Origin of the sequence: Fulvimonas sp. R45 (genome assembly GCF_030504985.1) — a bacterium.
In the GTDB taxonomy this organism is placed as follows: Bacteria; Pseudomonadota; Gammaproteobacteria; order Xanthomonadales; family Rhodanobacteraceae; genus Rhodanobacter_A.
In genome coordinates this window covers 1-54,938 of sequence record NZ_JASERU010000008.1, presented here as the reverse complement: position 1 = coordinate 54,938, position 54,938 = coordinate 1, and the positions used below count along the sequence as shown (strand labels likewise).

General features: G+C 69.9%; 55 protein-coding genes, 1 tRNA gene, 1 other RNA gene and 1 pseudogene (1 of these 58 running past the window's edge). 14 read left to right on the top strand and 44 right to left on the bottom strand.

Going from position 1 to position 54,938, the window contains the following annotated elements; translation table 11 throughout:
* From QMK61_RS09545 to rpoZ, 5 genes are all read right to left on the bottom strand, one after another.
* Nucleotides 1-446, bottom strand: partial view of a nucleoside hydrolase gene (locus QMK61_RS09545; protein WP_302071969.1) — the 5' end (the start) only. 487 nt of this gene lie to the left of the window's left edge; only the first 446 of its 933 coding nucleotides appear in the window; it begins with the start codon at nt 444-446; its stop codon lies beyond the left edge, outside the window.
* 88 nt (nt 447-534) lie between these two features.
* On the bottom strand, nt 535-2,652 hold the full coding sequence (recG, locus tag QMK61_RS09540; RefSeq protein ID WP_302071968.1) for an ATP-dependent DNA helicase RecG: 2,118 nt from the start codon (nt 2,650-2,652) through the stop codon (nt 535-537).
* 101 nt (nt 2,653-2,753) lie between these two features.
* Nucleotides 2,754-3,137, bottom strand: a complete 384-nt coding sequence (locus QMK61_RS09535; protein WP_302071967.1) for a RidA family protein — start codon at nt 3,135-3,137, stop codon at nt 2,754-2,756.
* Between the two features lie 99 nt (nt 3,138-3,236).
* Nucleotides 3,237-5,402 (bottom strand): bifunctional (p)ppGpp synthetase/guanosine-3',5'-bis(diphosphate) 3'-pyrophosphohydrolase, encoded by a 2,166-nt coding sequence (locus QMK61_RS09530; protein WP_302071966.1) that lies wholly within the window; start codon nt 5,400-5,402, stop codon nt 3,237-3,239.
* 136 nt (nt 5,403-5,538) lie between these two features.
* Nucleotides 5,539-5,829: a DNA-directed RNA polymerase subunit omega gene (gene rpoZ / locus QMK61_RS09525; protein ID WP_090449213.1), complete on the bottom strand. Its 291-nt coding sequence runs from the start codon at nt 5,827-5,829 to the stop codon at nt 5,539-5,541.
* 194 nt (nt 5,830-6,023) lie between these two features.
* On the opposite strand from rpoZ, the gene QMK61_RS09520 reads away from it, so the two are divergent.
* Entirely contained in the window at nt 6,024-6,872 is an 849-nt protein-coding gene (locus QMK61_RS09520) for a VacJ family lipoprotein (RefSeq protein WP_302071965.1), read from the top strand.
* 82 nt (nt 6,873-6,954) lie between these two features.
* Here the strand turns inward: QMK61_RS09520 and QMK61_RS09515 are convergent, their stop codons facing one another.
* From QMK61_RS09515 to QMK61_RS09380, 28 genes are all read right to left on the bottom strand, one after another.
* Complete coding sequence (locus QMK61_RS09515) at nt 6,955-7,251, bottom strand: STAS domain-containing protein (RefSeq protein WP_302071964.1); 297 nt, start codon at nt 7,249-7,251, stop codon at nt 6,955-6,957.
* Nucleotides 7,252-7,256: 5 nt separating this feature from the next.
* On the bottom strand, nt 7,257-7,931 hold the full coding sequence (locus tag QMK61_RS09510; RefSeq protein WP_302071963.1) for an ABC transporter substrate-binding protein: 675 nt from the start codon (nt 7,929-7,931) through the stop codon (nt 7,257-7,259).
* Nucleotides 7,932-7,963: 32 nt separating this feature from the next.
* Complete coding sequence (gene mlaD, locus QMK61_RS09505) at nt 7,964-8,824, bottom strand: outer membrane lipid asymmetry maintenance protein MlaD (protein ID WP_302071962.1); 861 nt, start codon at nt 8,822-8,824, stop codon at nt 7,964-7,966.
* Between the two features lie 40 nt (nt 8,825-8,864).
* Nucleotides 8,865-9,638, bottom strand: a complete 774-nt coding sequence (mlaE, locus tag QMK61_RS09500) for a lipid asymmetry maintenance ABC transporter permease subunit MlaE (protein ID WP_302071961.1) — start codon at nt 9,636-9,638, stop codon at nt 8,865-8,867.
* Complete coding sequence (locus tag QMK61_RS09495; RefSeq protein WP_302071960.1) at nt 9,635-10,465, bottom strand: ABC transporter ATP-binding protein; 831 nt, start codon at nt 10,463-10,465, stop codon at nt 9,635-9,637. Before QMK61_RS09495 ends, mlaE begins: the two co-directional genes overlap by 4 nt.
* A gap of 88 nt (nt 10,466-10,553) precedes the next feature.
* Nucleotides 10,554-11,183 carry a guanylate kinase gene (gene gmk, locus QMK61_RS09490; protein ID WP_302071959.1) on the bottom strand — a complete coding sequence of 210 codons (630 nt, stop codon included), beginning with the start codon at nt 11,181-11,183 and terminating at the stop codon, nt 10,554-10,556.
* A gap of 344 nt (nt 11,184-11,527) precedes the next feature.
* Nucleotides 11,528-12,325 carry an HNH endonuclease gene (locus QMK61_RS09485; RefSeq protein WP_302071958.1) on the bottom strand — a complete coding sequence of 266 codons (798 nt, stop codon included), beginning with the start codon at nt 12,323-12,325 and terminating at the stop codon, nt 11,528-11,530.
* Nucleotides 12,326-12,413: 88 nt separating this feature from the next.
* The gene (locus QMK61_RS09480) at nt 12,414-13,562 is read right to left on the bottom strand and encodes a DUF4157 domain-containing protein (RefSeq protein WP_302071957.1); all 1,149 of its coding nucleotides are present in this window, start codon (nt 13,560-13,562) and stop codon (nt 12,414-12,416) included.
* Between the two features lie 305 nt (nt 13,563-13,867).
* Nucleotides 13,868-14,065, bottom strand: a complete 198-nt coding sequence (locus QMK61_RS09475; RefSeq protein ID WP_302071956.1) for a hypothetical protein — start codon at nt 14,063-14,065, stop codon at nt 13,868-13,870.
* Nucleotides 14,062-16,452 carry a putative Ig domain-containing protein gene (locus QMK61_RS09470; RefSeq protein ID WP_302071955.1) on the bottom strand — a complete coding sequence of 797 codons (2,391 nt, stop codon included), beginning with the start codon at nt 16,450-16,452 and terminating at the stop codon, nt 14,062-14,064. The genes QMK61_RS09475 and QMK61_RS09470 overlap by 4 nt, the downstream gene beginning before the upstream one ends.
* Nucleotides 16,449-17,810 (bottom strand): ATP-binding protein, encoded by a 1,362-nt coding sequence (locus tag QMK61_RS09465; RefSeq protein ID WP_302071954.1) that lies wholly within the window; start codon nt 17,808-17,810, stop codon nt 16,449-16,451. Before QMK61_RS09465 ends, QMK61_RS09470 begins: the two co-directional genes overlap by 4 nt.
* Nucleotides 17,794-19,638, bottom strand: a complete 1,845-nt coding sequence (locus QMK61_RS09460; RefSeq protein ID WP_302071953.1) for a contractile injection system tape measure protein — start codon at nt 19,636-19,638, stop codon at nt 17,794-17,796. Before QMK61_RS09460 ends, QMK61_RS09465 begins: the two co-directional genes overlap by 17 nt.
* A complete protein-coding gene (locus QMK61_RS09455) occupies nt 19,635-22,160 on the bottom strand; it encodes a hypothetical protein (RefSeq protein ID WP_302071952.1) in 2,526 nt (841 codons plus the stop codon). The genes QMK61_RS09460 and QMK61_RS09455 overlap by 4 nt, the downstream gene beginning before the upstream one ends.
* Nucleotides 22,157-22,972 (bottom strand): hypothetical protein, encoded by an 816-nt coding sequence (locus QMK61_RS09450; protein ID WP_302071951.1) that lies wholly within the window; start codon nt 22,970-22,972, stop codon nt 22,157-22,159. The genes QMK61_RS09455 and QMK61_RS09450 overlap by 4 nt, the downstream gene beginning before the upstream one ends.
* A complete protein-coding gene (locus tag QMK61_RS09445) occupies nt 22,969-26,973 on the bottom strand; it encodes a hypothetical protein (RefSeq protein ID WP_302071950.1) in 4,005 nt (1,334 codons plus the stop codon). The genes QMK61_RS09450 and QMK61_RS09445 overlap by 4 nt, the downstream gene beginning before the upstream one ends.
* Before the next feature lie 8 nt (nt 26,974-26,981).
* A complete protein-coding gene (locus tag QMK61_RS09440) occupies nt 26,982-27,392 on the bottom strand; it encodes a GPW/gp25 family protein (RefSeq protein ID WP_302071949.1) in 411 nt (136 codons plus the stop codon).
* 2 nt (nt 27,393-27,394) lie between these two features.
* On the bottom strand, nt 27,395-27,694 hold the full coding sequence (locus QMK61_RS09435; RefSeq protein ID WP_302071948.1) for a PAAR domain-containing protein: 300 nt from the start codon (nt 27,692-27,694) through the stop codon (nt 27,395-27,397).
* Nucleotides 27,695-27,703: 9 nt separating this feature from the next.
* A complete protein-coding gene (vgrG, locus tag QMK61_RS09430; RefSeq protein ID WP_302071947.1) occupies nt 27,704-29,491 on the bottom strand; it encodes a type VI secretion system tip protein VgrG in 1,788 nt (595 codons plus the stop codon).
* A 3-nt stretch (nt 29,492-29,494) separates the two neighbouring features.
* Nucleotides 29,495-30,187, bottom strand: coding sequence for a hypothetical protein (locus QMK61_RS09425; RefSeq protein ID WP_302071946.1), 693 nt, complete (start codon nt 30,185-30,187; stop codon nt 29,495-29,497).
* Between the two features lie 2 nt (nt 30,188-30,189).
* Nucleotides 30,190-30,369 carry a DUF5908 family protein gene (locus tag QMK61_RS09420; protein ID WP_302071945.1) on the bottom strand — a complete coding sequence of 60 codons (180 nt, stop codon included), beginning with the start codon at nt 30,367-30,369 and terminating at the stop codon, nt 30,190-30,192.
* A 9-nt stretch (nt 30,370-30,378) separates the two neighbouring features.
* On the bottom strand, nt 30,379-30,849 hold the full coding sequence (locus QMK61_RS09415; RefSeq protein ID WP_302071944.1) for a phage tail protein: 471 nt from the start codon (nt 30,847-30,849) through the stop codon (nt 30,379-30,381).
* A gap of 32 nt (nt 30,850-30,881) precedes the next feature.
* Nucleotides 30,882-31,340 (bottom strand): phage tail protein, encoded by a 459-nt coding sequence (locus QMK61_RS09410; protein ID WP_302071943.1) that lies wholly within the window; start codon nt 31,338-31,340, stop codon nt 30,882-30,884.
* Between the two features lie 68 nt (nt 31,341-31,408).
* Nucleotides 31,409-32,971, bottom strand: a complete 1,563-nt coding sequence (locus tag QMK61_RS09405; protein ID WP_302071942.1) for a phage tail sheath C-terminal domain-containing protein — start codon at nt 32,969-32,971, stop codon at nt 31,409-31,411.
* A gap of 32 nt (nt 32,972-33,003) precedes the next feature.
* Nucleotides 33,004-33,783 carry a hypothetical protein gene (locus tag QMK61_RS09400; RefSeq protein ID WP_302071941.1) on the bottom strand — a complete coding sequence of 260 codons (780 nt, stop codon included), beginning with the start codon at nt 33,781-33,783 and terminating at the stop codon, nt 33,004-33,006.
* A 38-nt stretch (nt 33,784-33,821) separates the two neighbouring features.
* Nucleotides 33,822-34,376, bottom strand: a complete 555-nt coding sequence (locus tag QMK61_RS09395) for a DUF4255 domain-containing protein (RefSeq protein WP_302071940.1) — start codon at nt 34,374-34,376, stop codon at nt 33,822-33,824.
* 339 nt (nt 34,377-34,715) lie between these two features.
* Nucleotides 34,716-35,366, bottom strand: coding sequence for a response regulator transcription factor (locus QMK61_RS09390; protein WP_302071939.1), 651 nt, complete (start codon nt 35,364-35,366; stop codon nt 34,716-34,718).
* A complete protein-coding gene (locus tag QMK61_RS09385; RefSeq protein WP_302071938.1) occupies nt 35,363-36,103 on the bottom strand; it encodes an ATP-binding protein in 741 nt (246 codons plus the stop codon). Before QMK61_RS09385 ends, QMK61_RS09390 begins: the two co-directional genes overlap by 4 nt.
* Nucleotides 36,104-36,374: 271 nt before the next feature.
* On the bottom strand, nt 36,375-37,235 hold the full coding sequence (locus QMK61_RS09380) for a YicC/YloC family endoribonuclease (protein ID WP_302071937.1): 861 nt from the start codon (nt 37,233-37,235) through the stop codon (nt 36,375-36,377).
* Between the two features lie 88 nt (nt 37,236-37,323).
* On the opposite strand from QMK61_RS09380, the gene rph reads away from it, so the two are divergent.
* Genes rph through rdgB form a run of 3 tightly spaced genes read left to right on the top strand, consistent with a single transcriptional unit; the run spans nt 37,324 to nt 39,171 of the window.
* Entirely contained in the window at nt 37,324-38,052 is a 729-nt protein-coding gene (gene rph / locus QMK61_RS09375) for a ribonuclease PH (protein WP_302071936.1), read from the top strand.
* The gene (locus tag QMK61_RS09370; RefSeq protein ID WP_302071935.1) at nt 38,049-38,570 is read left to right on the top strand and encodes an N-acetyltransferase; all 522 of its coding nucleotides are present in this window, start codon (nt 38,049-38,051) and stop codon (nt 38,568-38,570) included. Before rph ends, QMK61_RS09370 begins: the two co-directional genes overlap by 4 nt.
* A 4-nt stretch (nt 38,571-38,574) precedes the next feature.
* Nucleotides 38,575-39,171, top strand: coding sequence for an RdgB/HAM1 family non-canonical purine NTP pyrophosphatase (rdgB, locus tag QMK61_RS09365; RefSeq protein WP_302071934.1), 597 nt, complete (start codon nt 38,575-38,577; stop codon nt 39,169-39,171).
* Here the strand turns inward: rdgB and QMK61_RS09360 are convergent.
* Nucleotides 39,155-39,613 carry a type II toxin-antitoxin system death-on-curing family toxin gene (locus tag QMK61_RS09360; RefSeq protein ID WP_302071933.1) on the bottom strand — a complete coding sequence of 153 codons (459 nt, stop codon included), beginning with the start codon at nt 39,611-39,613 and terminating at the stop codon, nt 39,155-39,157. The genes rdgB and QMK61_RS09360 overlap by 17 nt on opposite strands.
* Nucleotides 39,594-39,824 (bottom strand): AbrB/MazE/SpoVT family DNA-binding domain-containing protein, encoded by a 231-nt coding sequence (locus tag QMK61_RS09355; protein WP_302071932.1) that lies wholly within the window; start codon nt 39,822-39,824, stop codon nt 39,594-39,596. The genes QMK61_RS09360 and QMK61_RS09355 overlap by 20 nt, the downstream gene beginning before the upstream one ends.
* A 60-nt stretch (nt 39,825-39,884) precedes the next feature.
* Here QMK61_RS09355 and hemW point away from each other — a divergent pair, with 60 nt between their 5' ends.
* Together hemW and pepQ are read left to right on the top strand one after the other, a co-directional pair.
* Entirely contained in the window at nt 39,885-41,051 is a 1,167-nt protein-coding gene (gene hemW, locus QMK61_RS09350; RefSeq protein ID WP_302071931.1) for a radical SAM family heme chaperone HemW, read from the top strand.
* A 46-nt stretch (nt 41,052-41,097) separates the two neighbouring features.
* The gene (gene pepQ / locus QMK61_RS09345; RefSeq protein WP_302071930.1) at nt 41,098-42,414 is read left to right on the top strand and encodes a Xaa-Pro dipeptidase; all 1,317 of its coding nucleotides are present in this window, start codon (nt 41,098-41,100) and stop codon (nt 42,412-42,414) included.
* Nucleotides 42,415-42,474: 60 nt separating this feature from the next.
* On the opposite strand, the gene QMK61_RS09340 is transcribed toward pepQ, so the two are convergent.
* Together QMK61_RS09340 and QMK61_RS09335 are read right to left on the bottom strand one after the other, a co-directional pair.
* On the bottom strand, nt 42,475-43,827 hold the full coding sequence (locus QMK61_RS09340) for an aminopeptidase P N-terminal domain-containing protein (protein WP_302071929.1): 1,353 nt from the start codon (nt 43,825-43,827) through the stop codon (nt 42,475-42,477).
* Nucleotides 43,782-44,351 carry a UPF0149 family protein gene (locus QMK61_RS09335; RefSeq protein ID WP_302071928.1) on the bottom strand — a complete coding sequence of 190 codons (570 nt, stop codon included), beginning with the start codon at nt 44,349-44,351 and terminating at the stop codon, nt 43,782-43,784. Before QMK61_RS09335 ends, QMK61_RS09340 begins: the two co-directional genes overlap by 46 nt.
* A gap of 134 nt (nt 44,352-44,485) precedes the next feature.
* On the opposite strand from QMK61_RS09335, the gene QMK61_RS09330 reads away from it, so the two are divergent.
* From QMK61_RS09330 to rpiA, 6 genes are all read left to right on the top strand, one after another.
* Nucleotides 44,486-44,710, top strand: a complete 225-nt coding sequence (locus QMK61_RS09330; protein WP_302071927.1) for a TIGR02449 family protein — start codon at nt 44,486-44,488, stop codon at nt 44,708-44,710.
* Nucleotides 44,703-45,029 (top strand): cell division protein ZapA, encoded by a 327-nt coding sequence (locus tag QMK61_RS09325; RefSeq protein WP_302071926.1) that lies wholly within the window; start codon nt 44,703-44,705, stop codon nt 45,027-45,029. Before QMK61_RS09330 ends, QMK61_RS09325 begins: the two co-directional genes overlap by 8 nt.
* A gap of 7 nt (nt 45,030-45,036) precedes the next feature.
* A non-coding RNA gene (gene ssrS / locus QMK61_RS09320) (6S RNA) lies at nt 45,037-45,224 on the top strand.
* A gap of 104 nt (nt 45,225-45,328) precedes the next feature.
* On the top strand, nt 45,329-45,931 hold the full coding sequence (locus QMK61_RS09315) for a 5-formyltetrahydrofolate cyclo-ligase (protein WP_302071925.1): 603 nt from the start codon (nt 45,329-45,331) through the stop codon (nt 45,929-45,931).
* Nucleotides 45,928-46,386 (top strand): EVE domain-containing protein, encoded by a 459-nt coding sequence (locus QMK61_RS09310; protein ID WP_302071924.1) that lies wholly within the window; start codon nt 45,928-45,930, stop codon nt 46,384-46,386. The genes QMK61_RS09315 and QMK61_RS09310 overlap by 4 nt, the downstream gene beginning before the upstream one ends.
* A 31-nt stretch (nt 46,387-46,417) precedes the next feature.
* Nucleotides 46,418-47,074 carry a ribose-5-phosphate isomerase RpiA gene (gene rpiA / locus QMK61_RS09305; RefSeq protein ID WP_302071923.1) on the top strand — a complete coding sequence of 219 codons (657 nt, stop codon included), beginning with the start codon at nt 46,418-46,420 and terminating at the stop codon, nt 47,072-47,074.
* A gap of 32 nt (nt 47,075-47,106) precedes the next feature.
* On the opposite strand, the gene QMK61_RS09300 is transcribed toward rpiA, so the two are convergent.
* From QMK61_RS09300 to rplM, 5 genes are all read right to left on the bottom strand, one after another.
* Nucleotides 47,107-48,696, bottom strand: coding sequence for a glycoside hydrolase family 30 beta sandwich domain-containing protein (locus tag QMK61_RS09300; protein WP_302071922.1), 1,590 nt, complete (start codon nt 48,694-48,696; stop codon nt 47,107-47,109).
* A 151-nt stretch (nt 48,697-48,847) separates the two neighbouring features.
* Entirely contained in the window at nt 48,848-50,791 is a 1,944-nt protein-coding gene (locus QMK61_RS09295; protein ID WP_302071921.1) for a chloride channel protein, read from the bottom strand.
* Between the two features lie 225 nt (nt 50,792-51,016).
* Nucleotides 51,017-51,091: transfer RNA gene (locus tag QMK61_RS09290), tRNA-Gln, on the bottom strand.
* Between the two features lie 12 nt (nt 51,092-51,103).
* Nucleotides 51,104-51,496 (bottom strand): 30S ribosomal protein S9, encoded by a 393-nt coding sequence (rpsI, locus tag QMK61_RS09285; protein ID WP_302071920.1) that lies wholly within the window; start codon nt 51,494-51,496, stop codon nt 51,104-51,106.
* Nucleotides 51,497-51,505: 9 nt separating this feature from the next.
* Nucleotides 51,506-51,934: a 50S ribosomal protein L13 gene (rplM, locus tag QMK61_RS09280; protein ID WP_302071919.1), complete on the bottom strand. Its 429-nt coding sequence runs from the start codon at nt 51,932-51,934 to the stop codon at nt 51,506-51,508.
* Nucleotides 51,935-52,200: 266 nt separating this feature from the next.
* Here rplM and coq7 point away from each other — a divergent pair, with 266 nt between their 5' ends.
* On the top strand, nt 52,201-52,842 hold the full coding sequence (gene coq7, locus QMK61_RS09275; RefSeq protein WP_302071918.1) for a 2-polyprenyl-3-methyl-6-methoxy-1,4-benzoquinone monooxygenase: 642 nt from the start codon (nt 52,201-52,203) through the stop codon (nt 52,840-52,842).
* 210 nt (nt 52,843-53,052) lie between these two features.
* On the opposite strand, the gene speD is transcribed toward coq7, so the two are convergent.
* The gene (gene speD / locus QMK61_RS09270; RefSeq protein WP_302071917.1) at nt 53,053-53,838 is read right to left on the bottom strand and encodes an adenosylmethionine decarboxylase; all 786 of its coding nucleotides are present in this window, start codon (nt 53,836-53,838) and stop codon (nt 53,053-53,055) included.
* A gap of 288 nt (nt 53,839-54,126) precedes the next feature.
* Here speD and crp point away from each other — a divergent pair, with 288 nt between their 5' ends.
* A complete protein-coding gene (gene crp, locus QMK61_RS09265) occupies nt 54,127-54,822 on the top strand; it encodes a cAMP-activated global transcriptional regulator CRP (RefSeq protein ID WP_302071916.1) in 696 nt (231 codons plus the stop codon).
* 31 nt (nt 54,823-54,853) lie between these two features.
* Here crp and QMK61_RS09260 read toward each other — a convergent pair.
* Nucleotides 54,854-54,938, bottom strand: a pseudogene (locus QMK61_RS09260) (IS5/IS1182 family transposase); the annotation flags it as partial.

The following is a 54,938-nucleotide window of genomic DNA, read 5'->3' as shown; positions in this document are numbered from 1 at the left end:
ATCACCACCAGCCGCTTCACCCGCTGCGGCAGCGTCGGGTCCAGCCGCAGCGCCAGCGCCAGGTTGGTCAGCGGCGCCAGCGCCACCAGGGTCAGTTCGCCCGGCCGTTCGCGGGTGAGACGCAGCAGCGCCAGTGCCGCCGCCTCGTCCGCCGCCGGCACGGCGGGTTCGGGAAAGCCCACGTCGCCGAAGCCGTCCAGGCCGTGCACGAAGGCCGCGTCCTCGTCCGGGGCGCGCACCAGCGGCGACGGGCAGCCCGGGAACACTGGCGTGTCCGCGCCGAGCAGGTCGACCAGGGTGCGCGCGTTGCGCACGGTATGGCCCAGGCCGACGTTGCCGGCGGCGACGCTGAGGCCCGCCACGTCGGCATGGGCGTGGGCCATCAGGATGGCGAGGGCGTCGTCCACGCCGGGGTCGGTGTCGATCAGCAGGTGCGGCTTGCTCATGGTGCTCATGAATGGAGGGTTACCGGAATTGAAAAGTGCGGCCAAGGATGGCTGCCGTCTGATGTTCGATCATGGATGATCGCAAAAACTATGCCTGGGCGTAGCGCGCCGCGCCGCCGACCCAGCGCTGCATCAGCCGCGTCGCCTGTTCCGGATACTGCGCCAGCATGCGTTCGCCCACCTGCTGCACGGCCGGCAGCAGGTGCGCGTCCCGCGCCAGGTCGGCGATGCGGAAGGCGAGCTGGCCGGTCTGGCGCGTGCCCAGCACCTCGCCGGGGCCGCGCAGCTCCAGGTCCTTCTCGGCGATGCGGAAGCCGTCGTTGGTCTCGCGCATCACGGCCAGCCGCTCGCGCGCCAGCTGGCCCAGCGGCGGCTGGTACAGCAGCACGCAACTGGAGGCGACCGCGCCACGCCCGACCCGGCCGCGCAGCTGATGCAGCTGGGCTAGGCCCAGGCGCTCGCTGTTCTCGATCACCATCAGGCTGGCGTTGGGCACGTCCACGCCCACCTCGATTACCGTGGTGGCCACCAGCACGGCCAGCTCCCCGGTCTTGAAGGCGTCCATCACCGCCTGCTTCTCCTTCGGCTTCATGCGGCCGTGGATCAGCCCGACCCGGCAGCCTTCCAGCGCGGCGGACAGCTCGGCGTGCGCCACCTCGGCGGCCTGCGCGCGCAGTTGCTCCGACTCCTCGATCAGCGTGCACACCCAGTACGCCTGGCGGCCTTCCGCGCAGGCGGCGTGGATGCGTTCGATCACCTCCCCCCGGCGCGCATTGGAGACGGCGAGGGTCTGCACCGGCGTGCGCCCGGGCGGCAGCTCGTCGATGGAGGAGACGTCGAGGTCGGCGTAGGCGCTCATCGCCAGCGTGCGCGGGATCGGGGTGGCGGTGAGCACCAGTTGGTGCGGCACCCGTTCGCCGTCGCGTCCCTTGTCGCGCAGGGCCAGGCGCTGCTGCACGCCGAAGCGGTGCTGTTCGTCCACGATCACCAGGCCCAGCCGCGCGAAGGCCACGCCTTCCTGCATCAGCGCATGGGTGCCGACCACCACCGGCGCGGCACCCTCGGCCACGCGCGCCAGCGCGCGCTGGCGCGCCTTGCCGGCGACCTTGCCGGCCAGCCATTCCACCGCCACGCCGAGCGGTTCCAGCCAGTGGCGGAAGTTGTGCAGGTGCTGCTCGGCCAGCAGCTCGGTGGGCGCCACCAGCGCCACCTGGTGGCCGGCCTCCACCGCCGCCAGCGCGGCCAGCGCCGCGACCACGGTCTTGCCCGAGCCCACGTCGCCCTGCACCAGCCGCAGCATCGGCTTCGGGCAGGCCAGGTCGTCCAGTACCTCGTCGCCCACCCGCTGCTGCGCGGCGGTCAGGCGGAACGGCAGCGCGGCCAGCATGGCCCGGCGCAGCCGGCCGTCGCCGTCCAGCACGGGCGCGTGCCGGCGGCGCACCGCGGCGCGCATGCGCTTCAGGCCGATGTGCTGGGCCAGCAGTTCCTCGAAGGCCAGCCGCTGCTGGGCGGGGTGGCGGCCCTGCGCCAGTTGCGCCAGCGCCGCGTCGGGCGGCGGGCGGTGCACGTAGAGCAGCGCATCGCGCAGCGAAGCCAGGCCGTGCTCCGCACACAGCGCGGCGGGGATCAATTCCAGTTGCGTCGCCCCGGGCAACAGCGCCAGCGCCTTCGCCACGGTCCCGGCCAGGCGCTTCTGGCCCAGGCCCTCGGTGGCGGGGTAGACCGGGCTCAACCGGTCCTCCACCGCCACCGCCTCGTCGTCACCCAGGCGGCGGTACTGCGGATGCACCATCTCCAGCCCGTGCGCGCCCTGGCGCACCTCGCCGAAACAGAGCAGCCGCACGCCGGGGCGCAGCAGGTCCGCCTGCGCGCGATGGAAATGGAAGAAGCGCAGCAGCAGGGTCTGCCGCGACGCGTCGCCGATCGCCACCTTCAACTGCGGCCGATAGCGGAAGCCGCGCTCCACCGCCTCCACCGCGCCGACCACCTGGGCCGTCTCGCCGGGACGCAGGTCGGCGATCGCGGCGACGCGGGTGCGGTCCTCGTAGCGCAGCGGCAGGTGGAACCACAGGTCCTGCACCTGCTCCAGCCCCAGCTTCGCGAGCGCGTCGGCCAGTGCCGGGCCGACGCCCGGCAGCGCGCCGACCGGCGACAGGCCGGGGTCGGTGCGGGACGGGACGGTGGCGGGCGTGCTGCGGGCGGGCATGGAAGCCGAAGCGTAGCCCAGCGCGGCAGGCCGATGCAGCCCGCCGCCGTCGGCGCATGCCGCGCCGCACGGTCAGGCCGCGGCGCGGCGCATACGCAGACTCAGTCGAGCACCATGATCGCGTCGACTTCCACCTGCGCGCCCTTGGGCAGCGCGGAGACCTCGATGGTGGACCGCGCCGGGTACGGCGCCTGGAAATACTCGGCCATCACCGCGTTCACCGCGGCGAAGTTCGCCAGGTCGGTGACGTAGATGCCCACGCGCACGAACTGCGCCAGCGAACCGCCGGCCGCCTGCGCCACCGCCACCAGGTTGTCGAACACGCGCCGCGTCTGCATGGCGATGTCGCCTTCCACCAGGTGGCCGGTGGCCGGGTCGAGCGGGATCTGGCCGGAGAAGTACACCGTGCCGCCATGGCGCACGGCCTGCGAATACGGGCCGATCGCGGCGGGGGCCTGGTCGGTGGCGATGATCTGGCGGGACATGGCGGAACCTCGGTTGGAAAGAAGCGATTTTGGGGGCGCATTCCGTGCGCGAAAACCGCGGCACCGCGGCCCGGCCGGCTTCCGCGACGGAGCGCGCCCCTACAGCGGATAGCGGTAGACGCCGCTCACCACGCCGGTACGGCGCACGCGGCGCATCACGTCGGCCAGGTGCTTGCGGTTCTTCACCTCGATGGTGAACAGCAGCGTGGCGGCGGCGAGGTCGCGCTCGACGTATTCCACGTTCTCGATATTGGAGTCCGCCGCCGCGATCGCCGCGGCGATGGTCGCCAGCACGCCGGGGCGGTTGATCACCTCGATGCGCAGCTCGGCGCGGTAGTCGCCCTGCACGTCGCGGTCCCACTCGATCGCCACGCAGCGCTCCGGCGACTTGCGCAGCTCGACCACGTTCGGGCACTCGGTGCGGTGCACCACGATGCCCTTGCCCGAGGACAGGTAGCCGATGATCTCGTCGCCCGGCAGCGGGTGGCAGCAGTTGGCGAAACTGAGCACGCCGCGCTCGGCGCCGGTGATGCGGATCTTCTCGCTGGCGCGCGCGGCCGGCTTCGCCCCGCGCGAACGCTCGCCGCCGGAGGCCACCAGCTGTGCCGCCACCTGGTCGGGCATGCGGTTGCCCAGCGCCAGGTCGGCCAGCAGTTCCTCCAGCCGCTTGAACTTGGATTCCTGCAGGAAGCGGTCCAGCACCGCCGGCGGCACCACCTCCAGGCTGGTGCCCAGCGCGGCCAGCGCCCGGTCGAGCATGCGATGGCCGAAGTCCACCGCGTCCTCGTGCTGCAGGTGCTTGAGGTACTGGCGGATCGCGGTGCGCGCCTTGCCGGTCACCACGACCTCCAGCCAGGCCGGGTTCGGCACCGCCGAGGGCGCGGTGATGATCTCCACCAGCTGGCCGGACTCCAGCCGCGTGCGCAGCGGCAGCAGCTTCTTGTCCACGCGCGCGGCCACCGCGTGGTCGCCCACGTCGGTGTGCACCGCGTAGGCGAAGTCCAGCGCGGTGGCGTTGCGCGGCAGCGCCAGGATGTCGCCGCGCGGGGTGAACAGGTAGACCTCGTCGGGGAACAGGTCGATCTTGACGTTCTCGATGAACTCCGACGACGAGGTGGTGTGCACCGAGCTGTCGGCCAGCGAGGACAGCCATTCGCGCGCGCGCGCCTGGGCGCTGTTGGCCGGGCCGGAATCGGTCTTGTAGGCCCAGTGCGCGGCCACGCCGCTCTCGGCCACCGAATCCATCTCGGGGGTGCGGATCTGCACCTCGATCGGCGCGCCGAACGGCCCCAGCAGCACGGTGTGCAGCGATTGGTAGCCGTTCGCCTTGGGGATCGCGATGAAGTCCTTGAAGCGCCGGTCCACCGGCTTGTACAGCGCGTGCACCACGCCCAGCGCCATGTAGCAGCTCATCGCGCTCTCGACCACCACGCGGAAGCCGTACACGTCCATCAGCTGGGTGAAGCTCTTGTGCTCGCCGTGCATCTTGGAATAGATGCTCCACGGCGACTTGATGCGGCCGACCACCCGCGCGGCGAGGTGCTCGGCGGACAGCCGCGCGGACAGCGCCGCCTCGATCTTGCCCATCGCCTCGCGGCGGTTGCCCAGCGCGGCGCGGATGCGCTCGCTGATCACGCGGTAGCGGTCGGGATACAGCGCGCGGAAGCCCAGGTCCTGCAGCTCGGCCTTGAACTTGTTCATGCCCAGCCGCTGGGCGATCGGCGCGTAGATCTCCAGCGTCTCGCGCGCGATGCGGCGGCGCGAGGGCGCGTCCTTGGCGCCCAGCGTGCGCATGTTGTGCAGGCGGTCGGCCAGCTTGATCAGGATCACGCGCAGGTCGCGCGCCATCGCCAGCAGCATCTTGCGGAAGCTTTCCGCGTCGGCCTCCTGGCGGCTGGAGAAGCGCATCTTGTCCAGCTTGGTGACGCCGTCGACCAGCTCGGCCACGGTCTCGCCGAACTCGCTGGACAATGCGCTGCGGCTGAGCGCGGTGTCCTCCAGCGTGTCGTGCAGGATCGCCGCGATGATGGTCTCGGCATCGAGGCCCAGCTCGGCCAGGATGCCGGCCACGGCGACCGGGTGGGTGATGTACGGTTCGCCGCTCTTGCGCGCCTGCCCCTCGTGCGCGTGCGCGCCCACCTCGTAGGCGCGCAGCACGCGCGCGACCTGGGCCTCGGGGAGGTAACCGAGGCGTTCCTTCAGCGCCAGCACGTAGGGGGGCAGCACGGACGGATCCACGGATGCGGGATGCGCGGCCGCCGGCATGGGAACGCGAGGCCCGCTCAGGCGCCCGCTCCGCGGCATGGGCGGCGCTGACGGGAGGCGCCCGCGAACGGGGCGCGCTCAGGCTTGCCGGCATGGCCGGCGGTGCGACGGCGCCATCGACAGCCGCCGCCCTCCATCAGTCGTCGCCGCCCTTGGAAAGGTCGTCGTCCACCTCGGCCGCGGCCCATTCCAGCGCCTCGCGCTCGGCGCGCTCGCGTTCGGCCTTGTCGATCTCGTCGATGGTGGCCTGGTCGATGCGGCGGTCGGCGATCTCGCGCAGGGCCAGCACGGTGGGCTTGTCGTGGTCCGGGTTGACGGCCGGCTCGGCGCCCTTGGAGAGCTGGCGGGCGCGCTTGGTCGCCATCAGGACCAGCTCGAATCGGTTGTCGACCACCTCGAGGCAGTCTTCCACGGTAATGCGTGCCATGTGAAATCCTTAAGGGATAAAGCGACTTATATGGGCCGACAGTGTAGCCAGAGGCCGCTTGGCTGGCAATGCGAGGCCCCGTATCATGGGCGGTCGCCCGCCATCCCCCGGGGCGGACGCGACGCCGGTCGTGCAGAATACAGAACCAGCAAGTACAATTTTCATCTCCCCTCCCGCAGCGGACGCCCCTGCCGATGCCCTCCCCGCCCCGTTTCCGATTCGCCCGCCGCGCCGCCGTCGCGCTGGCCGTGCTGTTGCTGGCCGGCTGCGCGGTGGCGCCGCCGCGCACCGACGACCCGCTGCAGAAGTTCAACCGCAAGGTCTACACCTTCAACGACACCATGGACAAGGCGGTGATCCGCCCGGTCGCCGTGGGCTACCGCAAGGTGACCAACCCGCCGGTGCGGCGCTCGGTGAGCAACTTCTTCACCAACCTGCGCATGCCGATCACCGTGGCCAACGACCTGCTGCAGGCGCGGCCGAGGCAGGCGCTGGAAGGCACCGGCCGCTTCCTGGTCAACCTGACCCTGGGCATCGGCGGCATCTTCGACCCGGCCACGGCGATGGGGATCCCCGACGACGACACCGACTTCGGCATCACCCTGGCGCGCTGGGGTGTGCCGGACGGCGACTTCCTGATGCTGCCGTTCGTGGGCCCCACCACCATGCGCGACGTGTGGCGACTGCCGGTGGACAGCTATTTCTTCGACCCGCTCGGCTACCTGACCCGCAACCACAAGTTCCACCACGGCCTGTACTACACGCCCGGCCTGCTCTACCTGGTCACGCTGCGCGCCCAGGCGATCGATGCGGAAGGCTTCCTGCAGTCCGCCTACGATCCATACGCCTTCATGCGCGACGCCTATCGCCAGCACCGCCTGTACAAGCTGTACGACGGCAACCCGCCGGCCGGCGTGATCGAGCGCATGCAGGGCCTGGACCAGCAGGGCTTCGACCCCGACCAGCTGCTGGACGAGCAGCACCAGTGGGAGCAGCGGCACGACTCCGGCACCCCGCCCGCCAAGCCGCAGGGGCACGGCTGACCGCTGCCGGCCAACCTTGTCGTCGGCATGAAAAACGGGGCCACGGGCCCCGTTTTTCGTATCCGGCGATCGTCAACCAGGCTCAGGCCAGCATCGGCTCCACGCCGCACACCCGGGCCAGCGCGCGCAGGCCCGCGGGCGCGTTCAGCACGCGCACCGCCCGGCCGTGGCGCGCTGCCTCGGCCAGTACGGCCAGCACGCAGGCCAGCCCGGCGCTGTCGCAGGCGGACACGCCCGCCAGGTCGAGCTGGTGCCTGCCGCCCGCCAGTGCCGCGTTCAACTCGCCCAACGCCGCCGCCGCGGTGGCGAAGCTGAGCGTGCCGGACACCGCCACGGTACCCGGCTCGCCGCCGTCCAGCCGGAAGGACGCCTGCGCCATCGCGGTCAGTGCCCCTTGCCGTCCTGCTGTTCCATCGACTTCAGCGCCTGCGCGCCCTGGGTCTCGAGGTTCTTGATCAGCTGGTCCAGGCCGACCTTGCGGATCTCCGCGTCGACCTGGTTGCGGTAGTTGGTGATGTAGGAAATGCCCTCGATGATCACGTCGTAGGCCTTCCAGTCGCCGCTGCGCGACTTGCGGAAGGCGTAGTCCACCGACACCGTCTTGCCGTCGCCCATCACCACCTGGGTGCGCACCACGGTGCGCTTGTCGTTGAGGTCGCCGTTGAACGGCAGCACCTTCACCGCGCCCTGGGTGTAGTTGAGCAGGCCTTCCGCGTAGCGGTGGGTGATCGACTCGTAGAACGCCTTGGCGAAGCGCGCGCGCTGTTCCGGCGTGGCCTCGCGGGCATGCTGGCCCAGCACCAGGATCGAGGCGTAGTCCACGTCGAAGTGCGGCAGGAAGACCTCGTTGATGACCGAGATCAGCTTTTCCTTGTTCTTCGCCAGCTCGGCCTTGTGGCCGGCCACGGCGGTGTCGAGCTGGTGGGCGATCTCCTGCACCACCTGCACCGGCGTCTGCGCCGCGGCGGGCGCCTGGATGGAGGTCTGGGCGAAGGCGGGGGCGACGACGGCGCCGCCCAGGGCGAAGGCGACGGCGAGAACCAGGCTGCTGCGCAACATGGGGAACTCCTTGTGTGTCTCGGGGAGCCGGCTCAGTGCTTGCCGGCGGGAGTGGACGACGCGTCCTTGGACTTGTCGCCGTTGGTACCGTTGACCAGGAACTTGCCGATCAGGTCCTCCAGCTGCATCGCCGACTGGGTGAGGATCAGCTCGTCGCCGTCCTTCAGCATGTCGGGCGAGCCGCCGGGCTGGATCGCAACGTACTGGCTGCCGATCAAACCGCTGGTGAACACCGCGGCGGCCGAATCGTCGGGGATCTGGTCGTACTTTTTGTCGATCGCCAGGGTCACCAGCGCGTCCAGCTTGGTCGGGTCGGCCTGCACCGAGGCGACCTGGCCGATCGCCACGCCGGCCATCTTCACCGGCGCGCCCACCGACAGCGTGCCGACGTTGCTGAAGCGCGCCTTCACCTGGTAGGTGCCGCCGATGTTGTCGGCCGCGCCGCCGGCGCCGAAGAACTTGCCGAGCATCTCCTCCAGCGGCTGGCTGGAACGGGTCAGCGCCAGCCTGCCGCCGTCGACCACGTATTTCTTGGCGTGGCCGTACTCGATGCCCACGTACTGGTCGCCGAGCAGGCCGCTGGTGAAGATCGTCGCCACCGAATCGGCCGGGATGGTGCCGTAGCGCCTGTCGATCGACAGCTTCACGTCGGCCACCGGCTTGCCCGGCTCCAGCGCGATCGATTGCACCTGCCCCACGCGCACGCCCGCCACCTTCACCGGCGCGCGCTCCTTCAGCTGGCCGATGTTCTCGAACTGCGCGTCGACGGTATAGCTGGCGCCCTGGTGGCGGTTCGCCACCGAGCTGGTCTGGGTCGCCAGGTAGGCCAGCGCGGCGAAGCCGAGCACGATGAACAGGCCGGTGCCGACGGCATAGAACTTTCTCTGGCTCACGGCAGCATCCTCAACGGGAATCGGGTCATCATCGGAACAATCACATCAGGAACGCGGTCAGCACGAAGTCCAGCGCCAGGATGGCGATGGACGAGGCGACCACCGTGCGGGTGGTGGCGTAGGCCACGCCCTCGCTGGTCGGCGGCGTGGTGTAGCCCTGGAACACCGCGATCAGCGAGACCACCGCGCCGAACACCAGGCTCTTCCAGACCACGCCGTTGACGATGTCCTGCCACACGTCCACGGTGGCGGTCATGTTCGACCAGAAGGTGCCGTTGTCGATGCCCAGCCAGCTCACCCCGACCAGGTGCCCGCCGAAGATGCCCAGCGCGCAGAACACGCAGCACAGCAGCGGCATCGCGATCAGCCCGGCGAGGAAGCGCGGCGCCGCCACGTAGGCCAGCGGGTCCACCGCCATCAGCTCCATCGCGGCGATCTGGTCGGTGGCGCGCATCAGGCCGATCTCCGCGGTGATCGCGGTGCCGGCGCGGCCGGCGAACAGCAGCGCGGTGACCACCGGCCCCAGCTCGCGGTAGATCGCGATCGCCACCACCGTGCCGGTGGCCGCGGTGCCGCCGAAGATCGACAGCACGTGGTACAGCTGCAACCCCAGCACCATGCCCACGAACAGGCCGCAGACCATGATGATGGTGAGGCTCATCGCGCCGACGAACCACAGCTGGCGCACCGTCTCGCGCGCATGCCGCAGGCTGCGCGGGATCGCCGCCAGCACGCGCAGCAGGAACAGGCCGCAGTCGCCGATCTGCTCCAGCGAGCGTGCCACGATGTTGTCGTTGCCGGCGCGCGCGTTCATCCCCTGCTCCGCTTGAAGCCCAGCGCCTCGGCATAGTCGCCGGCCGGGTACTGGAACGGCACCGGGCCGTCCGCCTCGCCGCCGAAGAACTGCCGCGTCCACGGCGAGCCGTCGTCGGCGATGGTCTTCGGATCGCCCTGCGCCACCACCTTGCCGTTGGCGATCAGGTAGATGTGGTCGGCCACCTGCTTGATCGCCTCCAGTTCGTGCGCCACCAGCACGCTGGTGATGCCCAGCGTCTCGTTGAGCGTGCGGATCAGCTTCAGCACCTGGTTCAGCGCGATCGGGTCCAGGCCCACGAAGGGCTCGTCGTACAGGATCAGCATCGGGTCGAACACGATCGCCCGCGCCAGCGCCACGCGCCGCGCCATGCCGCCGGACAGCTCGCTGGGCATCAGCGCGGCCGCGCCGCGCAGGCCCACCGCCTGCAACTTGGTCAGCACGATGTTGCGGATCAGCACCTCGGGCAGCTTCGTGTGCTGGCGCAGCGGGAAGGCCACGTTCTCGAACACGTCGAAGTCGGTCAGCAGGGCCGAGTTCTGGAACAGGTAGCCGATGCGCTCGCGCAGCGTGTAGAGCGCTTCGCGGTCGAGCCTGGGCACGTCCCGGCCGTCCACCCACACCTCGCCGGCGTCGCCGTACATCTGCCCGGTGATGTGCTTGAGCAGGGTGGTCTTGCCGGTGCCGCTGGGGCCCATGATGGCGGTGACCTTGCCGCGCGGGATGTCCAGGTCCAGCGCGTCGAACACCTTCTTCCCGTTGAGCACCGTGGTCAGGCCACGGATGCGCACCAGGACGCGATCGTCGGGCGTGGCCTGATTGGGCATGGCAGGCTCGGTCATGAACTGGCGGGTACAGGAAAAGCGTGAACGTTAGCCGAAGATCGGCCCGAAGGCCATCCACGGCGCCCCCGGCTCATTCAGCCGCCAGCAGCTCGGCGATCAGCGCCTCGTACCGCCGCCACTGCAGCGCGGTGCGCAGGCGCACCGCGCGCACGATCGCCTGCAGGTCGTCCAGCGCGGTCTCGAAGCGGTCGTTGACGATGATGTAGTCGAACTCGTGCGCGTGGGCGATCTCGCCGCGCGAGTTGCGCAGGCGGCGCTCGATCACCTCCGGCGCGTCCGAGCCGCGCCCGCGCAGGCGGCGCTCCAGTTCGGCGCGCGAGGGCGGCAGGATGAACACGCTGACGCAGTCGGGCTTGCTGGCGCGGATCTGCGCCGCGCCCTGCCAGTCGATCTCCAGCAGCACGTCGCGCCCCTGCGCCAGCAGCTCCTGCACCGTGGTGCGCGAGGTGCCGTACAGGTTGCCGTGCACTTCGGCATGCTCGAGGAAGACGCCCTCGGCGACCTCGCGCTCGAACTCCGCGCGCTCCACGAAGTAATAGTGCCGCCCGTACTGCTCGCCCGGCCGCGGCGGCCGGGTGGTGTGCGACACCGACAGCGAGATCGCCGGCTCGCGCTCCAGCAGCGCGTTGACCAGGGTGGACTTGCCGGCGCCCGAGGGGGCGGCGACCACGAACAAAGTGCCCGACATCGGCATGCTCATGCGGCGTGGCGCCCGGAGCAGGCAGGGCAACGGGGGATGATGGCAAGGCCGTTCATCGACCAAGTATAACGGCATGGCCGATCGCGGTCAGAGCCTGACGCATCGCGCGGGCAGCGAGCAGCCGGATCAGTCATCTCCGGGAATCACCACCGGGCCGCGCAGGCCGCCGCCGTAGATGCTGCTCACCTCGGGAACCTGACTCCGTTTCTGGCCCCATTCCTGGGCCCCGTTCCTGCTCGTGGAGAAATCTCAGACTCTGACCCCAGCTTCCGTTTGCGAAGATCGCGGTGGAAGGGAGAGCAAGCGAATCCGACTCCGTTTCTTTGCATCGCGGCCATGGGCTTTCATGATGACGCACCCGCATCATCGTCGCCATCGGATGGATCAACAAGGCTGGCACTCCAGCCTGCGATTCCACCGTAGTGCCAGAAAGCACCATGCACGTTCATGTCGATAAGTTCCATATGGCCAACTTTTGCCTTGTGATGCCAAGTCAAACTGTTCTCTCTGTGTATACCGTGGCCTTCATCACCGTGTGCGAAATGCGCCGACCTAGCGCCGGTTCTAATGACAGTGTCGCTTAAGCCTTCAGCATGGCCGTATTTTTTCGACAGATCATGATCCGCCACTGGGGCATACAGGCTTCCAGGGTTTTCGGCGTCCGAGTGCTCGGAAGGAATCGTGATACCGCTGGGGACGCTGTTCGTTCCGACGAATGTATCAATATTGTCACCGTTCATTGGAAATCGAAATACGCCCTTGTTGCCATTTTTCGGCTTGATGATCTTCGTAGCTGTCCACCCACTCTCCTTCGATCGCAACTCGGCAAGTGCCGCATCCTTTTTCATCATCACTACGGCATGCTCTCCACTCGGAGAGTTTGGCATTGCAACACCTGACTTGCCGCCCGAGATTGGATTACCGTCAACGCCATCGCAAGCCACGGCCTGCGCCGTCACGCGTGGACTATGCTGGATCGAGTCCACCATTCTGCGCTGTGCCACAACTTGGGCGCTGCCATTCGCTTTGTCCGAAAGTTGCGCAATCCGGTCGCTCTGCAGTGATTCGAGCGCCATGCCGCCACCCTGGCTCGCGGCCGGCAAGCCGTGCACTTGGCTGTGTTCCGCTTCAGCTTTTTGCATGACTTTCCCCAATATCTGCCACTTGGCAAGCCACTACAAGTCTATTTTGTTGAAAATCCGCATGCTGTTTGCATACATCGCCACACAATCACACCAACTTGATCCACCAGACGCCGCTACCGTGGTCTTTCACGCCCTGGTGAAATGTATTCTCATGCTCGCGCCATAAGGGATAGGTCTCTTCCACGTCGTCCATGTTCCTGCTGTTACCCTGATTGAAGGCCGGGTTTTGCGGAAAGACCCAATCGTTGTCATCGCCGAGACCGCCATTTTGACGCCCCAACTTATGCCCGGCATCCCACAGGCTGCCTGATTTATAGGAGTAATCCGCCTCTGAATTATCAACTTCATATGCATTTTTGTTTATCGTAACTTTGTATTTTGCTTTGATAGCACTCTTATCCGCCCCGTAGTCGAAAAGGACAGAGCTTGGCTTGTAGGTACCTGGACTGTTGACGTATTCGCGGGTGCCTTTGCTGGTTCCGGTCCCAGTGTTAAGATCGCTTTTGAGCACTGTGAAAAGGTCTCCTCCACCCCACGACTCCTTCTTGGGCCGCCTTTGCACAAGCTTGTCTGCGCTATCCACCATGGGCCCTCCCATCGAGCTTTTCTTGAAAGAGCTCATCAGGCGCTTGCGGGTATCCGCCTCCGGCAGTTGCTCGAGAGGAACCTCCCTGCGAACCTCGCCTTCAAGTCTCTGCACGGGCGCCGCCAACGACGCTTCTTTTTCCGGCTTTCGCATGACAGCCTGGCCACCGCCTTGCGCGCGAAGGCCCATCACATCGGCCTCACGCTCCAGGCGCTGATCGTCGTTGATCGACACGCCATCCTTCATCTGCTTCGTTGGTTTTACTCGCCCCTGCCGCTGCTGCACCACATGCCAGGCCTCGTGCGCCAGGTGCTTCTCCTGCCCCGGCCCCAGATGAATTTGGTTGCCCTGGGCATAGGCAAGCGCGTTCAACTGCGCCGGCTGGGCCGAATTGCGATGCACCACGACGTCGCCCATGTCCATGCCTGACAAAGCTTCGATGCCGGCTCGCAGCTGCTGCGGCAAACCATTGGGATTCCGCCGAGCCGGCGCAGCGTGCAACTGCGCCAGTCGCTCTCCTTGCACGAGTTGCCGCGTGCTGGCATCGACCCGCTTTTGCAGTGAATGAGGATGTGACTGTGCGACAGCGGCCGGCTCTGCAGTCCGAGCGCACCTGGCGTCGTGCTGAACCAATGCAGCCATGTCCATGCGGCGATCTCCTGACGGATTGAAGGAGGTTCACTGGGGATAAACCGTATTCCCAGACTTGGTGATGCGGCTGTAATGTCCTGCCCGGGCTGGCTATAAGAGCCTGTTCACGATCTCCAGACACCTCGCGTTGGCCTCGCATGGCCGCCATGCGAGGCCAATCCGGAGGGCCGGGTCTGTTTGCGCGCAGGCCGGTGTCATCGCTCCGTCGTGGACGGACGTCCACTCCCTCGCTCTTCCTTGGCCTGCGCGCAAACAGCTCCCGGCGCGAGGTGCCTGGAGATCGTGAACAGGCTCTAACAGATTCATTTGCCTTTGCCCTTCTTCGGCGGCGGCACTTTTCCCTGCGGCCTGGTTTCGCCTTTGAGCTGTGCGATGCGCGCCGCCTCGCCTGTCTGCCTGGGTGTCGTTGCGGCTTGACGCTGCATCGCTCCCATGCCATGGCCTTGCTGCGCGGCTGGCTCAGTTCCTTGCCTGGCTTGCGTTACTCGTTGCGTATTCATGGCTTCTCCACCCTTGGCTTGAGGATGTGATAGGCGATCGTGGCGATCAGTGCGAACAGCAACAGGCCAAGCAAGGCGTTGCCTTCGCGCAGGGCTTCCAGTCCGGGATCGCCGGCCAGCAGCAGGGCGCCGAGCAGCACCACGCCGATCGCGCCGGCCAGCAGGCCGAGCTGGTAGGGCAAGTTGCGGAAGCGACAATTCGTGCGATACAGCGCGAACGCGACCAGCCACAGCAGCAGCAGGCCCTCGAAGGCCATGCGCAGCGGCCAGCGGCGCGTGCAGACCCAGGCGTCGAACCGTTCCGCTTCGGGGACGCTGGCCAGGAAGCTGGCGCGGATGCGCCCGGAAATCGTGCGCCCCGAAGGCAGGCTCTGGTCGGGCGCGGCCCAGAAGCCGACGCCGCCGAAGTTGTCGGAGAAATAGGCCAGCTGGTCGGCGACCTCGCCCGAGCTGACGTCGCCGCTGGAAACCACCGGAATCAGCTTGCGCAGCAGTACGCGACGGTCGTCCTCGTTGAGGCTGTGGTCCTGGTAGACCGCCGCCCGCAGGTCGCGCTTGCTGCGTACGGTGGGGTCGGTGAGCAGCACCAGGTAATGCAGGGTGAGGTTGGTGTTGCTCCGGTAGCGCGCGCTGCCGACGACGATGTGGTCGTCCTGCATGTCGGGTGCCTCGGCCTCGCGCACGTAGTCGTACAGCCGGCCGACTTGCCAGGCGCCGTCCTTCGCCAGCAGGTCGCTGTCGCGCAGCACGATGTTGAGCACGTAGTGGCGCTGGCGATGGCGCAACTCGGCGATCAGCGCGCGGATCTGCGCGTCGACGTAGCGCTCGAAGGGCGCGCGCAACGGCGACCCGGCGGCAGGCACCTTATCGGGGAAGAAGCTCAGCCCGTCGCCCATCCGCTCGACCTCGGCGAAACCCGGCAACATGGCGTGGCTGCGCGCGACCAGCCCGGGCACCGGGGTGTCGATCAGGTCGGCCGCCTGTTCCGCTAGGCGCACGGTCGCCTGCGCTTCTTCCGCGCCCGGCTCCTTCTTCAGGAACTGCCAGTCGTTGCGGTACAGCGTGTAGTCGAGCTGGGTGCGATGGCGGTGCGCCGTAAGGACGAAGGCCGTCTGCTGTGGCGTATCCCAGTCGGGCACGACGAGATCGCCGTTGCCGTGGTACCACAGGGCGAACAGGCTGATCCGCGACAGCAGGCTGAAGTCGAGCCGCTGCGGCGTGGCTCCGGTGCGCCAGAACGGATAGAAGCCGTAGATCTTGCCGCTGAGCCTGCCCACGCAGCCGCAGCCGCTGCCGTCCCATGCCGGCGGCGCGGGACCGTCCAGCGGGTGGTTCTCGCGCGCCTTGTCGATCAACAGGCTGCGCATGGCCGGGCTCATCAGCGCGAGCGGCACGCGCTGCCATGCCACCTTGCCATTCTGTGCGTCGTCGCTGTCGTCCTGCGCGGTCGCATCCCAGTCCGGCGGGCAATGGCTGGCGTCTTCGTTCGGCAATGGCAGGCCCTGCTTGCGTGCGGCCGCGGCCACCAGGCTGGCCGAGAAACGACACAACCGCGTGTCGAGCGCGGCCGCGAACAGGTCGCGGCCCGGGTATTCCACGCCGATCAGGGGTTCCAGCAGCCGCTTGAACTGCGCCTGGGTATCCACGTACAGGGGCGCGTCGTCGTCCTGCGCGGCATCGTCCGCGGCCACGGTGTCGCCGGCGGCCGTGCCGGCCTCGGCCGGAGCGTCGACCTCCACCACGGTGGGATCGTAGGCCGGCGTGGTGCTGGTGGCCGGCGCCACGGTGACGGACATCTGCTTCAGCTCGGCAAGCACCGCCTTGTCCTTGAAGATCGCCCCGGTGAGCACGTAGGTGTCCATGCCCGGGCGGTTGGCCGGCGGCTTGGCCAGGATCTCCTCGGGCGTCATCGTCTGCAGCGGCTTGGGCGGCGCGGGCGGCGGCGCCGGCTTCGGCACCGGCGAAGGTGCAGGCGAGGGCTTCGCGGCCGGCTGCCGCGGCGCCACGATGGCCACGCGGAACTGCCTGTCCACGGTGCAGCCGAGGTGGTCGCGCACGCTGGCGGTGAACAGGGCGATCGACGGCAGGGCATGGGGCGTGCCCGTGAGCCGGCCGGCGGCACTCAGGCTCATCCCCGGCGGCAGGCTCTCCGCGTGGAACGCATAGGGTGGCGTTCCGCCGGTCGCGCGCAGGGTGTAGGCATACGGCCGGTCGACCACGCCGGCCGGCAGGTTGGTCACGTTGTCGCCGAACTGCAGGGGCACGGACTGGTTTTCAGGGCACGAGGCCGCCCTGGCCGCCGGCGCCAGGAGCAGCACGGCGGCGAGGCCGCAGACGAGGCCGGCGACACGCAGCAGGGTGCGCCACGGGTGCGGCAGGCGGCTCATCCCGGCGTCCTCCCTTCCTTGCCCAGCTCCTTGGCCAGCGCGGTGCGCAGGTGGTGCGCGGCGATCCGCGTCGCGCCGCTGCGCGCGGCCTGCAACACGGCGAAGTGCAGCGCGTTGACGATGGCGCCGCCGGACAATGCGTGCTGCTCGGCGATGGCTTCCAGGTCGACGTCGTCGGCCAGCCGGCCCGGGTCGGGCAGCAGGCCTTGCCACAACCGCAGCCGTTGCCCGGCATCGGGCATCGGGAAATACACCATCGACTGGAAGCGCCGCGCGAACGCCTCGTCGATGTTGCCGCGCAGATTGCTGGCCAGGATCACCGCGCCGGGGAAATCCTCCACCCGCTGCAGCAGGTAGGCAATTTCCTGGTTGGCGTGGCGGTCGTTGCTGTTCTGCACGGCGGCGCGCTTGCCGAACAGGGCGTCGGCCTCGTCGAAGAACAGCACCCAGTGCCGGTGCTGCGCCTGGTCGAACACGCGCGCCAGGTTCTTCTCGGTCTCGCCGATGTACTTGGACACCACCATCGACAGGTCGATGCGGTAGACGTCCACCCCCACGCTCTGCCCGAGCAGGGTCGCGGTCAGGGTCTTGCCGGTGCCCGGCGGCCCGTAGAACAGGCTGCGGTAGCCGGGCTTCACCGCGCGTCCCAGGCCCCAATCGCGCAGCAGTTGCGGGCCCTGCCGCAGCCAGGTCTGGATCACCTGGATCTCGTCCATCACCTCGGGCGCCAGCACCAGGTCGGACCAGTCGAGGCTGGAGCTGATGCGCTTGGCGGGGAACTGGATGTTGTAGTCGGGCTTGTAGCCTTCGCCGGTCTGCAGCCGTTGCAGGATCTCGGCGCGCACCGCCAGCACGCCGCTCAGCTGCGGCTCGTGGCTGGCCGCCTCGTTGTCCAGTTGCAGCACATCGCGCGCGATGAACGGGTGGCGCGCGTCGAACACCTCGAGCAGGGCGATGCGCCGCGCCAGGTCGTCGCCCGCCACGAGAAAGGCCGCGGTCTCGCCGGTGGGCAGGAAGCCGCCATGGCGCTGCGCCTTCCAGCCACCGAATTCGGTGAAGCCGCGGTCCAGGTTCTGGTTGCGCACGAACAGCAGGTCGAGCATGCCAGGGCGCAGGTGCGGCGCCAGCGCCAGCGCCAGCACGGCGCGCTCGACCGGGCCCAGCGCCAGCTCGGCCACCAGCATGGCCAGCGCGCTTTCGGGCGGCAGTTCGGGCGGCGGCGGCGCGCTTTCGAAGCCCTCGGCATGCTGCTGGAAGTGCTGCTCCAGGCGCAGGTTGAGCACGCCTTCCAGCCAGTCCAGCTCCAGCGCCAGCGCCCGCGCGTGGGGCGCGTGGCGGTGCTCAGCGCCAATCGACATGGATCGCTCCTTTCATCCACGGCAGGCGGATCGTGCCGTACCCCCAGGGCAACTGGTCGAGCAGCACGTCGAACGGGCCGGGCTGCATCTTCAGCCGCCAGTGCCCGCCCTCGTGCGCCTCATGCTCGACCAGGTTGCCGAGGCGGCGCAGGAAGGTCTTGCGCAGGCCGCCCGGCGTGGTGTGGCCCAGCGCCTTCCAGTGCGCGATCACCGCGCCGAGCAGGCCGTCGAGCACCGGCAGCGCGTCGTCCATCGCCTCGGCCGGCGGCACCACCTCGTCGATCGGCACGCCGCACAGCAGCTTGTTGAGCACCCACTCGTGCTCCTCGCTGTCGAAGTGGCCATCGCTCAGGTACACCAGGCAATGCACGGCGCGGTGCCGGGCCGCCTCATCCACGAAGGCGTCGTCGCGCACCAGCCCCAGCATGCCGAACAGGCGCGGCGCGTAGTTGGCCAGCAGCACCAGGCCAGCGTTGACGACGTAGATCGCCTCGTTGTCCGGATGGTCGTCGGCCGGCGAGATGGTGCCGTCGGCGGTGCGGCTGTTCTTGATCCGCGGCCGTTCGGGCGCTTCCGCCGACGGCCCTGCGTCCGCGCCGGCCGCCAGGACCGCCGCCGCGTCCGCGTCGACCCCGCCGCCCAGCGCCTGCAACGCGCGCCGCCAGGTGGCCTGCCATGCCACGTGGTCCTGCGGCACGCGATCCACCGTGGCGAGGTAGGCCAGGCTGAAGTCGCGCAGATACGCCTGCAGTTCCGACAAGCCCAGCCCCGCCGCGCGCACCGTCGGCGCGCCCTGGTGGGCGAGCGCGAACTGGCGCAGGGATTCGTGCCAGGCCGCGGTGAGGACGAACGGTTGCGCCCGCTCGGCCGCGGCCTCGTTCGCGGATTCCGCACGCGCCGCGGCGGCGCCGTGTCCCGCCGACCCGAGCGCATCGCCGAACAGGCGCATCTGCATGCCCAGCAGCAGGCTGCGCTGCAGGTCGGAGGCGCCCAGCGCCATCGAGGTCGGCCCCAGCCAGGCGCGCGGGTCCGGCATCCCGTGCGCGCCCAGCCGCAGGGCCAGCGCATCGCCCAGCGCGGCCAGCAGGCGCTGCACGCGCCCCACGCCGAGGCCGCTGCCGGCCTGCCCCCACAGCGCATGCAGACCGGCCACCCGCCACGCCTGGCGCACCTGGCCGACCTGGTAGGCGTTCAGGCGACCCTGCGCGCGCAAGGGTTCCAGCAAGCTGTCGTCGAGCGCGTCCAGCGCCTGCGCAAGGCCGGCGTGGCGCTGGGCCAGCACGGCCTGCAGGCCGTGGCACGGCGCGATCTGGCCCAGCCGGCGCAGGCTGCGCTCGGCGTGCGGCAGGCGTTGCAAGGCCTGCCACAGGCGCGGGCCGTTGCGCAGCGCCAGCCGCTCCAGCCAGTCGGCCATGTCGCCGCGCCCCATCGCCGGCATCGACCAGTGCAGGCGCCCGCGCTCCAGGTAGTACAGGAAATTGTCCAGCTCGCCCTCGTCGCGGCGGCGCGGTCGCGCAGGCGGGCGATCGGCGAACGCGCCGTTCGATCCGTCGGTGCGCCGGCGCTGCAGCTCGGTTTCGAGCGCGCTTTCCAGCTGACGCGCCATGCCATCGAAATCCGTGTCGGCGGGCAGCGCGCCCAGCTCGACGTCCAGCCGGTCGATCCGCCACACCTCGTCATCGGGCGACAGGCGGTCGAACAGCGCGCCCAGCATCCGTCGGCCCGGGCCGTGCAGGAATTCGCTGAGGCGCTGTTGCCGGGCGAAGCCCTGGCGCGGGTCGTCGCCGCGGCACACCCAGCTCAGCGTGTCGATGACGTGCCGGCTCATGCGGCGTCCTCCGCCTCGTGCCGCAGCAACAGCCAGCGCAACAGGCGCGTCCAGCCATCCAGGTGGCGGGCCGCGTCGCCCGCCGCGGGTTCCAGGCAGGCGGCGCAATGCGCCTGCCTGGCCTCCAGCCAGGCCGCGTAGCAGCGCTCGAAGCGCTCCATCGCACCCGCATCCAGCCAGATCGCCTGCACCCGCAGGTGCGCCGGGGCGGACAGTTGCAGGGTTTCCTCGGCGATGCGGCGGAACGACGGGTCGCGCCCGCGCGCCGTCCAGCCGGGAAACACCGCGCTCAGGCGATACCTGTAGAAATCGTCGGGCACCTCCGGATCACCGTCGCCGTCGCGGGGACGCAGCAGCACATGCTCGACCACGTGCATGCCCTCGCAGGCCAGCTGCAGGCGGCACGCGAATTCGTGCAGGCAGACCGCCGCGACCGGCAGCGAGACGCGCGCCGAGCGCAGGCGCAGCGGCCACCAGCGCCCGTGTTCGTCCGGTCCCAGCCACAAGGTGTGCGGCCCCGCCTGGCGATAGCGGTCCGGGTGCACCGCACTGCGCAGCAGGGCAGGCGGCAGGGCCTGCAGGTCCAGCGCGGGAAACAGGTGGGCCAGCACGCGGGCGGCCTCGGCCAGGCCCTGGCCGAGGCGCTCGACGGCCCGCGCCCTGCCGGCGCCCCACAGCACCACGGGACCATCCCCGGGTGGCGCGGCGTCCACCGTGACGAAGCGCGCCTGCTCGTCGGCCAGGCGCAGCCCCGCCCGTCGCATGGGCGCCATCAGCAGGCGGTCGTGATGGTGCCGGAACGCCAGCAGCAGGCTGACCCGCCGCTGCAGGGCGCAGGTGTTGCCGCGCCGGCCCAGCGAACGGCGGCTGTAGTCGATGGCGCCGTGCCGGTCGCGCGTCAGCGCGGCGATGCGCAGCACCATCTGGCGCTTGCATTCGAACAGGTGGTGGCGCCACGCGGCGGCCTCGAAGTACCAGCCGAACGGCCGGATGCTGCCCTGCCCGCAACCCTCGCCATGCAGCGCGAGCAGGTGGTCGAGCACGCGCCCGCGCCGGTCCAGCACGGCATCGGCGGGTGCGTAGACCTCCGCGGCGATCCGTTCCGGGGATGTCGCATACAGCGCATCCAGGCCGGGGATGTGCGCGCCGTCGAGCACCTGCCAGGCGTAGCTCGGCCGCGGCCCGGCGCTGAGGGTGTAGAGCTCGCGCAGGTAGGCCGTCTGCGCCGCGCCGTGCGCGAGCCATTGTTCGAGCATGACCAGATAGGCGCGGAACTGGTCCGCCGCCGCGGCATCCACGGCGGCGAGGCTGGCGTCGAAGCGTTCACGGTAGATCGCGGGCAGTTGCCGGAACAGTGACACGTACGGCTCGGCCGGCATCCAGCGGCCCGTCGGCCGGGCCAGCGGCACGTCGCCCATCGACGAGGTCTCGGCCACCGCCCGGCCGCCGGCGCGCCACAGGTCTTCCAGCCGGTGCAGCAGGGGCGCGATGGCCAGCGCGATCGGCGTGCCGTGCCGCGCGATCCGCCAGTCCGCCACGTCGGCCGGCGCATCCGGCCAGCGCAGCCGCAGCACCCGGTCGTCCAGGCGCCGCGGCAAGGCCTCCTCGTCGCTCTCCGCGCCGTCCACGGAAAGGCTGATGTTGCGGATCTCGTACACGCCCTCGACCGTGCCGGCGAGCCGCGCGAGGTCGCCGAAATACACGCGCCGGTCCCGGCCGGCGAGCAGGCTGTCGGCCGCCACCCAGCCCCGGCGCACACGCGGGCCGTCGAACACCTCGGCCAGCGAGCGCGTATCGCCGCCGTCCGCGTCCAGGCGCTCCGCCAGCGATTCCCGCCGTGGCGCCGCATCGATGTGTTCGGCGCAACGGGCGACCAGCTCGGCCAGGATCTCCTCCGGCGCGCGCGTGCCGGTCACGCTCAGGTCCAGTTGCAGGCGGCACCAGCGCGGCTGCAGTACCTGCGGCAGCTCGTCGATGTCCTCGCCCAGGTTGCGCTGCGCCCAGTAGGCACGCGCCGCCGCCGCGACCGCCCCCTCCGTCCGTGCCGTGGTCACCTCCAGGCCCAGCCGCCACAGGCCGTCGCCGCCCGGCATCGCCGCGTGCGCCTGCAGCGCGCCGGGCACCCGGTCGAGCAGGCAGCGCATGTAGTCCGCCGCCGTGCATGGCCGGCACGGCAGGATCTCTTCCGCCGCGTGCAGGCCCAGCCGGTGGTAGTGGATGCGCCCGTCCGGCGCGGTGAGCTGGTCGGCCAGCGGCTGCCCGGCGCCGAACACGCTTTCGGTCAGCGCGAAGCACAGCGCCTCCAGCAGGGTGACGCCGGGGTCGTGGTAGTTGAAGTCGGTCCAGCGCTCGCCGCTGAGCATCTGCGCCAGCGCGACCGCCTGCTCGCGCAACGCGGCATACGCGAACGGGTCATCGCCGACGTGCCGCGGGATCACCGCCGGCGCCGGCTTCGTCGCCAGCGCGACGGCCGCGGGCGAGGCCTGCGGTTCATCCATGCCCATGTCGAAACGCGCGCTCACGGCCTGGCCTGCCCTTCGCGCATGTGCGGATCGAACCACAGCTGGGTCAGGTGCGCCTGGATCACGATGCCCAGGCCGTAGTCGCAGCCGCTGCGGATCTGCAGGCGATAGCGCGCGTTGCGCCCGCTGCTGCCCTTCCAGCGCAGTTGCAGGCGGTCGCAGCGGCGCGCGTAGTGGGCATGGGTGCAGCGGATGCCGCGCTTGCGGTTGAGGAAATCGAGGATGCCCAGGGTGGGGTTGTAGGCGTTCAGCGCCGTGGCGTGCAGCATCGCGAAGCGGCCCTGCCCCGGGTGCCCCGCGCCGGCGGTGAGCTCGAAGGCCTGGCAACCGCCGAGGTCGTCGGTGAGGTCCTGCCACTGGCCGTTGGCCAGCAGCGGCGCCGGCGCCGTCCGCGCATAGCTGCCACGACGCCCCGTGCTGCGCACCACGCCGTCGACGTCCAGCGCGGCCTGCGGGTTGGCGGTGCGGATGCCCACCCGGCCGCGCTCGGACGAGTCCAGCGACCACAGGGGCGGCGGCGCCTCCGGCGTGTCCGCCTGCGCGCCCGGGTTGGCACGGATCAGCAATTGACCCTGCGCGCCGCCGAAGCCCACCCGCCACAATGGCTCGTCCGGGTCCTGGTCGCGGAAGAAGCTGAGCAGGGTGTCGTAGCCGGTGGCGGCGGAGATCTCGAAGCCGCCCTCGACCGTCTTGCAGAAGCCCTCGTCGTTCATGTTGAGCATCGAGTCGACCAGGTCGGCGAAATGCTCCTGGGTCGGCAGTGCTCCGTCGCTGAAATAGCTGCGCAGCGACTCGCGGTTGCAACGGGTCATGGCGCCCCCCGCCCGGGCTTCGGCGCCGTGGCTCCAACGACGAAGGTGCTGCCGACCTCGAGCTTGCCGACACCGGTGGCCGCCGCTCCCGACGGCGGCGCATCGACCAGTTCGACCAGATGGTGGGGAGTCGGCAGGGCGAGGCTCCAGGGCTGCACCGGGCGGACCAGGCGCTGCGGCCGGGTGCGGCCGCTGCGCGCGGTATCGTGCAGCCGATAGAGATTGGCGTCGGTCTGCACCACGTGCAGCAGCGACATCGCGCCCACCGTTTCCACCTCGTCGAGTTCGCGCAGACGGGCCTCGACCGCCTCGCTGCGGATCTCCCAGTCGAACTCGGCGCGGTGGCCGCCCGCGTGCCACGGCGACAGGAATTCGACGATGGCCCGGTTGATGCGGATCAGCGACGCGCCCGGATGGCTGCCGCGCGCCAGGCGCACCGTGCAACGCACCTGGATGCGCTCGTAGGCCGCATTGCGCACCACGATGCGGATGCCCGGGGTGGCGCGTTCGCGCAGGTGGCCGACCATCCGCTCGAGCACGGCGGCGTCGAAGCGCGGCGCCTCGGTGCTGCGGAACAGGGCGCCCTGGCGCGGCGACGGCACCACCACCACCAGCACGCCGCCGGACCGCTCCGAAACCGCCGCGCCGTGCGCCTGGCCGTTGGCGAAGCATTTCACCTTGAACAACTCCGGGAACGCGTCGAGCAACAGGCGCTCGTAGTCCCACGGCGTGCTGGCGCGATTCTTGTGGCGCAGGCGCTCGGCGCCGCGCACGCGCAGCGCGTCCGCCGCATCGGGCGGGCGCAGGCCGAACGACGGACCGATCTGCTGCACCGCGCGCAAGCCGCCGATGGCCCGCAGGGGCGCCTTGATCGCGCCCGGCGGCAGCGGCTCGCAGCCCGGGCCAAGCGCCCGCGGCTGCACGCAGCGGACCTCGATCACCTGCGCGTAGACCGCGTACAGGCCGGCGAGGCAATCCAGCTCGCCGCTCGCGCCCAGGCGCAGCCAGTACAGCCCGCCGGGCAGGCGCGGATTGTCGGCGCGCATGCCCGCGGGCAGGTCGAGGCTGACGACGCCGCTGCGCAGGAAACCCAGGGTGCCGTCGGACAGCAGGCGATCCGCTTCGAGCGTGCGCCAGCCATCCTCGCCCCATACCGACCAGGTCGGCTGCGGGCGCGGCGCCTGCCTGTCCGCCAGCGCGCTTTCGGCGCGCAGCTGGAAGAACAGGTTGAGCACGCCCTGCGGATCGGTGCCGGACAGGCCCAGGTAAAGCTGGCCGTCCTGCATGTAGCGCGGCAGCAGCGGCACGCCGTCCATGCCGGCCCGCGCCAGCGGCCGGTCGTGGCCGAACGGATACAGGTGGAACAGCTGCGCCGCCGTCGGCTCGGCCGAGGGCTTGAAGGTGACCAGCTGGCTGGCGGCGTAGTCCAGCGACACCTGCTCGACCACCGGCGTGTAGGGTTCCTGCGGCAGCGGCAGGGCCAGCCGCGCCTTCTTCAGCCGCGCGTTGCGCGTCAACGCCTCGGCCAGAAGGCGCGGATACAGCGCGTGGCCGAACGCCGCGTCCGGCGCGCAGAGGTCGAGCCGGAAGAAGCCGTTGCGCGTGTTCGCGCCATAGGCGAACGACTCCGCTGGTTGCGCCTGGGCGCGGTGGTAGAGCACCAGATCGGCTTCCGGCAAGGCCAGCTCGATCGTGTCGTCCAGGCGGCCGTCGCCGCGGAACAGCGCCAGGCTGCCCGCCGTGCCGCCGTGCCACTGGCCGTCGCGCAGCACGCCCGGCCGCACCTGGAAGCTCGCGGTCGTCCAGCTTCCCGGGTAGCCCCGGTAGCGCTCGGCGAAGCCGCCCTCGCCGCCGGGCAACTGACCCCAGCGCAACCGCAGCCGCAGCGAGCGCAGCGGCTTGCGCGCCAGTTCCTCGCTGCCGAACACGCAATACGACCCCAGCGTGGGCATCGGGCCGAACGGCTGGAAGGGCTTGCCCGCATCGAGCCGCCCCAGCTGGTTGTACAGCGCGATGTCGCGCACGCCGCGCACCTCGACGCCGAGCACGATGTCGTGCAACGACCACTGCTGCAGCAGGCTGTACACGCACACCCGCGCGCGCGCCTGCAGCACCAGCCGAAGCATCGGCTGCGCCGGCCACGCCGCGCCGTGCAGCGCGGGCTGGCACGGCGTGACCGATGGCTGCTCCGGCCCCAGCGCCAAGCCGATCTCGATGCAGCCGCCGGGACCGCCCGCCGCGTCGGCCCGGCGCATGCGCACGTCGTCCAGCGCCAGCCAGCCGGTGGCCGTGCTCAATTCGGCGCGCCAGACGTCACGGAACAACCGCGCGAAGATCAACGCGCGATCCGGCATGACCGGGCCGCCGCCGTGCTCGTGCGGGTAGATCAGGATCAGCGGATCGTCGATTTCCACGCGCAGCGGGCCGTCGCCGCCGGGCAATGCCGCGGCATGCGCACGCAAGGCGGCGACGTCGGCGGCCTGCAGGTCTTCGCCGGCCGCCGCCAGCCAGGCGGCGAACAGGCGCCCCAGGCGTTCGCGGAACAGCTCCTGCTCGCCGGCGGCCAGGCAGCGGGCGACCAGGTGGCACAGTTGCACATCCCCGTCGGGCCGCGGTGCACGCCGCCACGCCGCCGCCGCATCGGCCGTGGCCATGGCCGCCGATGCCAGCCGCGAGGGGTGGTGCCTCGCTTCGTAACGGTCGAAGCGGGCAAACACCTCGGCCAGCCACGCTGCGTCGCGCTGGCCGCCGGAACGGCGCAGCAAGGCCAGCAAGGCCTCGTCGTCGTAGCCGGGATGCGACAGGCGCAAGGTCAGCTTGATCCGCCGCGCGCCCTCGCGCAGCGCCAGCATCGGCGTGGCCAGCGCCAGGCCGAGCAGCGCAGGCTGGGCCGTGGCCGCCGCCCCCTTCAGCTTGCCGCCCAGCAGCGGCCACCATGCCGGCGCCTCGGCATAGGCGGCGTCGGGCGCCTGCAGCGGGATGCTCTGCGCCAGCACGCGCGTGGCGTAGCCCAGTTCCTTCTCCGGCGAGATCAGCCGGTCGCGCTCCAGCCGCAGGCTGCACAGCGCGGCCACCTGGTTGTCGGTGACTTCCAGTGCCTGCCCGGCGGCGAATTCGATCGCTTGCCCCCGGGCGTCCTTGCCGGCCACGAAACGATCGTCGCGGCGCACCTGCACCGGGTTGCGGTAATGCGGATCGCGCAGCAGGCGCAGATGGGCCCGTTCGGGCGCCGGCGCGCGCGGGCGCATGCGCAGCAGATCGCGGTAGTAGAAGTCGGTCAGCCGCTCCGGGAAGCGGTTGACCGGCGCGCGGGTGTCCTGGAACAGCTGCACGGCGGTCAGCAGCAGGCCCATCGCCGGCTCGTGCGTGCCGCTGCGCAGGCTGTGGGCGAGCTGCTCCCTGGCCAGCGGGCGCAACCGGGCGATCGCCATGCACAGGCCGCCCCACAACCGCCGCAGCAGTTGCAGCCGCAGCTCGGCCGTGTCGAAGCGCGAGGGCGCCTCCGCGCGCGCGGCCTCCATGCGCCACACACCGTGCAGGCGGCGGGTCGCGGCCTCGTCCAGGCCGAAGCAGCGGATGGCCTCGTGCAGCATGTCGCGCAGGCCGGTGCCCATCGGCTGCAACAGGACCTGGCGGACCTGCGTGGCGCTCGACGTCCCGTGCCCGGCCAGCCACTGGCACCAGCGGTCGACGTCGTGCAGCAACTGGCGAACCCGGCGCCACAGGTGCGCCTCGCCGGCCCACGGCCATGCACGGGCGAAGCTTTCCTGCATCGCCTCCAGCGGATACGCCGCGATGTCGGCCAGCAGCACGCTTTCGTCGCCGCGCAGGACATCGTCCCAGCGGCCGGCGTCGCTGCCGTCGCCGCTGGCGAATTGGAGCCGCGCGGCATGGCCCAGCAGCAGGCGGACGCGCTCGGCCAGCACCAGCTCGTCCGGCAGGATGTAGCCGGGGCGCAGCGCGGCGTCGAGTCGCTGGTCCTGTTGCGTGCCGGCGTGCATGGGACGCTTCAGGCCTTCACCGGGTGGGTGGCCTGGTGCAGGTAGAACGGATAGACCAGGTTGTGCCGCGTGTTGGTGGTGCGCACGGTGTAGTCCAGCAGGATGTCGAGGCGGCCGTCCAGCGCGTCCACCCGTTGCGCGTCGATCCGGTTCAGCGTGATGCGCGGCTCGTAGAACAGCACCGCCTTGCGGATCAGCCCCTTGATCTCGGTGACGGTCTGCTCGCTGACCTCCTCGAACACCATGCGCCGCAGGGCGCAACCGTAGTCCGGCAGCATCACGCGCTCGCCGGGCGCGGTGGACAGCAGGATGCGCAGGCTCTCGTCGATGTCCGGCACCCCGGAGACCATCACGGCGGCCTTGCCGCGCGGATCGAAACGGGGCGGGAAGCTCCAGCCGCGGCCGAGGAAATCGCTCACCATCAGCCTCCGATCAGCACCGTCGGGCAGCCCATGACGATGCTGCCGCCGTGCGCCGTGGTGTCGCCGACCCGCGCGGCGGGGCGGTGGCCGATCATCACCGTGGACGAACCTTTCACCACGACGTCCGGCGGCCCCACGCACACCGCGTTGTCGCCCACCACCGAGGCCGGCAGCTTGCAGATCAGCACGGTGGGCACGCCCGGCCCGACGATCGGCCCGCCCACGTGCGGGATCGGCGGCAGCCCGGGCGTCTGCATCGGGCAGGTGTGCATGTCGGTCAGGCGGGCGGCGGGCGGCATCGCGGCTCCTCAGTTGATCATGACCATCGCGCCCTTGACCGTGGTCTGGCCGGACGCGGAAAGCTCAGCGGTGGCCGAGCCCTTGCCGACGAAGCCGATCTGGGCTTCGCAGTTGACGTTGAGCCCGGCCGCCTTGACGTCGGCCTGGGACTCGATGTTGATGGCGGCGTTGGCGCTGATGGTGACTCCGCCCTGCGCGGTGAGCTTGATGTCGGACTGGCTGGTCAGGGCGATCCCGTCGCCGGAAAGCTTCACGCTGTTGTTGTTCTGGTCCTGCACCGTGATGGCCTGGTTCTTGTCGTCGAGCACCACCTGGTTGTTGCCGGGCGTGATGATCGTGATGATCTTGTCCTGCTCGTTGAACTCGATCTTGTGCAGGCAGCGGGTGACGATGGCCTTGGTGTTGTTTTCCGCCTCGATCGCGTAGGGCGGCTTGCGCGAGCTGCTGTACAGCGAGCCCAGCACCACCGGGTGGCTGGGGTCGGCGTTGAGGTAGCCGATCAGCACCTCGTCGCCGACCTCCGGCACGAAGAACGCGCCGAACGCGCTGGAGGCGTGGAACTGCAGCAGCCGCGCCCACACGCCTTCGGTCTGCGCCTGCAGCACCGGCAGCTTGACCTGGATGCGCTCCTCGCCTTCCGGATCGCCGTCGAGCTTCAGCACCACCCCGATCTGCAGGCCGCTGACCCCGGGCAGCAGGCCGCCGTTGGCCGGCGCCATCACGTCGTCGCGCTCGACATGCCATTCCGGGCGCAGGCCGAACTCCACCTCGCTGATCCAGTTGCCGTTGGCCAGGCGATGTTCCACCGCCGACACGTAGACCGAACCGCTGAAGCGCGCGCCGACGCCCTTCACCTCGACCAGGCTGTCCGGCACCACGGCCGCGTTGCCCAGCAGGCGCATGCGTCCGCGGATGCGCGCCAGCGCGGCCTTCTGCTGGGTGGCCTTGGCCCAGTCCGTCAGCGTGGCGGCGGGCTGGGCCGTCCCGGTCTGCAACCCGTAGGTGGCGGGGCTGGCCACCTGCGCCAGCGTGCTGCCGTCGAGGTTGCCTTGCGCGTTGAGGCTGAGCGGACTGGCCGAATCGCCCAGCGCCACGGCCTGCTGCTTCGGGTCCCACGAGGCCGCCTGCACGGCCGTGAACTGGCTGCGCGCGTCGATGTCGGCCTCGAACGACAGCAGGTCCATGCCCCAGCTCACGCTCAGCACCGCCGGACCGGACGTGCTCGGCGGCTTCACCCCGACCGTGCCCGCGTCCACGTTCACCAGCAGGCCGTTGGCGTCGGCGCGGGCCAGCATGAAATCCCAGTCGCTGCAGTAGAACTGCACCAGTTCGTCGTACTGCGTGGCGGTGGACTGCACGTCCGCCGACAGGCCGTGGTTGCCGATCAGCGTGGCGATGATGTCACTGTCCGTCTGCTGCAGGTAGTTGGCGTTGCTGCGCCCGATCGTCATCCTGGCCGCCTTGTCGCGGCACTCGACCACCAGGCGCGCATTGCTCGCGCCGTCGATCTTCACGCCATGGCGCATCGCCACGCCGGTGAACAGCACCGCCTCGTCGCTGCCGAAGCCGGCGCTGACCACGATCTCGGCGCCGGGCGCGAAGGTGGCGGCGTCGCTCAGCACGAAGCTGCCGGTCGGCATGTCGCCGTCCTGCAGCACGATTTCCGCCCACGGGATGCGGTTGATCGCGCGGCGCACGGTGACGCTGACGATCGGCAAGGTGGTCAGCGCCTGTCCCCCGGCGCTGATGCTGACGCGAAGCGGTCCGTTCGCGCTGGTGTTGGAAGCATCGGCCATGGCTCAACCCAGCGGCGGAAAATGCAGGGTCGACCCGGGCCTGAGGCGGCGGAACGACGACAGGCCGTTGAAGCGCGCCACGTCGACGTAATAGCCGCTGTCGCCATAGATGCGATGGCACAGCAGGGGCAGCGTGTCGCCGTCCTTCACCACCACCCGGTGGCTGAGGTCGGGCGATGAAGCGCTGGCTTCCAGCGCCGCCTCCTGCCGGCTCTTGTAGCCCTGGAACGACAGCGACACCTTGGCGCGCAGGGGTGCCCCGCTCGGCTTGAACAGCGTGTAGTCGATGTCCAGCGAGGTCAGCCGCCCGTTGAACAGCAAGGTGCCCCACACGATCTGCACCACGTCCGGCTGGTGCTGCTGGCCGTCGTAGGAGTAGACGATCTTGTTCAGCGCGTCGAGCTGATCCTCCACTTCGCTTGGCAGGCCCACCGGCACCGGCACCGCGCCGGTGCCGTCGAACACCGTGACGAAGGCCAGCGTGTCGGGCTGCATGCGGCTGAAGTTGCGCCCGCTGCCCGGGTCGCCCATCGGCACGCAGCGGCTGAACTCGGTCTTGCGCTTCAGGCTCAGCTCGGCCGGGTTGATCATCAGCGAGATCGACTCCGACGGGTCGCCGCTCGGCGTCACCGAGTCGCCGCTCATGCTGCAGGCGACGATCTTGAGCGCGGCCTTCTGGCCGGACAGGATGGACACCCTCAGCGCTCCCGCAGTCGTTCGAGCTCGGCCGCAAGGCCGGAGCGCAGGGCTTCCGCGCCGCTGCGCCCGTCGTCACACCCGCTGCCGTCGGTCTCGTCGTCCGCCGGCCCAGGCGCCGGCTTGCCGTTGGTGTTGGCGATGTCCGACTTGATCACCATCTGGCGGATTTCCAGCGTCATGGCGCTCTCTCACAGCATTCGTTGGGCGTATTGGTAGGCAAGCTCGATCGTCTCCAGCGCCACTTCGTTCTTGGTCGAGTTGAAGGCGTCGACGTCCCAGCGCACCGGGTACGCGTTGCTGAACAGCCAGGACCGCAGCGGCAGCGACGACGCGTCCAGCAGGCTGACCAGCAGCGGCACCGGCACGATGGGTATCGACAGCCCGCCTTCCAGGGTGGCCTTGCACCAGAGCACCAGGGGCGAGGTCAGCCCCGCCACGCCGCGCTTGAGGGTCAGCTTTTTCTGCTGCACCCCCTTGGGCAGCTGGTGCACGAAGCGGTTCTCGCCCCCTTCGCGCAGCTCCTCCACGTCCATGCCCTGCTCCAGGCCCGACACCTCCTGGAACGAGCTGTCGATGCCCGACGGGATCGCGTTGAAGCTGACGGTGAACTGGAACGCCGCCGGCAGCGGCGCCCCGAGCAGGCTTGCGACGTCACTCATGGCCGGGTCGGTCCGTATCAGCCATTCCCATCTCAGCCATTGGCGATGGTCAGGCCCTCGTGCGCCACCTCGATCGTCTCGATCGCCACTTCGTTGCCCTGCGCCTTCAGGTCGGTGCCGGTGATCTTGGTCGGCCAGGCGTTGATCAGCGTCCACACCATGGTCGGCTTGCCGCTTTCATCGAGCAGGCTGATCGTCACCGGCACGCGCTTGATCGTGTTCATCTTGATCTGGTTGAACCAGTCCCAGAACTTGTTGTCGCCCTTGAACACGCCCTTCTTCATCGTCACGTTGCCGTATTTCTTCAGGCCCGGCATCTTGATCGCCGCATACACCGGGCTGTCGCCGTGCCGGTACTCGATCGGCTGGGCCTCGACGTCCAGCCCGGAAACCTCTTCGAACGACATCACCGCCGAATCCCACTTCACCTGGAAGTAGAACTTCGGCATCGGCCATATGTTGGTGGACTGCTGGGAACCGTCGTCTGCCATGGGAATGCTCCGTCAATGCAAGGTGGTGCGATACGCGCCGCGGGCCGCCACGCGCGACCCGCCGCGGGTCACGATTTCTGCATCTGCTGCTGGAAGGTGATCTCGATGAACTCCGCCGGGCGCACCATCGCCACCAGCACGGTGACGCGCAGGATGCCTTCGAGGATGTCGTCCGGGGTCATCGTTTCGCCCAGCCCGCAGTGCACGCTGAAGGCGTCTTCCGGCACCGCGCCGGCCAGCCCGCCGCGCTTCCAGATGCTGGTCAGGAAGTTCTGGATCATGCTCTTGATGGTGATCCAGGTATTGGCGACGTTGGGCTCGAACACCAGCGCCTTGGCCGCCAGCCGGCAGGACTCCTCCAGCATGATCATCGTGCGGCGCACGTTGATGTAGCGCCAGTCGAGGCTGTTGCCGTCCAGCGTGCGCGCGCCCCACACCAGCACCCCTTCGCCGATGAAGCTGCGGATGGCGTTGATCGACTTGCCCTGGGTGGTGACGTTCAGGTCCTCCTGGTCCACCGCCGAGATCGTCACCGCCGGCGACACCACGCCGGACAGGCTGACGTTGGCCGGCGCCTTCCACACGCCGCGGCTGTTGTCGACCATGGTGTAGATGCCAGCCATCGCCGCGCTCGGCGGCATCAGGTTGAGCTTGCCGCGGACCAGCTCCATGATCGTGTTGAACAGCGGGCTGATCGTGCCGAGCGTCTTGTTGAGCATGGCCTTGTTGGCCAGGATCGCGTCGGCGGTCGGCTTCGGGTCGAGCGCGCTCCAGTCCTTGGTGATGTCGGCGATCGCCTGGATCTGCTCCTTGACCTTGAGACTGGCGCCGTCGGGCGCGGCCTCGGGCAGGCCCAGTTCGCTGCGCAGCAGCGCCTGCAGCACGTCGGCCGAGGCGATGTTCTCGTAGCTCAGCTCGTTCTCGCCCACCACCGTGGTGTTCACCCACGGGTAGTAGGCCGCCGCGTAGTTGAGGAAATTGATGCCCAGGCTGTTGCGGAACGCGTCGACCGGATCGCCGCCCGGGTCGTTGCGCGGCTTGTCGCCGCCCCAGACGTCGAGGATCGCCACGCGGTTGCGCATCTTGTCGCCGCAATGCGCCAGCATGTTCTGCTGCAGGCTGATGCAGTCGGGCTGCTTGAACAGCACCGCCTCGGGAATCACCAGCATCGTGGGCTCCTGCTCCTTGAGCAGTTCCTCGATGCCGCGGTTGAACTTGTCCAGGTCGACGTCCTGCGTGTAGTCGCCCACCGACACCACGTAGCACGGGCCGCCGCCGTTCTGGAAGAAATGCCGCATGGCGTTGTACAGCGTGTAGCAGCCGCCGTCCTTGCCGGCCGGCTGCTCGAGCACGTACTCGGCGGGCTTGTTGTCCTTGTCCAGCGCGGTGAAATCGGCCAGCGCGGACGGGTCGGACTTCACCGCGATGTTGAAGCGCGGATTCGGCGCCATGCCGTAGTACTGGTGGAATTCCGCCATCGAGCTGATCCGCCACGGCTTGAACGCCAGCGGCTTGCTGCGGTTGTCGGCTTTTTCGGTGTGGCCGATGAATGCGGGCACGGCGGTAGCCACTTCCACCACCGAGTTGGGGAACGCATTCTTCTCGACGATATAAACACCCGGTGTCTTCATTGCACCCATCGTTGGGCTCCTGTCAGTGTGTGTCAGCTGTGAACGAAAATTTCCGATACCGCGATCGGCGTGGAGCCTTGCATCTCGCGCCACAGGCCTCGCGGCCGGGCACCGGGCAGCCGCGGCACCAGGACGCGCCCGGGCGCATCGGTGACGTCATGCAGCTGGAAGCGCTGCGCAGGCCGCTCGCGCAGCGTGATCGGCACGCTCGAATACGTCGCCAGCGCCGCGCTGCCGTCGGGCATGCGCTCACTCGCCGGCGCGGTGAACGCTACCTCGCCGCGCGGATCCACGACGGCCAGCTTGCGGTCGCGCCAGTCACCGACCAGCACGTACTTCCAGATCGTGCCGGGGCTGCGCAGGCACAGGCGGTACGACACGCAGGCAGCGGCGTCCCAGCCGGCGAAGTCGTCGGCCGGGCCCGGGTTCAGCGGCAGGGCCAGCGTCGCCAGCGGCGCCGACGCGGACGGCTCGACCGGCAGCAGGGGCGGCACGCGCACGGCGTCGTCCGCCACCTGCGCCGATGCGGTCACCGCCTCGGTGTAATAGGCGCTCTCGGGATCGGCCGAGCGCACGTCGAAGCACAACGCGCGCGGCGTGCCCTCGTCGATGCGTTCGCTCCACAGGTTCGCCCGCTGCCCATCGCAGACGCCGATGACGAAGCCGGACCCTTCAGCATGCATGCGCATGTCGAAGCGGCGCAGGAACGCGGCAGTGGCGGCATGCGGCGAGAACAGCATGCAGGGCGGGCGGCCATCGGCGAAGTAATCGTGCGTGACGTGGACCGCGGCGAGCAGCCGGTAGGCCGACATGCCGGCACGGTCCGCAGCGGGCGGGCTCGCCGGGCCGGTCATTGCGCCCGTACTCCGGTGTCCGCCTGGCTGACGGCGGGATCGCGACCGCGCACGCCGCCGGCATCCAGGGTGATCATGCGTACCCGGAACAGCGCCGACGGCAGGTAGCGTCCGCCGTGGATGCTCCACAGGCTGTGCATCTCCTGGCTGCTCAGGTTCTCCATGTTCAGCGCCAGCCGTTCCAGCCGGCCGTCCATGTCCGGCGTGTTCTGGTGATCGAACACGGCGTTCGCCTGGAAGAAGACGATGGCGCTGGAAAGGAACTTCAGCGCCTCCGGGTAGTGGCTGCCGCTGAAGTTGGCCGCGCACATCACCAGCAGGTTGAGGTAGACCGGCGGCATGCCCTGCGCGATGCCCTGCCCGGCGGAGACGGGGGAAGCCTTGGCCTGGTGCGCCAGGGTGTCGCGCTCGATGCCGCTCAGGAAGAGCGTCACCTTGTTGGCGGACAGCACCACCGGCGCCCCGCCCACCTCCTGCAGGTTGGAGACGACCGCAACATCCTCGGCCACCTGGAAATGTCTCCGGTAGTAGCCATTGAGATGCGTCGCCAAATGCCCCAACACCCGATCGATCACCACGTCGCCCCTGTCCGACGAGTCTCCGCTCCCTGGCGCCCAAGCCGTGCGTCCAGCACGGCGAACGTCCAGCACCCAGGTGCTGGCGCGAGCGGCAGAAGAATGTTTGCAGAGTACCCACACAGCCCGGCTCGCCCCTATCAGCAATCTGCTGATATTGACCTCCGTTTTGCTGATGCCATGACCGAGCCACGGCCGCCCGGTCCAGCCATGGGGCGGCCGGACCACGAAGCGATCGATTGGGAGCGGATGCTTCCGGATGCGCGCCGGGCCCGACGGGAAACCGGCGCTGCGCGGATGCTGTGCCGCGCGATTTCAGTCCAGCGGCGTCATGCCCTGCTTGACTGCGAACCGGGTGAGTTCGGCGAGGCTGCTGATATTGAGCTTGCGGAACACGTGCGACCGGTGCGTGGCCACCGTCTTGGCGCTGATGTGCAGGCGCCGGGCCACCTGCTGGGTGGAGCAGCCCTCGGCGAAAAGCTGGACCACCTCGCGCTCGCGCCAGGTCAGCGGCGGCGGCATCGAGGCGCCATGCCCGCCGCCGGCCGTCCGATAGGCGTTCATCACCGGCGCCACCAGTTCAGCGCTCAGGAACACCTGGTTGCCGAAGGCGTGGCGGATCGCCCGGGCCAGCTCGTCGAAGCAGTTCTCCTTCAGCACGTAACCGGCGGCGCCCGCCTCCAGTGCCTCGGTCACGCGGGCTGGCTGGGCGCTGACCGACAGGCACAGCACCTTGCCCGGCAGCAATTCGCTGCGCATGCGGCGCGCCACTTCGATGCCGCTGACATACGGCATCGCGACATCGGCCACTACCACATCGGGGCGCAGTTCGCGCGCCAGGCGCAGCAACTCTAGGCCATGACCCGCCTGCCCCAGGACCTCGATGTCGGGCTCGTGGCGCAGCAAGGCCATCAGGCCTTCGCGCAGCATGACGTGATCGTCGCCCAGAACGATGCGAATGCTCACGGCCCGGTCATCTTGGCGCGGGCACGCGGCGGGCCGCATCGCGGACCGTCCGGCCCCGCGGGCCAGCACATGCATGCCCGCACCCCGGCGCCCGGCCGGCTGCGCACGCGGAACCCCACCCCGACGCCGGCCAGCCGCTCCGGCAAGGTACCCAGCCCCAATCCCCCCAAGATGCGGCGGCGCCGGTAGAGGGCGGTCGGATCGAACCCGGGTCCGTCGTCGCACACGGTCAGCTCGAAGCCGTCGCCCTCGGCCGCGAGCACCACCTCGGCCTGTGCTCCAGGCGCGTGCTTGCAGGTGTTCAGTAGCAACTCCTGTACCGCGTGCAGCACCATCGCCGTCACCGGCGCCGGCGGGTCGACGACCCGCTCGTCGCACTCCAGGCGCAGCGTCAATGCGGTCAACGCGGCGAGCCGCCGGCCCAGTTGCGCCAGTGCGGCGCCCAGCGACATCGCCGCGACCGGCTCGCTGCCGCCCCCATCGTCGAGCACGTGCCGGATACTGCGCAACGCCTCGCCCAGCAGCGTGCGGACGTTGTTGAGCAGGCGGGCGTCCGCCACGCAGCCGGCTCCCAGGGTTCGGTCCAGCTGGAGCAACGCCAGCGCCATCCACTGCGTGGGACCGTCATGCAGTTGCTGGATCAGCTGCACGTCCGCCAGCGTCGTGCCCGACGACGATCGCGCGTGACTCGGACCTTTCGGGACTACACCGTCAACCGCCTCGTGAATCGGCGACATTCCCCCCCCTTCTCGCCACTCCGCCCGCTGGTGCGTTCCTACACCAGCAACGGGTTGCGCTGTCTCCATGCGGTCGACAGCATCGCGAAAGACATGCCTGTGAGCCGACACAATCTACCATCGGCCTGGACGAAAGTTCCGCCAACCACGGCACGGACGACCCCGACGCCAGGCAACCCGGAATCGTCCCGTGGCCCGCCAGGTGAGGGATCCGGGCGCGCGACGCGCCACCGGCAGGCGCCACTGCGGATACAGCCGCGCCGCCGACGCGCTATTCGATGTTCTGCACCTGCTCGCGCATCTGCTCGATCAGCACCTTCAGCTCCACCGCGGCGTTGGTGGTGCGCGCATCCACCGACTTGGAGCCCAGCGTGTTGGCCTCGCGGTTGAATTCCTGCATCAGGAAGTCGAGGCGGCGCCCCACCGGCTCCTCCAGGCCCAGCACGCGGCGGGTCTCGGCGATGTGGGTGGCAAGGCGGTCCAGTTCCTCGTCCACGTCGCTGCGGGTGACCTGCAGCACCAGTTCCTGCTCCAGCCGGCCGGGGTCGGCGGGCTGCTTCAGGTCGGCCAGGCGCGCTTCGAGCCGCGCGCGCAGCGCGGCGCGGATCTCCGGCATCCAGCCGCGCACCTGGGCGACGATGGCCTCGATGGCGTCCAGCCGCTCGCGCAGCAGCTCGGCCAGCTTGGCGCCCTCGCGCTCGCGGGTGGCGGCGAGCGCGTCCAGCGCCCGGTCAAGCACCTCGAACAGCGCCGCCTGCTGTGCCTCCGGATCGGCCGCCTCCTGCTGCAGCACGCCAGGGAAACGCAGCAGCTCGGTGAACTCCACCCGCAGCTTCGGGAAGCGCGGTTCCAGGTCCAGCGACAGCTCGGCCAGGCGCGCCAGCAACGCGTGGTCCACCTGCAGCGACGCGGCGCGCGCCTCGCCCTGGCGACGCACGGTGAGGTCGACCTTGCCGCGCGACAGCCGCGACGCCACGCGCTCGCGCAGGGCCGGCTCGGCGCCGCGCAGCTCGTCCGGCAGCCGCGGGCTCAGTTCCAGGTAGCGGTGGTTGACCGTGCGCAGCTCGCAGCTGAGCGTGCCGGCGGGGCCGGTGGTTTCGGCGCTGGCGTAGGCCGTCATGCTGCGGATCATCGGGGCGGTCCGTGGGCGGGGAAGGCCGCAATGGTAAACTCTCGCGTCCCCGCCTGCCCAATTCCGGCCAGAGACGCCCGCCATGCCCATGAACGCCTCCCGCCCCAGCGGCCGCGCCAGCGACCAGCTGCGCGACATCCGCATCGAGCGCCACTACACCCGCCACGCCGAGGGTTCGGTGCTGGTGAGCTTCGGCGACACCCGCGTGCTGTGCACCGCCAGCATCGAGGACCGCGTGCCGCAGTGGCTGCGCGGCAAGGGCGAGGGCTGGGTCACCGCCGAATACGGCATGCTGCCGCGCGCCACCCATACCCGCATGCAGCGCGAGGCCGCCCGCGGCGGCCAGGGCGGCCGCACGATGGAGATCCAGCGCCTGATCGGCCGCAGCCTGCGCGCCTGCGTCAACCGCCAGGCGCTGGGCGAGCGCGTGGTCACGCTGGACTGCGACGTGATCCAGGCCGACGGCGGCACCCGCACCGCCGCCATTACCGGCGCCTACGTGGCCCTGGTCGACGCCATGACCGCACTGATGCAGCGCGAGAACCTCAAGCGCAACCCGATCGTGGGTGCGGTCGCCGCCGTGTCGGTGGGCATCTACAAGGGCGTGCCGGTGCTCGACCTCGACTACGCCGAGGATTCCGACTGCGACACCGACATGAACGTGGTGATGAACGACGGCGGCGGCTTCATCGAGGTGCAGGGCACCGCCGAAGGCCACGCCTTCCGTCGCGACGAGATGGACGCGCTGCTGTCGCTGGCCGAAAAGGGCATCGCCGAACTGGTGGCCGCGCAGCGCGCGGCGCTGGCGCAGGCATGACCCTGGCGTTGCGCCGCCTGCGGCCGGAACCGCGCGAACTGGAAGCGGCGCTTGCCGTGCACCGCGCCGCGTTCGGCCGCGACGACGAGGCCCGGCTGGTGCACCGCCTGCGCGAAGCCGGCGACGACGCGCTGGAATGGCTGGCCGAGGCGGACGGCCAGGTGGTCGGCCACGTGGCGTACTCGCCCGTGCGCATCGAGCACGGCGACGACGGATGCGCCCTCGGCCTGGCGCCGGTCGGCGTCCTGCCGGCCTGGCAGCGGCGCGGCGTCGGCCGCGCGCTGATCGAAGCCTCGTTGGATGCGTTGCGCCAGGGCGGCCGCACATCCCTGGTGGTGGTGCTGGGCGATCCGGCCTACTACGCCCGCTTCGGCTTCGCGCCCGCCTCGGCGGCCGGATTGCACGACACCTACGGCGGCGGCGACGCCTTCATGGCGCGAGCACTGCGTCCAGGCGCGCTCGACGGCCGCCATGGCCGCGTGGACTACGCCCCCGCCTTCGACCTGCTTGGAGAATGAACACGTGAACCGCATCGTCCTGGCCAGCAGCAACCCAGGCAAGCTGAAGGAGTTCGGCGCCCTGCTCGCCGACAGCGGCTTCGAGGTGGTGCCGCAGGCCAGCCTCGGCGTGGACGACGCCGAGGAAACCGGCCTCACCTTCGTCGAGAACGCGCTGATCAAGGCGCGCCATGCCGCGCGCGCCACCGGCCTGCCCGCGCTCGCCGACGATTCCGGCCTGTGCGTCGACGCACTGGGCGGCGCGCCCGGCCTGTACTCGGCGCGCTACAGCGGCGGCCACGGCGACGCCGAAGCCAACAACGCCAAACTGCTGCGCGCGCTGGACGGCGTGCCGGACGAGCGGCGCGGGGCCTTCTTCATCGGCGTGCTGGTGCTGCTGCGCCACGCGGAGGATCCGGCCCCGCTGATCGCGGAAGGTCGCTGGCACGGGCGCATCCTCGCCGAAGGCCGCGGCAGCGGCGGCTTCGGCTACAACCCGGTATTCCTGCCGGACGGCCATGCGCAAAGCGTGGCCGAGATGGACGATGCGTTGAAGAACCGCCTCAGCCACCGCGGCCAGGCGCTCGCCGCGCTGCGTCGAATGCTCAGCGCGCCGACTTGACCGCCTTGCCCTTGTAGCGCGCGGGCGCCTCGTGCACGCGGTGCGCGCGCAGGCGCCCGCGCAGCCAGGCCGCGAAGGCTTCGGCTGGCAGGCGACCATCGGCGAGGGCGAGGAATCGAGGAAACAGCTCCTCGTCCGTGGCATCGAGCTGGGCGTCGTTGAGCTCGATGAAGGTTTCACAAGCCACCGCCGCCGTGCGCTTGTTGCCATCGACGAACGGGGGATTGCGTGCCAGCCCGTGCGCCAGCGCCGCGGCAAGATCGGCAAGGTCCGGCGCCGGATCGGCGTAAGCCTGCATCTGCTGGGGCCGGGCCAAAGCCGAGTCGAGCAGGTTGCCGTCGCGCACGCCCGGCATGCCGCCGTGCTCGGCCAGCTGCCGATCATGGATGGCGAGCGCCAATGCCGCGTCGATCCAGATCACATCAGTTCCCCGCCAGCTCATGCAGCAGGTTGCGGCGGCGGCGCATGACCTTTTCCGCCACCTCCATCTTCGCCGCGAATTCCGGATCGAACGCGGCCAGCTTGATGCCGTCGGGCAACTCGGTGACGTAGAGCGTATCGCCCTTCTCCACCCGCAGCCGGGCCAGCAGCTCGCGCGGCAGCACGACGCCGGCCGAGTTGCCCACGGTGGTGATCTTGAGCTTGGTATTCATGGCGGCTCCGCGAAGTTATAACTCACGTTAGTACAAGCGCCGACCGAATACAATGCGCGGATGCCCCTCGTCGCACCGCCCCTGTCGCTCTACGTCCACATGCCGTGGTGCGTGAAGAAGTGTCCGTATTGCGACTTCAACTCGCACGGCCTGCGCGGCGCGCCGCCACCCTATGCCGAATATGCCGAATTGCTGCTGGCCGACCTCGACGCCGATCTCGCCGACTTCGGCGAGGCTGCACGGGAACGCGACGTCATCAGCGTATTCTTCGGCGGCGGCACGCCCAGCCTGTTCGCGCCGGAACTGATCGCGCGCTTCCTCGACGGCGCCCGCGCACGCCTGCCGTTCGCGCGCGATTGCGAGATCACCCTGGAGACCAACCCGGGCACCGTCGAGCACGGCCGCTTCGACGGCTACCTCGCCGCCGGCGTGAACCGGCTCTCCTTCGGCATCCAGAGCTTCGACGACGACAAGCTGAGACGCCTGGGCCGCATCCATTCCGCCGCCGAGGCCGAGGCCGCGGTGAAGTCGGCGCAGGATGCCGGCTACGCCAACCTCAACCTCGACCTGATGTACGCGCTGCCGCAGCAGACGCTGGACGGCGCGCTGGCCGACATCGAACGCGCCGTCGCGCTCGCGCCCGCGCACATCTCGCACTACCAGCTCACGCTGGAGCCGAATACCGCCTTCGCCGCCAACCCGCCGCCATTGCCCGACGACGACCACGCCTGGGCGATGCAGGAGGCCTGCGAGGCGCGCCTGGCCGAAGCCGGCTACGGCCAGTACGAGATTTCCGCCTACGCGCAGCCCGGCCGGCGTTGCACGCACAACCTCAACTACTGGCGCTTCGGCGACTACCTCGGCATCGGCGCCGGCGCGCACGGCAAGCTCAGCGATGCGGCCGCCGGCCAGGTGCGCCGGCGCTGGAAGACCCGCCACCCGCGCGCGTACATGGAAGCCGCCGCCGGCCCCGCGCGCATCGGCGGCGACAATGTGGTCGGCGCCCACGAGCTGCCGTTCGAGTACATGCTCAACGCGCTGCGCCTGATCGACGGCGTGCCGCTGGCCGACTTCGCCGAACGCACCGGCCTGCCACTGGAACGCATGGCCGTACCGCTGGCGGAAGCGCGCCGGCGCGGCTGGCTCGTCGACGATCCGCAACGCCTGCAGGCCACCGCGCAGGGCCAGCGTTTCCTCAACGACACCATCGCCGCCTTCCTGCCCTGACCACGCCGACCTACACTGGCGGGCCCACGCACCACCCGGAGCACGCATGAATCCGCCGCTTGCCGCCCTGTATCCCCAGCACCTCGCCACCGTGCGCGGGCACGCCGACCACGCGCTGGCGCTGGCCGGCTTCGACCACCTGCTGGTGGCCGCCGGCACGCCGCCCGGCAAGTTCCTCGACGACCAGGACTACCCGTTCGTCGCCAACCCGCACTTCAGGCACTGGCTGCCGCTGACCGATGCGCCGGGCAGCTGGATCGCCTACACGCCCGGTGCGAAGCCCAGGCTGGTGTTCGTGCAGCCGCGCGATTACTGGCACGTGGTGCCTGAGGCGCCGCACGGCTACTGGGTGGAGCACTTCGATGTGGTGATCGTGCGCAGCGCGGCGGAAGCCGTGGCGCAGCTGCCGAAGGGACGCAACGCGGTGATCACTCCGGCCTGCCCCGCGGTCGATGGCGTAGAGGCCAACAACCCGCAGGCCGTGCTCGACTGCCTGCACTGGCACCGCAGCTTCAAGACGCCGTACGAACTGGCGCTGATGCGCGAGGCCAACCGCATCGGCGCGCGCGCCCATCGTGCCGCCGAAGCGGCGTTCCGCGCCGGCGAAAGCGAGTTCGGCATCCACATGGCCTACCTCGCCGCCGCGCGGCAGATCGACGCCGAGCTGCCCTACGCCAGCATCGTGGGCCTCAACGAGCACGGCGCGGTGCTGCACTACACCCATTTCGACCGCACGCCGCCGCGCGGGCACCGCTCGTTCCTGATCGACGCCGGCGCCAGCTGCGCCGGCTACGCCAGCGACATCACGCGCACCTACGCGGCGGACGGCCACGCCGGCTTCCAGGCGCTGATCGACAGCATGGATGTCGCGCAGCGCGGCTTCGCAGCGAAGGTGCGCCCGGGACAGAGCTATCCCGAGCTGCACGTCCACGCCCACCACGTGCTGGCCGGCGTGCTGCGCGAGCACGGCTTCATCCGCATGAGCGCGGAAAGCGCGGTGGAGTCCGGCGTCACCGGCGCGTTCTTCCCGCATGGCCTGGGCCACTCCATCGGCGTGCAGGTACACGACGTGGCCGGCTTCCAGCAGAGCGAACGCGGCGGCAGCATCCCGCGCCCTGCGGGCCACCCCTATCTGCGCACGACCCGCGTGCTGCAGCCGGGCATGGTGGTGACGATCGAGCCCGGCCTGTACTTCATCGACATGCTGCTGGCCGGGCTGCGCGACAGGCCGGTCGCCGCCGACATCGACTGGGCAAAGGTCGACGCCTTCCGCCCGTACGGCGGCATCCGCATCGAGGACGACGTGGTGTGCACCGATGGCGAGCCGGAGAACCTCACGCGCGACGCGTTCGCGGCGGCGTAAGCTCGCTCCATCGCCCTCGCCCGCCTGCTGGCAGGAAGGACTCGATAGGAGCGGAATGCCTCAGCGTCCGGCCAGCAGCGCCTCGATCTCGCCCGGGTCCTTCGGCACGCCGGCGGACAGCACCTCGTGGCCGTCGCGCGTCACCGCCACGTCGTCCTCGATGCGAATGCCGATGCCGCGCCAGCGCTCGGCCACGCCGCGCTCGTCGGGCGGCACGTAGATGCCCGGCTCCACCGTCACCACCATGCCCGGCTCCAGCACGCGCGGCTCGCCGTCGACGCGGTAGTCGCCCGCGTCGTGCACGTCCAGGCCCAGCCAGTGGCCGGTCTTGCCCGGGAAGAAGTGCCGGTGGCGGCCCTCGGCGATGGCCGTGTCGGTGTCGCCCTCAAGCAGTCCCAGCGCGCACAGGCCTTCGGCCACGACCCGCACCGCGGCATGGTGCGCGGCGTCGAAGGGGCGACCCGGTTTCACTTCGTCGATCGCGGCCAGTTGCGCGGCCAGCACCACCTCGTACAGCGCACGCTGTTCGCGGCCGTAGCGGCCGTTGACGGGGAACGTGCGGCTGATGTCGGAGGCGTAGCAGTCCAGCTCGGCGCCGGCGTCGATCAGCAGCAGGTCACCGTCGGCCAGCGGCGCGCGGTTGGCGGTGTAGTGCATGGTGCAGGCGTTGGCGCCGCCGGCCACGATGGGCGGGAATGCGGGCACCGCACCACGCCGGCGGATCGCGTATCGCAGCTCGGCTTCCACCTCGTACTCGTGCCGCCCGGGCAGGGCCATGCGCATCGCGGCCAGGTGCGCCTCGGCGGCAATGCCCGCGGCGGCGCGCATCAGGCGCAGTTCGTCGCGCGACTTGTACAGGCGCAGGTCATGCAGCAGGTGGCCCAGCGCCACGAACTCCTTCGGTTCCACGCCGCCGCCGCGCAACTGGCGCAGGCGGCGCATCCAGCCCATCAACTGCGCGTCGAACGCGGGCTCGCGGCCGAAGTGGCAGTACACCCGGGCGCGGCCCTCGATCATGCCGGGCAGGATGTCGTCGATGTCGTCGATGGGGAAGGCGTCGTCCATGCCGCAGGCGGTCACCGCGCGTTCGGTGCCCACGGCCTCGCCGTGCCAGCGCTCGCGCCCGGGGTCGCGCTCGCGGCAGAACAGCACCGCCTCGCCGTGCCGGCGGCCGGGCAGCAGGGCCAGCACGGCGTCGGGCTCGGGGAAGCCGGTGAGGTAGTGGAAGTCCGAATCCTGTCGGTACGGCCAGGCCACGTCGGCATTGCGCAGGCGCTCGGGCGCGGCGGCGACCAGGATCGCCGCGTCCTCGCCGGCCATCTGCATCAGCTGGCGCCGACGGCGCGCGAACTCGGCGACCGCGATGCTCAATGCACGGTGCCGTCCGTGGGGCGGTTGCGGCCGCCGGCGCATTCGGCGTGCAGCAGCATCGCGGCCATGCGCACGAATTCGTGCAGTTCGATCAGCGCGTCCTCGTCCTCGCCTTCGTCGCCGAAGTCGAACGACGCGCCGGCCAGGGTGCCCAGGTCGCGCAGGATCTCCTGCGCCTCCTCCGACAGCTTGCCATGGGCGCCGGCGCCGGCCAGCCCGAAACCGCCGAGGAAGCCGCGGCACCAGTCGCCCAGCGCCTCGGCGCGTTCGGGCAGCGGGCGGTCGTCGGGCGGCAGCAGCGGCTCGAAGCCCAGCTCGGGGTCGGCCAGTTCGGCCTGGGCGAGTTGCGCCAGGCGGTCGAGCAGGGCCAGGTCGGACGGCGCGGGCGTCACCGCCTCCGCGCCTTCGAGCTGCAGCAGCTCCAGCAACGGAGCTGTGCCCGGCCGGCCGCCGCCGGCCAGGAAACCACACAGCGAACCGTGCAGCTCGCTGGCCGCGATGGCCAGGCGCAGGCGCGCCGCCAGGCCGTCCAGTTCGTCGTGGCCGATGGGTTCGTCGGCGTTCATCGCGGCATCCACTCCATTCGCGGGCAAGGCGCCAGTCTAGCAGCGCGACGCCGCACCGCCGGCCGCGCGTGATGCGGCGGGCAAACGCGATGGCGCCCACGGATTTCGCACCGCGTGCTGATATAGTGCGCCGCATGAGCCCGCCCGATTCCGTCCAGCACGAAGTGGCCGCGCTGAGCCAGCAGATCGATCGCCTGCTGGACGTGGTGCGCCGCCTGCATGAGGAAAACCGCAGCCTGCGCCACAGCCAGGAACAGCTGGCCACCGAGCGCGCCGGGCTGCTGGCGCGCAACGAGCAGGCGCGCAGCCGCGTCGAGGCAATGATCCAGCGACTGAAGGCGCTAGAGAGCAATGGCTGAAACCACCCAGGCCAGCGAACCGGTCGCGTTGCGGCTGGTCGACCGCGAATTCCTGATCGCCTGCGCGCCGGACGAGCGCGAGGGCCTGCTGGAAGCCGCGGCCTACCTCGACCGCAAGATGCGCGAGTTGCGCGCCAACGCCCGGGCGCCGGGCTTCGACCGGCTGGCGGTGCTGGCGGCGATCAGCGTCACCCACGAGTTCCTCGCCCTCCGCAGGCAACAGGGCGGCAGCGGCGACAGCACCGCCGATAGCCTCGCCGCGCTGCGCCGCCGGGTGGAAGCGGCACTCGACGGCCAGCCCGGCCCGCTACTAAAATAGGCCCCGGCGTTCTCTGCGGTGTGCGCCAGCACACTCTTACATTTGCCTTGTTCCTAAATACGGCCCCGGGTCGGCATTTCAGCGGCTGTTGCGCATGTCCGCCACGAGCGGAAAGCCTCGAAGCCCTGATCGCCCTCCCACCTGATCCATCGTGGATCAAGGTCGTTCGGTGGGCAGCGGCATCGCGGTCGACGCCACCTCTTTCCACGCCTGGCGGTCGCCCCGGTGGCGACCGCCGGCGACGATCCGCCTGCCGCGACGTCCGCCGGACGCGCCTTGCCGCCAGGAGCCGCGCCACCGTGGACGCCCCCGCCCTACGCAGCGAACTTCGCCGTGAGATGGCCGCGCGGCGGCGCGCGCTGTCGCCGCCCCAGCGCATGGCCGCGGCGCAGGGCCTGCGCCGCAACCTGGAACGGCTGCCCGAATACCACACCGACATGCGCGTGGCCGGCTACTGGGCCACCGACGGCGAGCTGCCGCTGAACCTGGCCATCCCGCCGCTGGCCGGGCGCGGCCAGCAATTCCTGCTGCCACTGATCGGCGACGGGCGCGAGCTGCGCTTCGCCCCCTGGCAGGCCGGCGACCCGGTGCAGCCCAACCGCTACGGCATCCCCGAGCCGGTGGCGCCGCGCGAATGGTTCGCGCCGTTCCAGCTCGACCTGGTGCTGGTGCCGCTGCTGGCCTTCGACCGCCGCGGCCATCGGCTGGGCTACGGCGGCGGCTACTACGACCGCAGCTTCGCCTTCCTGCGCGAGCAGGCGCGCCCCACCGAGCCGCTGCTGGTCGGCATCGCCTACGGTTTCCAGGAACGGGACGCAATCGACGCCGAAACCTGGGACGTGCCGCTGGACTACGTCGCCACCGACCGCGAACTGATCGACTGCCACGGAACGCCCGCATGAGCCCCGCCCGCCACTGGCTGATGAAGTCCGAGCCCGACGCCTTCTCCATCGACGCCCTGAAGCACCGGAAGCAGGAGCCGTGGGACGGCGTGCGCAACTACCAGGCGCGCAACTACATGCGCGAGATGCGCAAGGGCGACCTGGTGTTCTTCTACCACTCCAACTGCGCCGAACCGGGCATCGTGGGCGTGGCCGAGGTGGCCGTGGAGGCCTATCCCGACCCCAGCCAGTTCGACCCGAAAAGCAAATACTTCGACCCGGCCAGCTCGCGCGACGCGCCGCGCTGGTCGCTGGTGGAGGTGCGCTTCAAGCGGAAGCTCAAGCGCACCATCACGCTGGAGGAACTGAAGGCCGACCCCGCGCTGGCGGAGATGCCGCTGGTGCGCAAGGGCAGCCGGCTGTCGGTGATGCCGGTGGCCGCTACCGAATGGAAGCACATCCTCACGCTCGAATGAGCCCTTTCTCCACCGTTCCGGGAACACGCCCATGAGCAACGCCCACGGCGACATCGCCGCGCAGAAACGCCAGGCCGGCGAGGCCGCCCTCCGCTACGTCGAGGACGGCGCCATCGTCGGCGTCGGCACCGGCTCCACCGTGGCGTTCTTCATCGACGCGCTGGCCGGCGTGAAGGACCGCATCAAGGGGGCGGTGTCCAGTTCCGAGCAGTCCACCGCGCAGCTGAAGAAGCACGGCATCGAGGTGCTCGACCTCAACGGCGCTGGCCCGCTGGCGATCTACATCGACGGCGCCGACGAGTGCGACCCGCACAAGCGGCTGATCAAGGGCGGCGGCGCGGCGCTGACCCGCGAGAAGATCGTGGCGGCGGCGGCGGCGAAGTTCGTCTGCATCATCGACGCCAGCAAGCAGGTGGACGTGCTGGGCAGGTTCCCGCTGCCGATCGAGGTGATCCCGATGGCGCGCAGCCTGGTCAGCCGCGAGATCGTGAAGCTGGGCGGCCAGCCGGTGTGGCGCGATGGCGTGGTGACCGACAACGGCAACTGGATCATCGACGTGCACGGCTGGCGCATCGCCGACCCGGTGGCGCTGGAGCGCGAGCTGAACCAGCTGGCCGGCGTGGTCACCGTGGGCCTGTTCGCGCAGCGCCCCGCCGACGTGGTGCTGGTGGGCGACCGGGAAGTCTGAGCGCCGCGTCCCCTCGGCGCTGCCACTGCGCGTCAGCGCGAACCGTCGCGCGCGCCTGCGGCCTTGTCCGGAACCACGATGTCTAGCAGCTTGCCGAGGTACTTGCGCGCCCGCTCCTCCCAGGGCGTGGCCGGTCGGTCCGGGTTCCACACCAGCGTCGCCACGCTCTCGGCCGGCATCGCGTACTCGAAGAAGACCTTGCCCTGCCCTACGCCGATGCGGCGCGCCCCGGTCGTGCTGTTGACCACCACCAGCACGACCGAGCCGTCGGCGTTGCGGAAGGCCACGTTGTTGAGGTCCGGGCCGGTGGCGGTGGACCACACCCGCACCGCGCCGGGCCGCACGAACCGGCTGTAGTGGGCGAACGCGTAGTACTCGTCGTTGCGGCGCACCTCGCCGGTGCGCGAATCGACCAGCACCATGCCCTTGCAGTTGTCGCAGCCGCCGGCATGCGGCCCGTGCTGTTCGTCGAGCGCGAGGTTCCAGTACACCACGCCGCGCGCCCAGTTGCGCAGGCCGCCCAGCAGCAGGTCGCGCGCGAACCACAGCAGTTCGCCGTTCCTCGCCGATTCCCAATCGCCGCCGGAGCATTCGGTCACGTACGCGTCCTTGTGCGGGAAGGCGCTGTGCACGCGGCCCTGCGCCGCCGGGTCGCCCCGGTAGCAATGCCAGGCGATGCCGTCGACGTAGCGCGCCGCGTCGGGGTCGGCCAGCACGGCCAGGGGCTGTTCCGGCATGTCCCAGTTGTGGTCCCAGCCGAGGATGCGGGTGCGCGGCGTGCGGCCGGCCAGGGCGGGGCCGAGGTACTGGCCGATGATCCGCGCGCGCGCGTCCGCCGGCAGCTCCATGCCCGGGTAGGTCAGCGGCAGGAAGGCGGGCTCGTTCTGCACCGTCAGCGCCCAGACCGGGATGCCCTGGCCGCGGAACGCGTCGACGTATTTCACCAGGTACTGCGCGTAGGCCTGCTCGTACGGCTCCAGCAGCGTCCCGCCGATCAGGTTGCCGCTGCTCTTCATCCATGCCGGCGCGCTCCACGGCGAGGCGATGACGTGCAGCTGCGGGTCGATCGCCAGTATTTCGCGCACGGTCGGCACCACGTCGGGCAGCTCGGCCGTGATGTTGAAGTGCTGCAGCTCCGGGTCGACCTGGCCGGCGGGCAGGTCGTCCAGCGTGTAGGGCTTGAGCGAGAAATCCGAGGCGCCGATGGTCAGCCGCAGCATGTTCAGGCCGAGGCCGGGCGGCGGGCCGAACAGCTCCTCGAGCAGCGCGCCGCGCTGCAGGGCGTTCAAGCGGTGCCGGATCAGCCACGCCGAGGCGTCGGTCAACGCCGCGCCGAAGCCGACGATGGTCTGGTAGGTGCGGCCGGTGTCGACGACGATGTCGGTCGGATCCGGCGCCTGCACGAGGACCGGCACGTCGGGCTGCCGCGCCAGGCGTAGCCGCCGGTCCTGCGTGCTCAGCCAGAATCTGGCCACCGGCCCCGACGGCATGGCCGGAAGCACCAGCGGCGCCGGCGCGGGCGGCAGGCGCACCGGCAGGCGCAGCGCGGCCAGCGCGCACACGGTGAGCAGGGCGACCAGCCCGACGGCCGTCCAGCGGGCGCTGTTCCTGCCTTCATCCATGCGCGGCGGCCTCGCTGTACGGCGGTTTCTTCATGGCGACGGTTCTCCCCCGGACCGGAGTGTCGCCGAATCCGCTACGTCCTATGAACACGGAGGGCTGGACATGGGTCGGGGCGGCCTCCAGGGCCGCCGCTCCGCGGACGCCGCACGCTCACTCCGCCACGTGGCCGGCGCCACGCCGGCGCGGCGGCTCCTCGCCGGGCTCCGGGCGCGGCTTGAGGCCGTCGCGGAAACGCAGGTGGCGGCCGGCGTGGCTGGCCTCGCGCAGGCGCCGCGCGTGCGCGGCCAGGATGTCGCCACGGGTGAGGATGCCGACCAGCTTGTGCGGATCGTCCTTGCCCACCACGATCAGCCGGCCCACCTTCTCGGCCACCATGTGGTCGGCCGCCTCGCGCAGCGAGTGTGCCTCGTTCACCGCGATCGGCGGGCGCGTCACCAGCTCGCCCAGGGTCAGCGTGTAGTGCCACTGCGGGTCGAGCAGGCTGCGCCGGGTCAGCACGCCCTGCACGCGGCCCCGTTCGTCCACCACCGGGAAGCCCTGGTGCTGGGCCGCCTCGCCGCCCTGGTCCAGCCAGCGGCGCACCTCGGCCAGCGTCTGTGTGGTCTGCAGCGACACCACGTCGTGCGAGCAGGCGTCGCCCACCGCCACCTGGTCGAGGTAGTCGGCGGTGTACTCGGCCGGCACGCGCACGCCGCGGCGGGCGATCTTCTCGGTCATGATGGTGTTGCGCATCATCAGGGCGGAGATCAGGTAGGCCGCGGTGCAGCCGCCCAGCAGCGGCAGCAGGCCGGCCGGTTGCGCGGTGGTCTCGAACGCGAACACCACCGCGGTGAGCAGCGCGCGCGAGGCGCCGGCGAAGATCGCCGCCATGCCCACCAGCGCGGCAATGCGCGGATCCACGCCAAAATGCGGCGCCAGCGCGGCCGCGCCGATACCCATCATCGCGCCCAGCGCGCCGCCGATGGTGAACAGCGGCGCCAGCGTGCCGCCGGAGGTGCCGCTGCCCAGCGAGATCGACCAGGACAGGAACTTCATCACGCACAGGAAGGCCAGCGCCGCCAGCGTCAGCCGGCCGTTCACGATGTCCTCGATGTTGGTGTAGCCCACGCCCAGGGTCAGCGGCGCGAAGTAGCCGACCACGCCCACCACCAGGCCACCCAGCGCCGGCCACCACATCCAGTGGATCGGCAGCTTCTCGAACCAGTCCTCGATGCCGTAGACGATGCGCGTGGTCCACACGCTGACCAGGCCGACCACCGCGCCGACCAGCACGTAGGTGGCCAGCGCCATGCCGCCCGGCGAGGCCAGCACCGGCATCTGGAACACCGGCGCGGTGCCCATCAGCACGTAGCGCATGCCGGTGGCGGCCACGCAGGCCAGCGCCACCGGGATCAGCGAGCGCGGCCGCAGTTCGAACAGCAACAGTTCCACCGCCAGCACCACCGAGGCGATCGGCGCGGAGAAGATCGCCGACATGCCCGCCGCGGCGCCGGCCGCCAGCAGCACCTTGCGCTCGCTGCCGGTGACCTTGAGGATCTGGCCGATGAAGGAGCCCAGCGCGCCGCCGGTGGCGATGATCGGGCCTTCCGCGCCGAACGGGCCGCCGGTGCCGATCGCGATCGCCGAGGAGATCGGCTTCAGGAAGGTGATGCGCGGCGGGATCTTCGATTCGTTGAGCAGCACCTGCTCCATCGCCTCGGGAATGCCGTGGCCGCGGATCGCGCGCGAACCCCAGCGCGCCATGAAGCCCACGATCACGCCGCCCAGCGCGGGGATCAGCACCACCCACCAGCCCAGGTGCGGCACCGCGTCGGCGGGCGAGGAGAACGCGGCGGAGACGCGGCCGTAGAACACCAGGTTGGTGATCAGGCCGATCAGCATGGTGAGCACTTTCGCGATCAGTGCCGCGCCGATGCCCAGCACCACCGACACCGCGGTGATGCGCAGCACACGGCGGTCGACCAGGGTGGAACGGCGCGGCATGCGCGCGGCGTCCAGGCTCATGCTCATCGCCGGCGCCAGCGGCAGCGCGTCGGTGCTGCCCTCGGTGCGCACGCCCGGGCGACCGGGATCGTTCTCGCTTGCTGTGGTCATGGAATCGCCGAGTGGATCAAAAGCGGGAATTCTACGCTTGTGCGTTGCAAAACCGAAGGGCGCGAGGCCGCCCAGATGCCCGCAGGAACCTGCGATCGGCAGCGAACGGCATCCATCGTGCGCGCAGCGCGGCGCGCATCCGCAATGCACCTCTCCCGGAAACGCGAAAACCCGCCTGGCGGCGGGTTTCCGGACGGTCGTCGCGATGCGCGACCGGTTTCGTATTGGCAGCCCCGGATGGATTCGAACCACCGAATGCCTGAGTCAGAGTCAGGTGCCTTACCGCTTGGCGACGGGGCTATGCAGCGTATTTTAGCGCTTGGAGAACTGGGTTGCACGACGTGCCTTGTGCAGACCCACCTTCTTGCGCTCCACCTCGCGGGCGTCGCGGGTGACGAAGCCGGCCTTGCGCAGCGGCGACTTCAGGCTTTCGTCGTACTCGATCAGCGCACGGGCGATGCCGAGGCGGATGGCGCCGGCCTGACCGGTGATGCCGCCGCCCGAGACGGTGATCTTGATGTCGAACTTGCCGGTGCTCTCGGTCAGCTCAAGCGGCTGGCGCACGATCATGCGCGAGGTCTCGCGGCCGAAGAACTGGTCCAGCGGCTTGCCGTTGACTTCGATGGCGCCGCTGCCCTTGCGCAGGAACACGCGGGCGGCGGAGGTCTTGCGGCGGCCGGTGCCGTAATTCTGCTGGATTGCCATGGGTTTTCCTTAGATCTCCAGCGCCTGCGGCTGCTGGGCGGTATGCGGATGCTCGGCGCCGCCGTACACCTTGAGCTTGCGGTACATCGCGCGGCCCAGCGGATTCTTCGGCAGCATGCCCTTGACGGCGATCTCGATCACGCGCTCCGGATGCGTGGCCAGCATGTCCTTCAGGCTGGTGGTCTTCAGGTTGCCGACGTAGCCGGTGAAGCGGTGATACATCTTGTCGTCCAGCTTGGCGCCGGTGACGGCCACCTTCTGCGCGTTGATCACGACGATGTAGTCGCCGGTGTCGACGTGCGGGGTGAACTCCGGCTTGTGCTTGCCGCGCAGGCGACGGGCGATCTCGGTCGACAGGCGACCGAGCGTCTTGTCCGTGGCGTCGACCACGAACCAGTCGCGCTTGACGCTTTCCGGCTTGGCGCTGAACGTTTTCATTTCGGAATACCTATCTGCCGCCACGAGGGCGGTTGGCGGAATCGGTGAAGCAAAGGCGCGAGATGATAGCGGAGCTTCCATCCATCGCGCAAGCCCGGGATCGACGTCTGCGCCGGCGGGCTGCGAGTCGGCGATGATAGCATGAACCCCATGCTTGAGAATCCCCCCGACGGCGTCGCCACGCCGGGCCCGCGACGCCTGCCGCCGGCCCGGGCGACCGTCCCGGCACCCGCCGGCGCAGCAGCCCGAACCTTCCGGAGCCACCCATGAACGCACGCACCCTCACCCCGCTGGACCGCCTGCTGGCCGGCCTCGGCCGCGCCCTGGAGACCGTCGCCGGCACGCCGCAGGCCGCCCGCCCCTCGCCGGCGGTGGAACTGCCGGAGGCCGAGCTGGACGATGCCGGGCGCCGCCACGCCGCCGGCCTGATGCGCATCAACCACACCGGCGAGGTGTGCGCCCAGGCGCTCTACGACGGCCAGGCCGCGCTGGCCCGGCACGAGGACAACCGTGCCCACCTGCTGCACGCCGCCGCCGAGGAAACCGACCACCTGGCCTGGTGCGCCGAACGCCTGAAGGAACTGGACAGCCGTCCCAGCCTGCTCAACCCGCTGTGGTACGCGGGCAGCTATGCGATCGGCGCGCTGGCCGCCCTGGCCGGCGACCCGGTGAGCCTGGGCTTCGTGGTCGAGACCGAGCGCCAGGTGGAAGCCCACCTGGCCGAGCACATCGACCGCCTGCCCGCCCCGGACGAACGCTCGCGCGCGGTGCTGCGGCAGATGCAGGCCGACGAGCTGCGCCATGCGCAGGCCGCCCAGACGCGCGGCGGCGTCGACCTGCCGTTCCCGGTCCCGCAGCTGATGCGCGCCAGCTCGATGGTGATGAAGACGGTGGCGTACCGGATCTGACGCTTCACCGATGGCGTGGAATTGCGCCCGCCCTCGCACCCGTCATTCCGGCGCAGGCCGGAATCCAGAGACGTCGGTATATGGTTTTCGCGAAAACCCGTCGCTCCTGCCACTGGATTCCGGCCTGCGCCGGAATGACGGGCAAAAGCACGGCCACCCCTTGCCGCCCGGCCCATGAAAAACCCGCCTCGCGGCGGGTTTTTCGTCACGTCACATCAGGTTGCGGCCGTGGAACAGTTCCTCGATCTCACGCCGCAGCAGCGACTCGATCTTCTGCCGCTCCTTGAACGAGAGGTCGTCGGCGTGGGCCTCGAACAGGTAGGTGTCGAGGTCGAAGTCCTTGATGTGCATCTTGGTGTGGAACATGTTCTCCTGGTACACGTTCACGTCGAACATCTCGTACTTCTGCTTGATGTGGCGCGCCAGGTAGTCCTGCACCGAGTTGATCTTGTGGTCGATGAAGTGCTTCTTGCCCTTCACGTCGCGGGTGAAGCCGCGCACGCGGTAGTCGCACACCACGATGTCCGATTCGAAGCTGTCGATCAGGTAGTTCAGCGCCTTCAGCGGCGAGATCACGCCGCAGGTGGCCACGTCGATGTCGGCGCGGAAGGTGGCGATGCCGTTGTGCGGGTGCGTCTCCGGGTAGGTATGGACGGTGATGTGGCTCTTGTCCATGTGCGCCACCACCGCGCCCGCGATCGAGTCGCGGCCGAGCTTCTCCACCACCGGCTCCTCGGAGATCAGGATCGTCACCGAGGCGCCCTGCGGGTCGTAGTCCTGGCGGGCCACGTTGAGGATGTTCGCGCCGATGATCTCGGCCACGTCGGTGAGGATCTGGGTGAGGCGGTCGGCGTCGTACTGCTCGTCGATGTACTCGATGTAGCGCTGGCGCTGTTCCTCGGACACCGCGTAGCAGATGTCGTAGATGTTGAAGCTCAGCGCCTTGGTGAGGTTGTTGAAGCCCTGCAGGCGCAGACGGGGGAGGGGTTTAACCACGGCGACTCTCCATGGCCGGTTCGCGGCCAGCAGACGAGGCGGGTTAGCAGCAAGGGTCCCCGCTGGAAACTGGACACGAAAGACCCTTATCTTTCGCGTCCCCGGCAAGGCCGCGCGACGGATCGCCGGCCGAAAGACTGCGAAGTATGCGGCAAAACCCGGAAAAACTGAACCTGCCAGCCGGCCGCCACTTTGCCATAATGGCCGGGTTGCAAGGGACCCGCACAGACAGAGCGCGGCCGCCGTCCACCGGCGGCCCTTGAGACACTATTTCTTCGGGGAAGACTCGTGGTGCAACTCAAATACCAACTGCAACAGGCGTTCGAGCGGTCGCAGGCCCCGCTCGGCTTCGCCCCCGATCCCGCCTCGATGGAGCGCTTCCTGGCGCTGTGCCACCGGCGGCGCTACCCGGGCAAGACGGCGATCATCCGCCCGGGCGACCCGGCCAACACGCTGTACTACATCATGGAAGGCTCGCTGGCCGTCTGCACCGAGGACGAGCAGGGCCGCGAGCTGATCCTGGCCTACCTCAGCCGCGGCCAGTTCATCGGCGAGATGGGCCTGTTCGTGGAGCAGGCCCAGCGCGAGTCGGTGGTGCGCAGCCGCACCCCCTGCGAGATGGCCGAGATCAGCTACGAGCGCCTGTTCCAGCTGATGGAGGGCCCGCTGCGCGAGGAATGCCCCAAGATCCTGTTCGCGATCGGCTCCCAGCTCACCAACCGCCTGCTGCGCACCTCGCGCCAGGTGAGCCGGATGGCCTTCATGGACGTCACCAACCGCATCTCGCGCACCCTGCTGGACCTGTGCCAGGAACCGGACGCGATGACCCACCCGGACGGCACCCAGATCCGCATCTCCCGCCAGGAGGTCAGCCGCATCGTGGGCTGCTCGCGCGAGATGGTCGGCCGCGTGCTCAAGCAGCTGGAGGAGCAGCGGATGATCGACGTCTCCGGCAAGACCATCGTGGTGCGCGGCACCCGCTAGCCTGCCGCCCGCCGGAGCTCTCAGAGCCTGTTCAAAGTCTCCTGAGGAGCAGGGTCAGGAAGGCCAGGTGGATGAACTGTCGGCTGGTATTGAGGTGACGTTCGGCGTTCTTCCAT

What these genes read in the sequence shown, in the direction of transcription:
- rpsI (WP_302071920.1), bottom strand. Translation starts at nt 51,496, where the DNA reads ATGGCAATCCAGCAGAATTACGGCACCGGCCGCCGCAAGACCTCCGCC.
- QMK61_RS09415 (WP_302071944.1), bottom strand. Translation starts at nt 30,849, where the DNA reads ATGAGTGACGTCGCAAGCCTGCTCGGGGCGCCGCTGCCGGCGGCGTTC.
- QMK61_RS09355 (WP_302071932.1), bottom strand. Translation starts at nt 39,824, where the DNA reads ATGAATACCAAGCTCAAGATCACCACCGTGGGCAACTCGGCCGGCGTC.
- QMK61_RS09460 (WP_302071953.1), bottom strand. Translation starts at nt 19,638, where the DNA reads ATGAGCCGGCACGTCATCGACACGCTGAGCTGGGTGTGCCGCGGCGAC.
- QMK61_RS09310 (WP_302071924.1), top strand. Translation starts at nt 45,928, where the DNA reads ATGAGCCCCGCCCGCCACTGGCTGATGAAGTCCGAGCCCGACGCCTTC.
- QMK61_RS09480 (WP_302071957.1), bottom strand. Translation starts at nt 13,562, where the DNA reads ATGGACATGGCTGCATTGGTTCAGCACGACGCCAGGTGCGCTCGGACT.
- QMK61_RS09340 (WP_302071929.1), bottom strand. Translation starts at nt 43,827, where the DNA reads ATGCGCCGGCGGCCGCAACCGCCCCACGGACGGCACCGTGCATTGAGC.
- QMK61_RS09445 (WP_302071950.1), bottom strand. Translation starts at nt 26,973, where the DNA reads ATGCACGCCGGCACGCAACAGGACCAGCGACTCGACGCCGCGCTGCGC.
- QMK61_RS09520 (WP_302071965.1), top strand. Translation starts at nt 6,024, where the DNA reads ATGCCCTCCCCGCCCCGTTTCCGATTCGCCCGCCGCGCCGCCGTCGCG.
- QMK61_RS09380 (WP_302071937.1), bottom strand. Translation starts at nt 37,235, where the DNA reads ATGATCCGCAGCATGACGGCCTACGCCAGCGCCGAAACCACCGGCCCC.
- recG (WP_302071968.1), bottom strand. Translation starts at nt 2,652, where the DNA reads ATGCCCGCCCGCAGCACGCCCGCCACCGTCCCGTCCCGCACCGACCCC.
- QMK61_RS09475 (WP_302071956.1), bottom strand. Translation starts at nt 14,065, where the DNA reads ATGAATACGCAACGAGTAACGCAAGCCAGGCAAGGAACTGAGCCAGCC.
- rplM (WP_302071919.1), bottom strand. Translation starts at nt 51,934, where the DNA reads ATGAAAACGTTCAGCGCCAAGCCGGAAAGCGTCAAGCGCGACTGGTTC.
- QMK61_RS09530 (WP_302071966.1), bottom strand. Translation starts at nt 5,402, where the DNA reads ATGCCGGCGGCCGCGCATCCCGCATCCGTGGATCCGTCCGTGCTGCCC.
- QMK61_RS09295 (WP_302071921.1), bottom strand. Translation starts at nt 50,791, where the DNA reads ATGACCACAGCAAGCGAGAACGATCCCGGTCGCCCGGGCGTGCGCACC.
- QMK61_RS09405 (WP_302071942.1), bottom strand. Translation starts at nt 32,971, where the DNA reads ATGAAGACACCGGGTGTTTATATCGTCGAGAAGAATGCGTTCCCCAAC.
- QMK61_RS09400 (WP_302071941.1), bottom strand. Translation starts at nt 33,783, where the DNA reads ATGTCGGCCTACCGGCTGCTCGCCGCGGTCCACGTCACGCACGATTAC.
- QMK61_RS09465 (WP_302071954.1), bottom strand. Translation starts at nt 17,810, where the DNA reads ATGTCGATTGGCGCTGAGCACCGCCACGCGCCCCACGCGCGGGCGCTG.
- QMK61_RS09410 (WP_302071943.1), bottom strand. Translation starts at nt 31,340, where the DNA reads ATGGCAGACGACGGTTCCCAGCAGTCCACCAACATATGGCCGATGCCG.
- QMK61_RS09330 (WP_302071927.1), top strand. Translation starts at nt 44,486, where the DNA reads ATGAGCCCGCCCGATTCCGTCCAGCACGAAGTGGCCGCGCTGAGCCAG.
- QMK61_RS09370 (WP_302071935.1), top strand. Translation starts at nt 38,049, where the DNA reads ATGACCCTGGCGTTGCGCCGCCTGCGGCCGGAACCGCGCGAACTGGAA.
- QMK61_RS09510 (WP_302071963.1), bottom strand. Translation starts at nt 7,931, where the DNA reads ATGTTGCGCAGCAGCCTGGTTCTCGCCGTCGCCTTCGCCCTGGGCGGC.
- QMK61_RS09360 (WP_302071933.1), bottom strand. Translation starts at nt 39,613, where the DNA reads ATGAGCTGGCGGGGAACTGATGTGATCTGGATCGACGCGGCATTGGCG.
- QMK61_RS09470 (WP_302071955.1), bottom strand. Translation starts at nt 16,452, where the DNA reads ATGAGCCGCCTGCCGCACCCGTGGCGCACCCTGCTGCGTGTCGCCGGC.
- QMK61_RS09450 (WP_302071951.1), bottom strand. Translation starts at nt 22,972, where the DNA reads ATGACCCGTTGCAACCGCGAGTCGCTGCGCAGCTATTTCAGCGACGGA.
- rph (WP_302071936.1), top strand. Translation starts at nt 37,324, where the DNA reads ATGAACGCCTCCCGCCCCAGCGGCCGCGCCAGCGACCAGCTGCGCGAC.
- vgrG (WP_302071947.1), bottom strand. Translation starts at nt 29,491, where the DNA reads ATGGCCGATGCTTCCAACACCAGCGCGAACGGACCGCTTCGCGTCAGC.
- QMK61_RS09325 (WP_302071926.1), top strand. Translation starts at nt 44,703, where the DNA reads ATGGCTGAAACCACCCAGGCCAGCGAACCGGTCGCGTTGCGGCTGGTC.
- QMK61_RS09495 (WP_302071960.1), bottom strand. Translation starts at nt 10,465, where the DNA reads ATGCCCAATCAGGCCACGCCCGACGATCGCGTCCTGGTGCGCATCCGT.
- QMK61_RS09385 (WP_302071938.1), bottom strand. Translation starts at nt 36,103, where the DNA reads ATGTCGCCGATTCACGAGGCGGTTGACGGTGTAGTCCCGAAAGGTCCG.
- QMK61_RS09515 (WP_302071964.1), bottom strand. Translation starts at nt 7,251, where the DNA reads ATGGCGCAGGCGTCCTTCCGGCTGGACGGCGGCGAGCCGGGTACCGTG.
- mlaE (WP_302071961.1), bottom strand. Translation starts at nt 9,638, where the DNA reads ATGAACGCGCGCGCCGGCAACGACAACATCGTGGCACGCTCGCTGGAG.
- QMK61_RS09435 (WP_302071948.1), bottom strand. Translation starts at nt 27,694, where the DNA reads ATGCCGCCCGCCGCCCGCCTGACCGACATGCACACCTGCCCGATGCAG.
- pepQ (WP_302071930.1), top strand. Translation starts at nt 41,098, where the DNA reads ATGAATCCGCCGCTTGCCGCCCTGTATCCCCAGCACCTCGCCACCGTG.
- coq7 (WP_302071918.1), top strand. Translation starts at nt 52,201, where the DNA reads ATGAACGCACGCACCCTCACCCCGCTGGACCGCCTGCTGGCCGGCCTC.
- rpoZ (WP_090449213.1), bottom strand. Translation starts at nt 5,829, where the DNA reads ATGGCACGCATTACCGTGGAAGACTGCCTCGAGGTGGTCGACAACCGA.
- rpiA (WP_302071923.1), top strand. Translation starts at nt 46,418, where the DNA reads ATGAGCAACGCCCACGGCGACATCGCCGCGCAGAAACGCCAGGCCGGC.
- QMK61_RS09535 (WP_302071967.1), bottom strand. Translation starts at nt 3,137, where the DNA reads ATGTCCCGCCAGATCATCGCCACCGACCAGGCCCCCGCCGCGATCGGC.
- hemW (WP_302071931.1), top strand. Translation starts at nt 39,885, where the DNA reads ATGCCCCTCGTCGCACCGCCCCTGTCGCTCTACGTCCACATGCCGTGG.
- gmk (WP_302071959.1), bottom strand. Translation starts at nt 11,183, where the DNA reads ATGAGCATGCCGATGTCGGGCACTTTGTTCGTGGTCGCCGCCCCCTCG.
- QMK61_RS09300 (WP_302071922.1), bottom strand. Translation starts at nt 48,696, where the DNA reads ATGGATGAAGGCAGGAACAGCGCCCGCTGGACGGCCGTCGGGCTGGTC.
- QMK61_RS09335 (WP_302071928.1), bottom strand. Translation starts at nt 44,351, where the DNA reads ATGAACGCCGACGAACCCATCGGCCACGACGAACTGGACGGCCTGGCG.
- QMK61_RS09485 (WP_302071958.1), bottom strand. Translation starts at nt 12,325, where the DNA reads ATGCAAAAAGCTGAAGCGGAACACAGCCAAGTGCACGGCTTGCCGGCC.
- QMK61_RS09420 (WP_302071945.1), bottom strand. Translation starts at nt 30,369, where the DNA reads ATGACGCTGGAAATCCGCCAGATGGTGATCAAGTCGGACATCGCCAAC.